The 56497-nt window shown below is 48.3% G+C and carries 58 protein-coding genes and 3 pseudogenes (2 of these 61 running past the window's edge); 31 read left to right on the forward strand and 30 right to left on the reverse strand.

What is annotated here, in order from left to right:
- Positions 1-1409 carry the 5' portion of an energy-dependent translational throttle protein EttA gene (gene ettA, locus XMM383_RS07995; protein WP_173494962.1) on the reverse strand. The gene continues 250 nt to the left of window position 1, outside the view, so the window shows 1409 of its 1659 coding nt (coding positions 1-1409); it begins with the start codon at positions 1407-1409; its stop codon lies off the left edge, out of view.
- 269 nt (positions 1410-1678) lie between these two features.
- Here ettA and glyA point away from each other — a divergent pair, with 269 nt between their 5' ends.
- The 10 genes and pseudogenes from glyA to ribA all read left to right on the forward strand — a co-directional run bounded on the left by glyA (position 1679) and on the right by ribA (position 9614).
- Positions 1679-2932: a serine hydroxymethyltransferase gene (gene glyA, locus XMM383_RS08000; RefSeq protein ID WP_173480128.1), complete on the forward strand. Its 1254-nt coding sequence runs from the start codon at positions 1679-1681 to the stop codon at positions 2930-2932.
- 95 nt (positions 2933-3027) lie between these two features.
- Positions 3028-3489 (forward strand): annotated as a pseudogene (gene nrdR / locus XMM383_RS08005) (transcriptional regulator NrdR); the annotation flags it as partial.
- 137 nt (positions 3490-3626) lie between these two features.
- Positions 3627-4724 (forward strand): bifunctional diaminohydroxyphosphoribosylaminopyrimidine deaminase/5-amino-6-(5-phosphoribosylamino)uracil reductase RibD, encoded by a 1098-nt coding sequence (gene ribD, locus XMM383_RS08010; RefSeq protein WP_254443110.1) that lies wholly within the window; start codon positions 3627-3629, stop codon positions 4722-4724.
- A 9-nt stretch (positions 4725-4733) separates the two neighbouring features.
- Positions 4734-5399, forward strand: coding sequence for a riboflavin synthase (locus XMM383_RS08015; RefSeq protein WP_173484448.1), 666 nt, complete (start codon positions 4734-4736; stop codon positions 5397-5399).
- A 13-nt stretch (positions 5400-5412) separates the two neighbouring features.
- Positions 5413-6528 (forward strand): bifunctional 3,4-dihydroxy-2-butanone-4-phosphate synthase/GTP cyclohydrolase II, encoded by a 1116-nt coding sequence (gene ribBA, locus XMM383_RS08020; RefSeq protein ID WP_173480131.1) that lies wholly within the window; start codon positions 5413-5415, stop codon positions 6526-6528.
- A 6-nt stretch (positions 6529-6534) separates the two neighbouring features.
- Entirely contained in the window at positions 6535-7008 is a 474-nt protein-coding gene (ribE, locus tag XMM383_RS08025) for a 6,7-dimethyl-8-ribityllumazine synthase (protein ID WP_173480132.1), read from the forward strand.
- 1 nt (position 7009) lies between these two features.
- Entirely contained in the window at positions 7010-7483 is a 474-nt protein-coding gene (gene nusB / locus XMM383_RS08030; protein ID WP_173484449.1) for a transcription antitermination factor NusB, read from the forward strand.
- Entirely contained in the window at positions 7483-8451 is a 969-nt protein-coding gene (gene thiL / locus XMM383_RS08035; protein WP_173484450.1) for a thiamine-phosphate kinase, read from the forward strand. Before nusB ends, thiL begins: the two co-directional genes overlap by 1 nt.
- Positions 8444-8917 (forward strand): phosphatidylglycerophosphatase A, encoded by a 474-nt coding sequence (locus XMM383_RS08040; RefSeq protein WP_173484451.1) that lies wholly within the window; start codon positions 8444-8446, stop codon positions 8915-8917. Before thiL ends, XMM383_RS08040 begins: the two co-directional genes overlap by 8 nt.
- An 85-nt stretch (positions 8918-9002) precedes the next feature.
- A complete protein-coding gene (ribA, locus tag XMM383_RS08045) occupies positions 9003-9614 on the forward strand; it encodes a GTP cyclohydrolase II (protein ID WP_173480732.1) in 612 nt (203 codons plus the stop codon).
- Positions 9615-9675: 61 nt separating this feature from the next.
- Here the strand turns inward: ribA and XMM383_RS08050 are convergent, their stop codons facing one another.
- The 6 genes from XMM383_RS08050 to XMM383_RS08075 form a co-directional block, all read right to left on the reverse strand.
- On the reverse strand, positions 9676-11445 hold the full coding sequence (locus tag XMM383_RS08050; protein WP_173494964.1) for a 1-deoxy-D-xylulose-5-phosphate synthase: 1770 nt from the start codon (positions 11443-11445) through the stop codon (positions 9676-9678).
- Positions 11445-12329 (reverse strand): polyprenyl synthetase family protein, encoded by an 885-nt coding sequence (locus XMM383_RS08055; RefSeq protein WP_173494965.1) that lies wholly within the window; start codon positions 12327-12329, stop codon positions 11445-11447. Before XMM383_RS08055 ends, XMM383_RS08050 begins: the two co-directional genes overlap by 1 nt.
- Entirely contained in the window at positions 12329-12571 is a 243-nt protein-coding gene (locus XMM383_RS08060; RefSeq protein WP_173484453.1) for an exodeoxyribonuclease VII small subunit, read from the reverse strand. The genes XMM383_RS08055 and XMM383_RS08060 overlap by 1 nt, the downstream gene beginning before the upstream one ends.
- A gap of 59 nt (positions 12572-12630) precedes the next feature.
- Positions 12631-13407 (reverse strand): sulfite exporter TauE/SafE family protein, encoded by a 777-nt coding sequence (locus XMM383_RS08065; protein WP_173480139.1) that lies wholly within the window; start codon positions 13405-13407, stop codon positions 12631-12633.
- 91 nt (positions 13408-13498) lie between these two features.
- On the reverse strand, positions 13499-13804 hold the full coding sequence (locus XMM383_RS08070) for a cytochrome c5 family protein (RefSeq protein WP_173480140.1): 306 nt from the start codon (positions 13802-13804) through the stop codon (positions 13499-13501).
- 145 nt (positions 13805-13949) lie between these two features.
- Complete coding sequence (locus XMM383_RS08075; protein WP_173480141.1) at positions 13950-14135, reverse strand: hypothetical protein; 186 nt, start codon at positions 14133-14135, stop codon at positions 13950-13952.
- A 126-nt stretch (positions 14136-14261) separates the two neighbouring features.
- Between XMM383_RS08075 and XMM383_RS08080 the strand changes: the two genes are divergently transcribed.
- Entirely contained in the window at positions 14262-14819 is a 558-nt protein-coding gene (locus XMM383_RS08080) for a methylated-DNA--[protein]-cysteine S-methyltransferase (RefSeq protein WP_173489011.1), read from the forward strand.
- A 265-nt stretch (positions 14820-15084) separates the two neighbouring features.
- Here XMM383_RS08080 and XMM383_RS08085 read toward each other — a convergent pair whose 3' ends face one another.
- Positions 15085-15534, reverse strand: a complete 450-nt coding sequence (locus XMM383_RS08085) for a type II 3-dehydroquinate dehydratase (protein ID WP_173484455.1) — start codon at positions 15532-15534, stop codon at positions 15085-15087.
- A gap of 145 nt (positions 15535-15679) precedes the next feature.
- Here XMM383_RS08085 and XMM383_RS08090 point away from each other — a divergent pair, with 145 nt between their 5' ends.
- Positions 15680-16435, forward strand: a complete 756-nt coding sequence (locus XMM383_RS08090) for a sulfite exporter TauE/SafE family protein (protein ID WP_173494966.1) — start codon at positions 15680-15682, stop codon at positions 16433-16435.
- Between the two features lie 113 nt (positions 16436-16548).
- Here XMM383_RS08090 and XMM383_RS08095 read toward each other — a convergent pair whose 3' ends face one another.
- The 4 genes from XMM383_RS08095 to XMM383_RS08110 form a co-directional block, all read right to left on the reverse strand.
- Complete coding sequence (locus tag XMM383_RS08095) at positions 16549-17415, reverse strand: shikimate dehydrogenase (RefSeq protein ID WP_173480145.1); 867 nt, start codon at positions 17413-17415, stop codon at positions 16549-16551.
- A 12-nt stretch (positions 17416-17427) separates the two neighbouring features.
- Positions 17428-18711 carry a TRAP transporter large permease gene (locus XMM383_RS08100; protein WP_173480146.1) on the reverse strand — a complete coding sequence of 428 codons (1284 nt, stop codon included), beginning with the start codon at positions 18709-18711 and terminating at the stop codon, positions 17428-17430.
- Positions 18711-19268, reverse strand: a complete 558-nt coding sequence (locus tag XMM383_RS08105; protein ID WP_173480147.1) for a TRAP transporter small permease — start codon at positions 19266-19268, stop codon at positions 18711-18713. The genes XMM383_RS08100 and XMM383_RS08105 overlap by 1 nt, the downstream gene beginning before the upstream one ends.
- Before the next feature lie 86 nt (positions 19269-19354).
- On the reverse strand, positions 19355-20359 hold the full coding sequence (locus XMM383_RS08110; protein ID WP_173494967.1) for a DctP family TRAP transporter solute-binding subunit: 1005 nt from the start codon (positions 20357-20359) through the stop codon (positions 19355-19357).
- A gap of 257 nt (positions 20360-20616) precedes the next feature.
- On the opposite strand from XMM383_RS08110, the gene XMM383_RS08115 reads away from it, so the two are divergent.
- From XMM383_RS08115 to XMM383_RS08125, 3 genes are all read left to right on the forward strand, one after another.
- The gene (locus XMM383_RS08115; RefSeq protein WP_173480149.1) at positions 20617-21267 is read left to right on the forward strand and encodes a TetR family transcriptional regulator; all 651 of its coding nucleotides are present in this window, start codon (positions 20617-20619) and stop codon (positions 21265-21267) included.
- Positions 21268-21340: 73 nt separating this feature from the next.
- Positions 21341-22492, forward strand: coding sequence for a sugar MFS transporter (locus XMM383_RS08120; RefSeq protein WP_173494968.1), 1152 nt, complete (start codon positions 21341-21343; stop codon positions 22490-22492).
- Positions 22493-22612: 120 nt separating this feature from the next.
- On the forward strand, positions 22613-24463 hold the full coding sequence (locus XMM383_RS08125; protein ID WP_173494969.1) for a bifunctional sugar phosphate isomerase/epimerase/4-hydroxyphenylpyruvate dioxygenase family protein: 1851 nt from the start codon (positions 22613-22615) through the stop codon (positions 24461-24463).
- Positions 24464-24661: 198 nt separating this feature from the next.
- On the opposite strand, the gene XMM383_RS08130 is transcribed toward XMM383_RS08125, so the two are convergent.
- Positions 24662-25852 carry an ROK family transcriptional regulator gene (locus tag XMM383_RS08130; RefSeq protein ID WP_173480152.1) on the reverse strand — a complete coding sequence of 397 codons (1191 nt, stop codon included), beginning with the start codon at positions 25850-25852 and terminating at the stop codon, positions 24662-24664.
- A 2-nt stretch (positions 25853-25854) separates the two neighbouring features.
- On the reverse strand, positions 25855-26631 hold the full coding sequence (locus tag XMM383_RS08135; protein ID WP_173494970.1) for an ATP-binding cassette domain-containing protein: 777 nt from the start codon (positions 26629-26631) through the stop codon (positions 25855-25857).
- A 189-nt stretch (positions 26632-26820) separates the two neighbouring features.
- On the opposite strand from XMM383_RS08135, the gene XMM383_RS08140 reads away from it, so the two are divergent.
- A complete protein-coding gene (locus XMM383_RS08140; protein ID WP_173480154.1) occupies positions 26821-27750 on the forward strand; it encodes a sugar ABC transporter substrate-binding protein in 930 nt (309 codons plus the stop codon).
- Positions 27751-27827: 77 nt separating this feature from the next.
- On the forward strand, positions 27828-29357 hold the full coding sequence (locus XMM383_RS08145) for an ABC transporter permease (protein ID WP_173494971.1): 1530 nt from the start codon (positions 27828-27830) through the stop codon (positions 29355-29357).
- Positions 29358-29555: 198 nt separating this feature from the next.
- On the opposite strand, the gene XMM383_RS08150 is transcribed toward XMM383_RS08145, so the two are convergent.
- Positions 29556-31670 (reverse strand): hybrid sensor histidine kinase/response regulator, encoded by a 2115-nt coding sequence (locus tag XMM383_RS08150; RefSeq protein ID WP_173494972.1) that lies wholly within the window; start codon positions 31668-31670, stop codon positions 29556-29558.
- A 148-nt stretch (positions 31671-31818) separates the two neighbouring features.
- Between XMM383_RS08150 and XMM383_RS08155 the strand changes: the two genes are divergently transcribed.
- Positions 31819-32367 carry a YaeQ family protein gene (locus XMM383_RS08155; RefSeq protein WP_173494973.1) on the forward strand — a complete coding sequence of 183 codons (549 nt, stop codon included), beginning with the start codon at positions 31819-31821 and terminating at the stop codon, positions 32365-32367.
- A 28-nt stretch (positions 32368-32395) separates the two neighbouring features.
- Here XMM383_RS08155 and XMM383_RS08160 read toward each other — a convergent pair whose 3' ends face one another.
- From XMM383_RS08160 to XMM383_RS08190, 7 genes are all read right to left on the reverse strand, one after another.
- On the reverse strand, positions 32396-32755 hold the full coding sequence (locus XMM383_RS08160; RefSeq protein WP_173494974.1) for a hypothetical protein: 360 nt from the start codon (positions 32753-32755) through the stop codon (positions 32396-32398).
- A 23-nt stretch (positions 32756-32778) separates the two neighbouring features.
- Positions 32779-33549 (reverse strand): heme ABC transporter ATP-binding protein, encoded by a 771-nt coding sequence (locus XMM383_RS08165; protein WP_173494975.1) that lies wholly within the window; start codon positions 33547-33549, stop codon positions 32779-32781.
- Between the two features lie 2 nt (positions 33550-33551).
- Positions 33552-34598: an iron ABC transporter permease gene (locus XMM383_RS08170; RefSeq protein WP_173480166.1), complete on the reverse strand. Its 1047-nt coding sequence runs from the start codon at positions 34596-34598 to the stop codon at positions 33552-33554.
- On the reverse strand, positions 34598-35008 hold the full coding sequence (gene fur, locus XMM383_RS08175; protein ID WP_173480167.1) for a ferric iron uptake transcriptional regulator: 411 nt from the start codon (positions 35006-35008) through the stop codon (positions 34598-34600). The genes XMM383_RS08170 and fur overlap by 1 nt, the downstream gene beginning before the upstream one ends.
- Before the next feature lie 44 nt (positions 35009-35052).
- A complete protein-coding gene (locus tag XMM383_RS08180) occupies positions 35053-36150 on the reverse strand; it encodes an ABC transporter ATP-binding protein (RefSeq protein ID WP_173480168.1) in 1098 nt (365 codons plus the stop codon).
- Between the two features lie 8 nt (positions 36151-36158).
- On the reverse strand, positions 36159-37616 hold the full coding sequence (locus tag XMM383_RS08185) for an ABC transporter permease (RefSeq protein WP_371731490.1): 1458 nt from the start codon (positions 37614-37616) through the stop codon (positions 36159-36161).
- 180 nt (positions 37617-37796) lie between these two features.
- Entirely contained in the window at positions 37797-38804 is a 1008-nt protein-coding gene (locus tag XMM383_RS08190) for a Fe(3+) ABC transporter substrate-binding protein (RefSeq protein ID WP_173494976.1), read from the reverse strand.
- Between the two features lie 221 nt (positions 38805-39025).
- Between XMM383_RS08190 and XMM383_RS08195 the strand changes: the two genes are divergently transcribed.
- Positions 39026-40123, forward strand: a complete 1098-nt coding sequence (locus tag XMM383_RS08195; RefSeq protein WP_173480170.1) for an enoyl-CoA hydratase/isomerase family protein — start codon at positions 39026-39028, stop codon at positions 40121-40123.
- 65 nt (positions 40124-40188) lie between these two features.
- Here XMM383_RS08195 and XMM383_RS08200 read toward each other — a convergent pair whose 3' ends face one another.
- Entirely contained in the window at positions 40189-41172 is a 984-nt protein-coding gene (locus XMM383_RS08200) for a rhodanese-related sulfurtransferase (protein ID WP_173494977.1), read from the reverse strand.
- A 142-nt stretch (positions 41173-41314) separates the two neighbouring features.
- On the opposite strand from XMM383_RS08200, the gene gndA reads away from it, so the two are divergent.
- On the forward strand, positions 41315-42826 hold the full coding sequence (gene gndA / locus XMM383_RS08205; protein WP_371744230.1) for an NADP-dependent phosphogluconate dehydrogenase: 1512 nt from the start codon (positions 41315-41317) through the stop codon (positions 42824-42826).
- A 4-nt stretch (positions 42827-42830) separates the two neighbouring features.
- Here gndA and XMM383_RS08210 read toward each other — a convergent pair whose 3' ends face one another.
- Both XMM383_RS08210 and XMM383_RS08215 read right to left on the reverse strand, forming a co-directional pair.
- Positions 42831-43139 carry a DUF1330 domain-containing protein gene (locus XMM383_RS08210; RefSeq protein ID WP_173480172.1) on the reverse strand — a complete coding sequence of 103 codons (309 nt, stop codon included), beginning with the start codon at positions 43137-43139 and terminating at the stop codon, positions 42831-42833.
- Positions 43140-43211: 72 nt separating this feature from the next.
- The gene (locus XMM383_RS08215) at positions 43212-43550 is read right to left on the reverse strand and encodes a DoxX family protein (protein WP_173494978.1); all 339 of its coding nucleotides are present in this window, start codon (positions 43548-43550) and stop codon (positions 43212-43214) included.
- 533 nt (positions 43551-44083) lie between these two features.
- Here XMM383_RS08215 and XMM383_RS08220 point away from each other — a divergent pair.
- From XMM383_RS08220 to XMM383_RS08230, 3 genes are all read left to right on the forward strand, one after another.
- Positions 44084-44407, forward strand: coding sequence for a hypothetical protein (locus XMM383_RS08220; RefSeq protein WP_173480174.1), 324 nt, complete (start codon positions 44084-44086; stop codon positions 44405-44407).
- 443 nt (positions 44408-44850) lie between these two features.
- The gene (locus tag XMM383_RS08225) at positions 44851-45171 is read left to right on the forward strand and encodes a helix-turn-helix transcriptional regulator (RefSeq protein WP_217361969.1); all 321 of its coding nucleotides are present in this window, start codon (positions 44851-44853) and stop codon (positions 45169-45171) included.
- Positions 45172-45182: 11 nt separating this feature from the next.
- Positions 45183-46469 (forward strand): type II toxin-antitoxin system HipA family toxin, encoded by a 1287-nt coding sequence (locus XMM383_RS08230; RefSeq protein ID WP_173480176.1) that lies wholly within the window; start codon positions 45183-45185, stop codon positions 46467-46469.
- Positions 46470-47047: 578 nt separating this feature from the next.
- Here XMM383_RS08230 and XMM383_RS08240 read toward each other — a convergent pair.
- Positions 47048-47410, reverse strand: a complete 363-nt coding sequence (locus tag XMM383_RS08240) for a hypothetical protein (protein ID WP_173480178.1) — start codon at positions 47408-47410, stop codon at positions 47048-47050.
- A gap of 682 nt (positions 47411-48092) precedes the next feature.
- Positions 48093-48518: a helix-turn-helix domain-containing protein gene (locus XMM383_RS08245; RefSeq protein WP_217361970.1), complete on the reverse strand. Its 426-nt coding sequence runs from the start codon at positions 48516-48518 to the stop codon at positions 48093-48095.
- Between the two features lie 82 nt (positions 48519-48600).
- Between XMM383_RS08245 and XMM383_RS08250 the strand changes: the two genes are divergently transcribed.
- The 5 genes from XMM383_RS08250 to lspA all read left to right on the forward strand — a co-directional run bounded on the left by XMM383_RS08250 (position 48601) and on the right by lspA (position 52291).
- Entirely contained in the window at positions 48601-49251 is a 651-nt protein-coding gene (locus tag XMM383_RS08250; protein WP_173480180.1) for a cation transporter, read from the forward strand.
- Positions 49239-49676: a disulfide bond formation protein B gene (locus XMM383_RS08255; RefSeq protein ID WP_217361971.1), complete on the forward strand. Its 438-nt coding sequence runs from the start codon at positions 49239-49241 to the stop codon at positions 49674-49676. The genes XMM383_RS08250 and XMM383_RS08255 overlap by 13 nt, the downstream gene beginning before the upstream one ends.
- Complete coding sequence (locus XMM383_RS08260) at positions 49673-50311, forward strand: thioredoxin domain-containing protein (protein ID WP_173480181.1); 639 nt, start codon at positions 49673-49675, stop codon at positions 50309-50311. Before XMM383_RS08255 ends, XMM383_RS08260 begins: the two co-directional genes overlap by 4 nt.
- A gap of 125 nt (positions 50312-50436) precedes the next feature.
- A complete protein-coding gene (locus XMM383_RS08265) occupies positions 50437-51798 on the forward strand; it encodes a M23 family metallopeptidase (RefSeq protein ID WP_173480182.1) in 1362 nt (453 codons plus the stop codon).
- Positions 51785-52291 carry a signal peptidase II gene (lspA, locus tag XMM383_RS08270; protein WP_173480183.1) on the forward strand — a complete coding sequence of 169 codons (507 nt, stop codon included), beginning with the start codon at positions 51785-51787 and terminating at the stop codon, positions 52289-52291. The genes XMM383_RS08265 and lspA overlap by 14 nt, the downstream gene beginning before the upstream one ends.
- A 19-nt stretch (positions 52292-52310) precedes the next feature.
- On the opposite strand, the gene XMM383_RS08275 is transcribed toward lspA, so the two are convergent.
- The 3 genes and pseudogenes from XMM383_RS08275 to XMM383_RS08285 all read right to left on the reverse strand — a co-directional run.
- Positions 52311-52982: an SCO family protein gene (locus XMM383_RS08275; RefSeq protein WP_173480184.1), complete on the reverse strand. Its 672-nt coding sequence runs from the start codon at positions 52980-52982 to the stop codon at positions 52311-52313.
- Positions 52983-53045: 63 nt separating this feature from the next.
- Positions 53046-53741: pseudogene (locus XMM383_RS08280) on the reverse strand (metal ABC transporter solute-binding protein, Zn/Mn family); the annotation flags it as partial.
- A 100-nt stretch (positions 53742-53841) separates the two neighbouring features.
- Positions 53842-54111 (reverse strand): annotated as a pseudogene (locus XMM383_RS08285) (MerR family DNA-binding protein); the annotation flags it as partial.
- Positions 54112-54290: 179 nt separating this feature from the next.
- Here XMM383_RS08285 and XMM383_RS11795 point away from each other — a divergent pair.
- The 3 genes in view from XMM383_RS11795 to XMM383_RS08300 are tightly spaced (at most 31 nt apart) and all read left to right on the forward strand, a layout consistent with a single transcriptional unit that may run on beyond the window.
- The gene (locus XMM383_RS11795) at positions 54291-54545 is read left to right on the forward strand and encodes a transposase (RefSeq protein ID WP_173482840.1); all 255 of its coding nucleotides are present in this window, start codon (positions 54291-54293) and stop codon (positions 54543-54545) included.
- Between the two features lie 31 nt (positions 54546-54576).
- Positions 54577-55656: an efflux RND transporter periplasmic adaptor subunit gene (locus XMM383_RS08295; RefSeq protein WP_173482839.1), complete on the forward strand. Its 1080-nt coding sequence runs from the start codon at positions 54577-54579 to the stop codon at positions 55654-55656.
- A 4-nt stretch (positions 55657-55660) separates the two neighbouring features.
- Positions 55661-56497, forward strand: the beginning of a protein-coding gene (locus XMM383_RS08300) for an efflux RND transporter permease subunit (protein WP_173494979.1). It continues 2202 nt past the right edge of the window; the window shows 837 of its 3039 coding nt (coding positions 1-837); the start codon lies at positions 55661-55663; its stop codon lies off the right edge, out of view.

Here is a 56497-nt window from a genome sequence, read left to right on the forward strand (position 1 = left end):
GGCTCATCGAGAAGCAGCACGTTGCCACCCTCTTTAAGCAGTTTCGCCATATGCAGACGGTTACGCTCACCACCTGAGAGATCTTTCACAAACTTCTGTTGATCGGAGCCGCGGAAATTGAAACGACCACAGTAGGCGCGTGAGGGGGTGGTGTAGTTGCCGACCGTGATCATATCTGAACCGTCAGAGATCTCTTCGAATACGGTCTTGTTGCCATCTAATTCACGAGACTGGTTCACGTAAGCTAGCTTTACTGTTGAACCAAGCTCTACAGAGCCTGAATCTGGCTGCTCTTCACCGGCAATCATGCGGAATAGAGTCGATTTACCGGCCCCGTTAGGGCCGATGATGCCGACGATTGCACCCGGTGGGATGGAGAAGTTTAGGTTCTCGAATAGCAACTTGTCGCCGTAGCTCTTAGTCACGTTATTCAGTTCGATCACCTTGTCACCTAGGCGTGGGCCAGGTGGAATGTAGATCTCTTGTGTCTCGTTACGAGTCTGAAACTCTTTAGAGTTCATCTCTTCGAACTGCTTCAAACGCGCTTTCGATTTCGATTGACGACCTTTAGCGCCTTGGCGAACCCACTCAAGTTCCGCTTTGATCGCTTTCTGGTGAGCCGCTTCTTGTTTCGCTTCTTGCTCTAAACGTGCATCTTTCTGCTCTAGCCATGAGCTGTAGTTGCCTTCCCATGGAATACCATGGCCACGGTCCAGTTCAAGAATCCAACCGGCTGCGTTATCAAGGAAGTAACGGTCGTGGGTAATCGCAACCACGGTACCTGGGTACTCCTGAAGGAAGCGTTCGATCCAAGCGATCGACTCGGCATCCAAGTGGTTGGTCGGCTCGTCGAGTAGCAGCATGTCTGGGTGATCAAGCAGCAAACGACACAGAGCCACTCGGCGACGCTCACCACCGGAAAGGTGCTTAACTTCAGCATCCCAAGGGGGTAGACGCATCGCATCGGCCGCACGCTCTAATGCTGTATCAAGGTTGTGACCATCTTTGGCCGTGATAAGGTTCTCTAGTTCGCCTTGGCGTTTCGCTAGGGCATCAAAATCTGCATCTGGGTCAGCGTATGCTGCGTAGACTTCGTCCAGCTCAGCCATAGCGCCTTTAACATCGGCCACCGCCTCTTCGATCACTTCACGAACGGTTTTTGTCTCATCCAGCTCAGGCTCCTGCGGTAGGTAACCGACGTTAATGCCGGGCATTGGGCGCGCTTCACCGATGTAATCCTGATCAACGCCTGCCATGATTTTTAGCAGCGTTGATTTACCTGCACCGTTAAGACCGAGGACACCGATCTTCGCGCCAGGGAAAAAGGATAGAGAGATATCTTTAAGAATTTCGCGTTTAGGTGGGACCACCTTACCAACGCGGTTCATTGAGTAGACAAACTGTGCCATGTGTTGATTCCTAGCAAAATATCTGGGCTACAACGCCGTTGCATGACCCATTTAAAAAGGTTGCGCAGAGTATACCAGATAGGGGGCGGTCAAATCACAGGGCGGCACACTTAAACTTGAGAACAATTGCAGGTTGACCTGATCGCTTTTCAAGTGATTTTTCTACCCGTTTTGCCTTATAATGCGCGCCATCAAAATCTTTCGAGCTGACCAGGCTTCTCGATTGCAGCCAAAGTCGTCAGATCGTTGAACCAATACAGGGGATCTCCATGTTTAGTAAGGATATGAACATCGCTAGCTACGATGCAGAACTTTGGGCAGCAATGCAGTCTGAAGAGACGCGTCAAGAAGAGCACATCGAGCTCATTGCGTCAGAGAACTACACCAGCCCACGTGTTATGGAAGCGCAGGGTTCAGTTCTTACTAACAAGTACGCGGAAGGTTACCCAGGCAAACGTTACTACGGCGGTTGTGAGTACGTTGATAAAGCAGAAACGCTTGCGATTGAGCGTGCTAAAGAGCTTTTCGGTGCAACGTTTGCAAACGTTCAGCCACACTCAGGTTCACAAGCTAACGCGGCTGTATTTATGGCGCTTTGTAAAGCCGGCGATACTATTTTGGGTATGAGCCTTGCACACGGTGGTCACTTGACTCACGGTGCTGCAGTCTCTTTCTCAGGCCGTATCTACAATGCCTTCCAGTACGGTCTTGATGAGAACGGTGACCTAGACTACGCGGAAGTTGAGCGTCTTGCTCTAGAAAATAAACCGAAAATGATCATTGCCGGTTTCTCTGCTTACTCGCGTGTCGTTGATTGGGCTAAGTTCCGTGAAATCGCTGACAAAGTGGGTGCATACCTATTTGTCGATATGGCACACATTGCAGGCCTAGTGGCTGCTGGCGTTTACCCAAGCCCACTGCCATACGCTGACGTCGTGACAACAACGACTCACAAAACACTGGGCGGACCACGTGGTGGTTTGATTCTATCTGCGCGCGCTGATGAAGAGCTGCAGAAGAAACTGAACTTTGCGGTATTCCCAGAGTCTCAGGGCGGTCCATTGATGCACGTTATCGCGGCTAAGGCTGTCTGCTTCAAAGAGGCGATGGAGCCAGAGTGGAAAGCGTACCAAGCACAGGTTGTTAAGAATGCACAGGCGATGGCTGAAGTATTCCAGCAGCGTGGCTTTGATGTCGTTTCTGGCGGTACTGATGACCACCTATTCCTACTGAGCCTAATTGGCAAAGAGTACAGCGGTAAAGATGCTGATGCGGCACTAGGTCGTGCTAACATCACTGTGAACAAGAACTCGGTTCCAAACGACCCACGTTCACCGTTCGTCACTTCAGGTCTACGTATCGGTACTCCAGCCGTTACTCGTCGTGGCTTCAAAGAGGCTGAAGTGGCTGAGCTAACTAACTGGATCTGTGACGTGCTTGAGAACATCGACAATGATGATGTGATCAACCGCGTTAAAGAGCAGGTTAAAGCGATCTGCGCGAAATACCCAGTTTACGCTTAATTGTGGATTTGAGAGTTCGCTCTCAACCACATAGAATACCGAGGGCAGCATTGAGCTGCCCTTTTTCGCTCTTTTAACAGCACTGAGAGGCCAATATGCATTGTCCCTACTGTGGCGCATCGGACACCAAAGTGAACGACTCAAGACTGATCTCAGAAGGTCAGCAGGTTCGTCGTCGTCGCGAATGCGTGAGCTGTCATGAGCGATTCACCACCTTTGAAGCGGCAGAACTGTTAATGCCGCGTCTGATTAAGAATGATGGCAGTCGCCAGCCGTTCGACGAAGAGAAGCTTCGTTCAGGTATTACCCGCTCCCTAGAGAAACGCCCGGTCAGTATTGAGCAGATTGAAGCCTGTTTGAACCGCGTAAAGCAGCGTTTGCGTGCACCGGGTGAGCGTGAGATTGAGTCAAAACTGGTCGGCGAAGCGGTCATGGCTGAACTGCGTAAGCTTGATCAGGTCGCTTACGTTCGTTTTGCTTCGGTCTACCGTGACTTCCAAGACATCAATGAGTTTAAACTTGAAATTGAGCGTCTAGCTGAGCCCGAAGTAGTCGAGACTAAAAGTGCCTCGAAATCGGCACTGACGGCTAACGCCCTACCAGAACCTAAATCGAAACCGAGTCGTAAATCTCGTCAGAAAAAACAGGAACCACAGGTTCCAGATAGTCCAGATCTGTTTGGAGACGAGCTACTTTGAGTTTTACGATCGAAGATCGCCAGTACATGGCAAGAGCCATACAGCTGGCGGCTAAAGGCACCTACACCACAGACCCTAACCCCAGAGTCGGCTGTGTATTGGTGCGCGATGGTGTGATTATCGGCGAGGGTTACCACCAGCGCGCCGGTGAGGGCCATGCAGAAGTCAACGCGTTAAAAGCGGCCGGTGATGCAACCGGTGCGACTGCCTATGTCACTCTGGAACCCTGCAGCCACTTTGGTCGGACGCCACCCTGCTCTCAAGGACTCATCGACGCCGGAGTGACGCGTGTCGTTGCGGCCATGGTTGATCCAAACCCTGAAGTCGCTGGAAAAGGCATTGCAATGTTGAAAGCGGCGGGCATCGATGCGGCTGCCGGGTTACTTGAGAGTGAAGCGCGGGCACTGAATCCTGGGTTTCTTTCCAGAATGGAGCGCGGCCGTCCTTTTGTTAGATTGAAACTTGCTACCAGTATTGATGGACGAACGGCCATGGCATCGGGTGAGTCGCAGTGGATCACTGGCCCTGAAGCGCGAGCCGATGTGCAACGACTGCGAGCCCGCAGTAGTGCAGTGATTACCGGGGTCGGATCGGTTCTACAAGATGATTCTGCTTTGACGGTTCGGGAAGCTCAGTTGCCGGCATCGGTTGTGCCGCTGACTGAAGGTCGTCAACCCTTGCGCGTGGTACTGGATTCGCAGGGCAGGCTGCCAGCCTCAGCACAGATGCTGGCGCTGCCTGGCAGAACCTTGCAGGTTGTCGCTGCAAACAACTGCAACCCACTTGAGGGTGCTGAGCAGGTTCAACTAGCGAATGAAGCAGGGCGTATCGATTTGCCACAGTTGCTTAGCTATTTGGCCGAAAAAGAGTCCTGTAATGAGGTGTTGGTGGAGTGTGGCGCCCAGTTAGCCGGTGCCATGCTAGCAGCAGGGTTAGTAGATGAGTTGGTTCACTATATGGCACCTAAATTGATGGGGTCTGATGCCCGCCCTCTAGCTGAGCTTCCATTAACTGAGATGTCTGAAGCGATCGAGATGAAACTGAAAGATGTCCGACAGTTTGGTCATGATCTTCGCATGACCTGGACAGTTTAGGAGCAGAAGGTGTTTACCGGAATTATAGAAGCGATCGGTACCGTCGCTGCCAAACAAGAGGTTGGTGGCGACCTTCGATTGACCCTAGCAACGGGTCAATTGGACATGTCCGATGTGGCGTTAGGCGACAGTATTGCCACCAATGGGGTCTGCCTCACCGTGATTGAGTATGATCAACAACATTTTACGGCCGATGTTTCGCAAGAGAGTCTGGCACATACTCGATTGATGGATCTGCGACCCGGTGAAGCGGTCAATCTGGAAAAAGCACTGCTGCCAACAACCCGTTTAGGCGGGCACTTAGTCTCTGGACATGTCGATGCTGTGGGTAGCATCGCTTCCATTGAGCGCGATGCCCGCTCAGTGCGCATAGCCGTCGACATGCCTAGCTCGTTAGCTCGCTATATCGCGCCGAAGGGATCGGTTACAATAGACGGTGTAAGTTTGACGGTGAACAGCGTTGATGAACACAGCTTTTACCTCAACATTGTGCCTCATACGGCAGATACAACGATCATTAGTCAGTATGAAGTGGGGCATGGTGTTCATATCGAAGTAGATATGATCGCTCGCTACTTGGAGCGTTTGCTTCAAACGAAACAGGAATCTGAATCGTCCAGTGAAGGGATTTCATTGGAGATGTTGGCCTCTGCAGGCTTTATGCACAGGCGTTAATTTAGGAGTGGATATGCAATTAAACAGCGTCGAAGAGCTACTCGACGACATTCGCCAAGGTAAGATGGTTATCTTGATGGATGATGAAGATCGTGAGAATGAAGGTGATCTAGTGATTGCGGCCGAAATGGTGCGTCCAGATGACATCAACTTCATGGCAAAGAATGCCCGCGGTCTAATCTGTCTTACCTTGACGCGTGAACACTGTGAACGTCTGAACCTCCCGCTGATGGTGCAGAGCAACGGTGCAGCCTACTCCACCAACTTCACGGTCTCTATTGAAGCGGCTGAAGGTGTGACCACGGGTATATCAGCCGCTGATCGTGCTCATACTGTGCGTACAGCCGTGCGTGGTGATGCTAAACCTGAGGATATCGTTCAGCCAGGTCACATCTTCCCATTGATGGCACAGCCAGGTGGTGTATTAAGCCGTGCAGGTCATACAGAAGCGGGTTGTGATTTGGCTCGTATGGCAGGTATGAGCGCAGCGTCTGTGATCGTCGAAGTGATGAACGAAGATGGCACCATGGCGCGTCGTCCCGACCTTGAGATCTTTGCCAAAGAGCACGGTTTGAAGATCGGTACTATTGCGGATCTAATCCACTACCGTACGACTAATGAGCAGACAGTGACGGTGGCAGACACAGGTTCACTGGAGACAGATTACGGTCAGTTTAATTACACGACCTATAACGATGAGATCCTCGGCTGTACCCACCTTGCACTTCACAAAGGTGATATCAGTGCTGATGAGCCGACTATGGTTCGTGTACACAACCGCTCTGAAGTTCTGCGTGACGTGGTTGGCGTAGCTGAGGAGAGTGAAGCTAAGTGGACACTGCGTCGCGCACTAGAGCGTATCGCTGCAGAAGGTAAGGGTGTTGCCCTGCTTCTGGATAGTGGTAATCGCATCGATCTTGGCGACTCTATCAGCCAGATCACCAGTGGTTCTAAACCGTCTAAAGTGAATGTCAGCGCGTCCGGCGCTTACCTGACAGTAGGTACTGGTTCACAGATTCTACGTGATCTTGGGGTAGGCAAAATGCGCCTGCTCAGTTCACCAATGAAATTTAATGCAATCTCAGGCTTTGATCTTGAGATTGATGAATACATCCCTTTTGCAGAGTAAAAGATCATGAGTGTAAAAGTAGTTGAAGGCGATTTTGTCGCTGCAAATGGTCGCTACACAATCGTTGTTGGCCGTTTCAATTCATTTGTCGTAGAGAGCCTATTAGAAGGTGCTATCGACGTTCTTAAACGCCACGGCGTTTCTGAAGATAATATCCGCATCGTTCGTGTACCGGGTGCGTTTGAGATTCCATTGGCGGTTAAGCGCGTCGCTCAACAGAAACAAGATGATGCAATCATCGCACTGGGTGCGGTAATTCGTGGTGGTACGCCACACTTTGAGTACGTCTCTAACGAAGCGTCTAAAGGTGTAGCCCAGGTATCTCTCGACTTTGATATCCCAGTTGCAAACGGCGTTCTGACAGTGAACTCTATCGAGCAGGCAATCGAGCGCTCTGGCACGAAAGCAGGTAACAAAGGCGCTGAAGCCGCGCTATCAGCTGTTGAGATGGTGAGTCTTCTTCGCCAACTTGAGGTTTAAGATGAGCGAAGAACAGGCTCCTAAGCGCAAAAAAGTCTCTAATACAGAGAAGCGTCGCAACGCTCGCAGCTTTGTGCTGCAGGCACTCTACTCTCAAGAGCTGACGAAAAACGCAACGAATGAGGTAGAGGCTCATTTTCGTGTCGACAACGACATGAGTGAAACCGATGTACCGCTCTTCTCTGAACTGTTGCAAGGCGTGAATGCGCAAAAAGCAGAGCTTGATCAAGCGTTTAACATCTATCTGGATCGTAACGTCGAAGAGTTAGATCCGGTGGAAGTGAGCGTACTTCGTATCGGTGCTTATGAGCTGATCAATCGTATCGAAGTCCCTTATAAAGTCGCTATCAACGAGAGCGTTGAGTTGGCGAAAATTTTTGGGGCAACCGAGAGCCACAAGTACGTTAATGGCGTCCTCGATAAGCTGGCGCAAAAAGTCCGCGCTGTCGAGATCAAAGCCAACCGCGGTAAGTAATGCCAGGCGAATTCGATCTGATTCGCCGCTATTTTGACTCCATCAGTGGCGATCATCCCAGTGTTCAACTCGGCATTGGTGATGATTGCGCTCTGTTAACGTCCAGTCCCCATACCGAACTCGCTATCTCTGTCGATACGCTGGTTGAAGGTGTTCATTTTCTACCGGACATCGATCCAGAAGATTTGGCGTGGCGATTAGTTGCCAGTAGTGTCAGCGACTTGGCGGCAATGGGGGCATCCCCCAAATGGCTGACACTTGCCTGTACACTGAATGGGCCTACGCGAGAGTGGTTAGCAGCCTTCTCAAAAGGTTTAGCAGAGGCCTGTCATCACTACTCACTGATATTGGTCGGCGGGGATACCACCTCAGGGCAACAACAAGTGTTTACGGCTCAGGTGCATGGAGAGGTTCCGTTAGGCATGGCGCTTAAACGTAGCGGTGCACAATTGGGCGACGCCATTGTGGTCAGCGGCACTCTAGGCGATTCCCGAGCCGGATTAGCGCTATTAACTGCTGAGTGTGAAAGTGGGTCTGATTACCTACTTGAACGCTACTACCGGCCAACGGCACGACTTGCGCTGGGTGAGGCGCTGCGTGGAATTGCGAATTCAGCCGTGGATGTGTCGGATGGTCTATTAGCGGATCTTGGGCATCTATTAACCGCTTCGGGTGTTGGGGCAGAGATCCATACTGAGTCACTACCTCTATCAGCCGACATTAAAGATCTTGCCCCAGATTTGGCAGAGAGATGGGCGCTTTCAGGCGGTGAGGATTTTGAACTCTGCTTTACACTTCCACAGGATAGAGTGCCTGAACTTCAACAAATCAGTGAACGTCTAGCACTACCCCTGACTCTAGTAGGCAAGATCACTCAACAAACAGGGATCACACTGTTGAAATCGGGCGAACCTGTGCCTCTGCCTGCCTCATTGGGTTTCAACCATTTTGGAAACGAACATGAATAGAGTGCCTGCCAGTATCTGGCGAAACCCCATTCACTTTTTAGCCTTTGGTTTGGGTAGTGGTGCCGCGCCAAAAGCACCCGGTACCTTCGGTACGCTTGCGGCCATTCCTATTTGGTACCTATTCAACGATTGGGCACTGATACCCTATCTTCTATTGATGTTGGTGACCTTTCTATTGGGTTGCTGGTTGTGTGGCAAAACCTCAGAGGATCTGGGTGTTCATGATCATGGCGGCATTGTCTGGGATGAGTTTGTTGGCCTATGGATTACCTTTATTGCGCTTCCGGCGGGCTGGGAGTGGGTCGTGTTCGGGTTTGTTATGTTTCGTCTATTCGATATCTGGAAGCCCTGGCCGATAGGCTGGGCAGACCGACGCGTCTCTGGCGGCCTAGGTATTATGTTGGATGATCTATTGGCCGGATTAATGGCGCTAGGGGTCGTGCAAGCGGTAAACTATGCTGTATAGCAATCTGCTTTAGTGATCTGGTCGTAATACCTTTCACTAATTCAGAGGTAAAGATGCAAGGATGCATCGAATTGAGGATAAGATTTTGGATATTAAACTGATAGCGGAATGTAAATTGCCAATGCCTATGGGTGTATTCCGTATGGTTGGTTTCGAAGAGGTCGAGAGCGGTAAAGAGCACATCGCGCTGGTATACGGTGATGTTGCAGGTGACGAACCCGTTCTAGCCCGCATGCACTCAGAGTGTCTAACAGGTGATGCCTTGTTCAGCTTGCGCTGTGACTGTGGCTTTCAACTGCAAGAGGCCCTAAAGCGCATTACCGAAGAGGGCAAAGGCGTTCTGCTCTACCTACGCCAAGAGGGCCGTGGTATCGGTCTTTTGAATAAGGTCAAAGCCTACAACCTGCAAGACTCTGGCTGTGACACGGTAGAGGCCAATGAGCGCTTAGGCTTTGCCGCTGATATGCGTAACTACTCAATGTGTCAGCCAATGTTGGATGCGATCGGTGTTAAGAGCGTTAACTTAATGACCAACAACCCGCGTAAAGTCGCTGCACTCGAAGAGTATGGTGTGAATGTCTCGTCGCGTGTGCCACTGCAAGTCGGTAAGAACCGCTACAACGAGCACTACCTAGAGACGAAAATGGGTAAACTCGGTCATATGATGAGCGAAGTGCATTTCAAACCGGATGCTTAATGGCATAGGTTGGTACTGATTTGGTGCATTGATAAACCTCAGCAGCAGTGCTGGGGTTTTTTTAGGTCTGTAGAAAGTGCTCTATCTGCTCTCGAATTGAGTCAGCATCTAAGCCGGCATCTTGTAACTGTTCATCCCGAGTCGCATGCTCAATCCAACGATCGGGAATGCCAAGGTTAAGACAACGTAAGTTCTGGCCATTATGAGTCAGCCACTCATTCACAGCACTGCCCGCTCCGCCCGCAATAGCCCCATCTTCCAGGGTGATAAAGTGAGAGTAAGTATTCACTAGCTCTTCAAGCATAGCTTCATCGAGTGGTTTGACGAAGCGCATATCGATTAAGCCAAGATCCAACTGATCAGCGACCTGCTCGGCTGCTGGTAACAGAGGGCCAAAGTTGAGTATGACGCCACCTTTGCCAACTCTTACCAACCGGCTTTGACCCATGGCTAAGGACGCTAATGGAGTTCTGCTCTTAACGCCTTCGCCTCGAGGGTAGCGGACCACAGCACAGCCATTGTATTGGTAGCCTAGAGTCAGCATCTGCTGCTGCTCATCCAGTGTGGAGGGCGTCATAATGACAACCTCGGGTAGCGAGCGAAGCATTGGGATATCGAAGATACCTGAGTGGGTTGGACCATCTTCCCCAACCAATCCTGCACGATCTACAGCGATCAAACAGTCGAGATTTTGCAGGGCGATATCGTGGATGACCTGATCCAAAGCGCGCTGCAAAAAAGTTGAGTAGATTGCCAGAACCGGTTTCATCCCACCTACCGCAAGGCCGGCTGCAAAGGTGGCTGCGTGCTGTTCTGCAATGGCAACATCAAAGTAACGTGTTGGGTATTGGTCAGCGAATTGCACAAGGCCAGAACCCTCCCTCATGGCCGGGGTAATCGCGACTACTCGAGGGTCACTTGAAGCAGTTTCACAGATCCATTGGCCAAACTGATCGCTGTATTTCAGATTAGGAGCACTGATCTCTGATGGTTTTTCCAGTTTAGTGATGGCGTGATAGCCGACCGGATCCTCTTCAGCTGGCTTAAACCCAAACCCCTTACGAGTTCTAATATGCAGGAATTGAGGCCCTGTTTGGCTCAATGACTGCTTAAGGGCAGGGATTAATTGGCTCAGGTCATTACCATCAATAGGGCCAGAGTATTCAAAGTTCAGTGCTTCAAATAGAGGCATCACAGGGTTAGTGGGTGCTTGCTCACGTAGATTCTTGGCTAGATAGGTGGCCAATCCCCCTTGGTTGGGCGAGATCGACATGTCGTTATCGTTCAGAATGACGAGTAGATTCGCATCAGTATGTGCTGCGTGGTTGAGTGCTTCAAAGGCCTGACCAGCCGTCAGAGCCCCATCACCTATAACAGCCACCGATTTACGATCATTGCCTTGCAGTTTGTCGGCAATCGCCATACCTAGAACGGCGCTGATAGAGGTGCTGGAGTGCCCAGTGCCAAAGCAGTCGTAAATACTCTCAGCTCGATCGGGAAAGGGAGTAAGCCCCTCTCGTTGCCGTATGTTAAGCATCGCCTCACGACGACCCGTCAGAATTTTGTGCGGATAGGCTTGGTGACCTACATCCCAAACCAGATGATCGTCTGGTGTGTCTAATAGCTGGTGAAGCGCTAGTGTCAGTTCGACAACCCCTAGTCCGCCACCAAGATGTCCCCCAGTCTGACCGACACAGAAGAGCAGATAGAGACGTAACTCATCCGCTAGCTGCTGTAATTGGCCCAGATTCAACCCTTTTAAATCTGAAGGGGAGTCAATCTGGTCCAACAGTGGAGTCGCAGGACGTTGTGTGGGGATATCAGTAATCATTAATGGTTACGGGCAATGACAAAATCAGCAAGGGCTATTAATGACTGGTTACGTTCACCGAAGGTTTCTAGAGCTTCAATCGCCTGTTGGTGCAATTCATTCAACCACTGCTTGCTTTGAGTAAGCCCAATAAGTGCAGGGTAGGTGGCTTTGTCTCTCTCTTCATCAGAACCTTGGGGTTTGCCCAGTTGTTCTGTGGTGCTTTCGATATCTAAGATGTCATCTTGAATCTGAAATGCTAGTCCAATCTTTTGCGCGTAACGATCGAGTGCCTCTAGATCCGTATCGGTAGCATTACCACTGGCTAAAGCGCCTAAACGCAGAGCTGCACGAATGAGTTCGCCCGTTTTAGCTGCGTGCATGCTTTTCAGCTGCTCTAGACTCAGTCTTTTACCCTCTGAGCCTAGGTCAAAGGCTTGTCCATCAACCATACCCAGATCACCACTGCATCTAGCTAGGGTATGAACCATCTGTAACTGAGTGGACGCTGGTAGTGCATCAATAGGCTGACTGAGCAGTTCAAATGCCCAGGTTAGCAGTGCATCACCGGCTAATATGGCGGTCGCTTCATTGAACTGGATATGGCAGGTTGGTTTGCCGCGGCGCAGCTCATCATTATCCATAGCCGGTAGATCATCATGCACCAGTGAATAGCTATGAACGCACTCCAAAGCACACGCGGCCGTATCCGCTTGCTCAATTTGTCCACCTAGTAACTCAGTGGCCAGGTAGACCAGCGTGGGACGAAGGCGCTTGCCTCCATTCATCAGGCTGTAGTGCATCGCCTGATGAAGGCTAGGGTCAATCCCGTTACGTTCAGCTAAACGTCGACTGAGCTCAGCTTCAACTCTCTGTCGGTACATAGCTAGCATTGGTTGTGGCATTAGGTTTGTTCAGATTCGTTAAACGGTTGTTCTACCAGCTCGCCGGATTGCTCCGTCAACATCACGACTTTCTGTTCGGCCGATTGCAGAATTTTTTGGCATTCGCGGGTCAGGCTGATCCCCTCTTCAAAGGATTTTAGTGCCTCTTCGATAGAGAGGTCCCCCTTCTCCATCTCTGAAACCAGGGCTTCTAACCGTTTTAGGGAGCCTTCGAAGTCCGTTGTCTGTTTGCTTTCTGCCATGATTACTCAGTCCTTAAATTTAGGGAACCTGCGAACAAGTTTTGTAGTATACCCTGTCCTTAAGCAAAGGTCCGTGCAATACCTATGGTGCTGGTAATGATCAGTACTGTGCCAATAATTTTGAAGAAACGGGCGGAATCGGTCTTGACCAGATAGCGGTGCAGCTTTTGCCCAAGAAGGTGGCCGATGAATGCGCAGGGCAGCAACCAGAGGTGGTGGATTAACTGCAGATCGACGCCTACGACAAAGAAGGATCCCATCTTGATAACCACCAGAATGAACCAGAGAACAAACAGTGTATCGCGCAGTTGCTCTTTAGCGACATGGCTAGCGTAGACGGCCATGACCAGTGGCGCTGCAATCAAAGAAGTACCACTGACATAGCCTCCCAGCATTAAGAAGAGGTTATCGATCCAAGCGGAGTTGCTTTTAAAGGGTTTATTAAGAATGTAACCAATTGAATAGACGATGACGATGACAAAAATTAGCCCAGACATGATCTCGTTGGGCAGTGTTAAGAGCCCGAATACCCCAATCAGCTTCGGGATAATCATCACTTTTAGGGTTTTCTTCAGATAGGGCCAATCGACATTCTCTTTGAGCCCACTGGTTCCCAAACGCTTCGCTTTGAAATGATTCCCCAGCGTAATAGCCCCTGAAAAGATGAGCAGGTGCACGGCGATTATGGGCAGAAAGATGAGGGGATCATCAACGATTAACAGCAGAAACGGTAGGGCGAGTACGGCACCACCAAAGCCAAGGCCGGTTCGAACAAAGCCGCTCCAGACAAAGATGAGTGCAATGAGAAGGTATTGCCACCAGATTAGATCAGACAAGCTGTACCCCGAGAGTTTTTAAGAGCCGCTATTGTATGCCAGAAAACAAAAAACCGGCACTAGGCCGGTTATTTGTAGAGACGTCTAAAACTTATTTAGAGGAATCTAGCATGTGTTGGATAGCGCCCTGAAGTTCAGCATCAGAACAATCCATGCAAGTACCCATTGGAGGCATTGCGTTGATACCCGTCTTAGCAGTCGCTAGAAGCGCATCGATACCTTTAGCGGCACGTGGAGCCCATGCTGCAGCGTCACCCATTTTAGGAGCGCCAGCAACGCCAACCATGTGACAAGCTAGACAGTATGTGTTGTATACAGTTGCGCCATCACGCTCAGCCATTGCAGTTGCAGGAACCATAAGAGCAGCGGCTGTTAGGCCAAGTAGAGTCTTTTTCATTATATCCACCTCAATTCATGAACTTTCGTTTGCTCTTATGGAGCTAAATTTAGCTTAGAGCGCCCGATCGAATAAGTTTATAACCAAAGGTTCGTGTAAGTCCAATTAATCTACGAAGATGAGGGGCTATTGGAGCAATTAGCGTCTAAAGTCGCATCGCAAAGCTGGCTTGCGAGTGTTGAGCTAGACCTCTTTTAGAGGTTTCATGCTCGCGTTCGATCTTTTTCAACGCAGCATCAAGATCGGTGCGGTCAATATTAGGTTGGTTTTTAAGCTCAGAAACGTTAAAGCCACGATGGTGCATTCTTACTAGCGCATCACTATGATTCATTGTGCAGCTACCTTTTTATTGTTTATCAATTTAGTAGCGTGATTAAACGCCTTAAACATGACAGTTTGGTGACGTTTGGGTTAACAATTAATAACAGCGAGTCGAAGAAAGTTAGCGGGGTTAGTCATGAGTCATTTGGAATTAATAGCCTTACCGAAAGCTCATCTACAAAATCAAGGTTCTCAGCTCGATATATTAACGGGCGACATAAGGACTGAGTTTGGTGTGGCTCGATCTGCATGGTTTAACGACCGTCTCCTTTTTCTTGGGTTTTATGAAGGGGATGAGGTTTGTGGTTGGGATGATTTAAGCAAACGATTTGCCAACGCAAACTGGTACATCTCGAATGAGAAGGCGGTTGAGTTGTTTGGGAGTTTTTGTCATCAACCCAAACCTTCAGCATGGGTGATCGGTACAGAATTTCAAAAAGAGGTCTGGCAAGCGGTTTGTCAGATTCCAGAGGGTGATACAGTGAGCTACTCTCAGCTTGCTTTAAACATTAAAAATCCCAAAGCTGTTCGGGCGGTTGGATCAGCACTGAGTGCAAATAACATTGCTTATTGGGTGCCATGCCATCGTGCCGTCAGAAGTGATGGCTCATTGGGAGGTTACCGCTGGGGGTTGCCGTTAAAAGCAAGAATGTTAACTGCCGAGTCTACTGCTCGCAGATCTTTTCAAAAGTGATGTAGCGCAAAGCGTAAAGCGCAAATGGTGGAATGGAGATGAGTAGAGCGGCTATCTCATAAGCATTGAAGGCTCCTCTCTCAGTAAACACGGTCGTGATAATTAACCAAAGGACCACTAAAAAAACGGGAATATAAGAAGTTGATTCTTACCACTGAGTGACAGTTTTGTTTTGCACCTTGTACAAATGTAGTCAGTGCCCATACCCTCTTCACGTTGAATAGGGCGTCGAGTTTCACAAACTGGACACCAACCTTTCATGCAATCAGGCTCCTTTAAGTGCGTCCGCTGCTGCGGTAATACCCAACTTGTAGCTGGTCAAGCCAAAGCCTGATATCTGACCAATAACGACCTGTGAGAAGACCGATTTATGTCGGAACTCCTCACGCGCATGAACGTTGGACATGTGCACCTCAACGATAGGGCCTTTGTCTTTGAATATCGCCAACGCATCGGTGAGACCGTAGCTGTAGTGAGTCCAAGCACCTGCGTTGATAACGATCGCATCAACATCTTCCAAAAAGGCTTGATGAATTTTGCGTGCCAGCTCACCTTCGATGTCTGTCTGGTAGCACTCAAGCTCACACCCCTGCTCAGCAGCCCAATTAGCTGCGGCCGATTCGATATCTTGCAGCGTAAAGGTGCCGTAATGTTTCGGATCACGCTTGCCGAACATTGCGTGGTTGATGCCGTGAAGCAGAAGTATTTTTGCCATGGTTCTATCCTTAACTGTTTGCCAGAGAACTGGTCATATAGGCCTAGTCTAAGATCCTGCCGCATGAGTGCAACATCTTTTGTACATAGATTGAAAAAGAGCCGTATACTTTGAAGCTCTTTATGTTCAGTGCAGGTTTCCCTAATTGATTGAATTTGGAAGTACAGCCTTTGTCATTGCGTTGATTGCCGCCTGGTTTGTTGGCCTATCAAAAGGTGGATTGCCCATCATTGCTATGTTGTCGGTGCCGATCCTCTCCCTAGTGATGTCACCTATGACGGGTGCCATTCTGTTGCTACCCATCTATATCATCAGTGACATGGTGGCGGTGTGGCTCTATCGAAAACACTTCTCAATGATCAATCTGAAAAATCTTATCCCCGCGGGTCTGCTAGGGGTGTTTATTGGTTGGGCAACGGCATCCATTGTCTCTGATCAGTTTGTCGCCCTGCTGATCGGTATTATGGGCCTCACGTTTGTCTCCTATATCTGGTTTGGAAAGCGCCAAGTAAAAGAGGCGAAAAAACCGACCATAGTGGGCGGTTGGATCTGGGGCACCATTGCCGGTTTTACCTCGTTTATCTCCCATACTGGTGGCCCACCCTTTCAGGTCTATGTTCTGCCACAAAAACTGGAGAAACTGGTGTTTGCCGGGACAGCAACGCTCTTCTTTGCTGTGATCAACCTCTCAAAACTGCCACCCTACCTAGCGCTTCGTGGCTACTCCACAGAGGATTTAACGCTGGCGCTTTGGATGGTGCCCAGTGCACTGTTGGGTACCTTTATGGGGGCTAAGCTGACTAAGATTTTGAAGGATCGATGGTTCTTTGGCTTAGTAGAAGTCGGACTGCTGCTGGTCTCTATAAAGCTGATCCACGGAGTAGTAATCGACTCATTATGAGTAACATTGGTGACAGGCTTCAGCCTGTCATCCGCATTCTTGTTACGCTCAGAATTAGCAGGTGCTGATAAAGCGGATGACTGGTTAAAACCAGTCACCGGAGCGATGGCAAACTATTTTAATTTAATAAACGTGCTCTGAATGTCAAACTCTTCAATGAAGCGACCCAAAGCTTCATGACCATCGGCTTTGATGCCAGCAAAGGTATCAAAGGCATCAATGCCCTGGTGGAAGAAGAGGTCAAAGCCACTGACGATATCTAAACCCGCTTCGTGTGCAGCAGTCAAAAACTCAGTCTCTAATGGGACATAGACCGCATCAAACGCCCACTCTTGGCCACCAAATAGTTCTGGATCAAGTGGGATACCTGGTGTAGCGTAATGTCCTACGGGCGTACAGTTGACCAAACCGTTTGCGGCTTTAGCTGTTTCGGCTAGCTGCTCTTTAGAGATAACCTCAGCGTTGTACCCTTTAGCCCGTACTGCAGCCGCTAACGCTTCAGCCCCTTCAATGTTCAGGTCAAAGATGTTCAGCTTAGTTGCGCCACAATGGAAGAGTCCAAAGGCAACCGCTCGACCGACACCGCCGGCGCCTAGCATCAGTACTTCACCTGCTGGCTTGTCACCACGTTGAGCTTTGTAGCCGTGAATAAAACCGGTGTAATCCGTGTTTGTTGCCTTTACAGCACCATTGGCTAGGTAGAGTGTATTGGTTGCACCTACTTCACGTACCGCTTCATCGGGCTCATCAACGAACTCAACGGCAATGGATTTGAAGGGGAAGGTGACGTTGCAACCGGTAAATCCATCATTACGAAGTGATTGAAGCATGGTTTTAAATGCCTCTTTGTCACTTTGACCCGGATCCTTCAAGTCGTAAGAGACATCAAAGCCATAGATATCGCCCAACATCTTGTGCAGGAAAGGGGCACGCGATTGTGAGATTGAGTTACCGATTAAACCCAGTTTAAGTTGCTTCATAGCTGTCATCCTTTACAGCAAGCCCAGTGCTGTTGGTAATCCAATCACCAAATCTGGAACGAACGTGATAATAATAAGAACTAAAAGCTCCACTAAGAATAGCGGCAAAATCACCTTGCTCAGCTTCGCCATACCGACCTTAGCGATGGAGTCCGCGACAAACAGGCAGAGTCCCATTGGTGGTGTGATCAAGCCAATCATTAGGTTGAAGATAATTATGATGCCAAGGTGAGTTGGGTCGACGCCTAGACTCACAGCAATTGGGTGCAGAATCGGCACCAGTACCAACATTGCCGCGATGCCCTCTAGGAACAGACCGACCACTAAGAAGAGAATGATGACGCCGACTAAGAACATCCACTGAACCGTCATGTACTCCAAGGCGAAGTCAGTGATCATGTTGGGAACGCGGTTGTAGTTCATCAACCAGTTAGCAGCAGCAACCGCACCGATAACGACCATGATGATCGAGCTGTCGCGCATCGCTCGGGCGAAAAGACCGGCCAGTTTAGAGACTTTCAGCTCTTTGAAGACAAAGATTCCGACAAACAGGGCGTAGGCCACGGCAAAGCTGGCCGCTTCCGTTGGCGTCACGACCCCCATCAGTATTGAGCCAACCACGAAGACAGGCATCAATAGAGGAATAATCCCTTGGATCAGGGCGCGAGAGTTGCTTTGCTTTTCGCCAAGTTCGTGCTCTGTGCCCTGCTTCTCGTAGTGGCCTTTGAAGAAGTAGACGTAGACCGAAAGGAAGATCGCAAGCATGACACCGGGAACCACACCGGCCATGAATAGCGCGGGTACCGAGACACCCGTCACAGTCAGGGCATAGATGATGACAGGAATCGATGGTGGAATAATCGGACCAATGACGGAAGAGGCCGCCGTAATGGCAGCAGCAAACTCACGTGGGTAGCCTTTCTTCTCCATCTCTGGAATAAAGACACGACCAATCGCCGATGTATCCGCAACCGCAGAGCCAGAGAGACCGGCAAATATGACCGAAGCCCAGATATTCACCATGGCTAAGCCGGCACGCATTTTGCCGACCAAAACGTTCGCAAATGCGATGATACGACTGGTGATACCCGACTCATTCATCAGCTCGCCGGCAAGAATAAATAGAGGGATCGCCAATAGTGGGTAAGAGGCCATGCCACCAAACATCTGTGTTGCCACGATGCGAAGATGGTATGGGAATTCGCCCACAGCCATGAAGTAGAGCAGTGCAGCGATGATGGCAAAAGCGATGGGTAGGCCAATAAAGATACCGCCTAGAAGAATGGCATAAGTCATTAGAATGCGCCCTCCGCTTCATGTTGATCGGTATTCGCAGCTCGATTTAGCAGGCGCAGTAGTGCTGCTACTGCAAGCATGGCGCCACCCAGCACCATAGCGAAGTAGTAGGGGTACATCTGCCCAAGAACCGCAAGCTGTTCGATACCGAATAGATCTCGAAGTTCACGCGCACTTGAAAGGATGCTGGATGCATCGACTTTGCCGCGCTTCATCATGAAGAGGTAGCCGGAGTAGCTCAACAGCGCACCTATAACGACCATGCAGAGGTCCACAAAGAAATTGATCGGTTTGTGGGCTGCTTTAGGCAGCAGACCCGCGACAAGATCAAACGAGACATGGCGATCGAGCAGGTAAGCCCAAGCCATGCCAAACATAATTCCGTAGACTGCCAGGTAGACGGGTAACTCCTCGCCCCATGGGATCGACTCTCCGATGGTGTAACGGCGTACTGAGTTTATGAAGATGATCAGGAACACTGAAGCCATAGAGATGGCTGAACCTGCTGCAAAAAAGGTACCGACGAAGCGGGTCACCTTACGCAATAGAGTGTGCATAAGTCATACCGACAGTTATAAGTTTTTTGAGAAATAGGCTCCGACCGGATGGTCGGAGCCGTGCAAACCTGAAGAGGTTTGGAGTATTACTTAGAAGCAGCTTCTACAGCAGCGTCTAGTTTAGCGATCCACTCATCGCTACCTAGCTCTTTAGCAAGCCACTCTTTAACCGCTGGCTGTGCAAGCTTCTTGAACTGAGCCATTTCGTCAGCTGTTGGTGAGTGTACTTTCATACCTTCAGCAACCACTTTCGTTACGCCTTCAGCCGTGTTGAACTGCTGAATTGCGCGACCCATTAGGCCTGCAGTACGAGCGGCTTTAGCAATGATGTCCTGCTCAGCAGCGCTTAGAGACTGGAAGAATTCGTCGTTGATTACGATGAAGTCAGCAGCGTAAACGTGGCCATCAAGAACCATGTACTTCTGTAGCTTGTGAAGGTTGTTGTTGTAGATAGTGCCGACAGGGTTTTCCTGACCGTCAACAACACCAGTTGTAAGTGCGTTTGGAAGTTCAGACCAAGCGATAGGCGTTGGTTCACCGCCAAGACCTTCAACCATCTCTACGTATAGAGGGATTGGCTGAACGCGGAACTTAAGACCTTTCATGTCTGCTGGAGATTTGATCTCACGAACGTTGTTAGTGAAGTTACGGAAACCTGTCTCACCGTATGCAAGTGTGCGTAGGCCAGTCTCTTCTAGACAGTGTGCAGCAAGATCTTGACCAAACTGACCGTCAAGTACGTCCCAGGCGATCGTTGCGTTTGAGAATATGTAAGGAATGTTTAGAACGTCAGCTTCTTTACAGATTTTAGCCATAGCGCCAGAAACGATCGCCATGTGCGTAGTGCCTTCCTGTGCTTGCTGAACTAGATCGCCTTCGTTACCTAGAGCTTTTGCTGGGAAAAGTTCTACTTTGATATCTGTCTCACCTTCAACAATGTTTTTGAAGATGACACCAGCAGCACCTTTTTTAGATGTCTGCCAGTCAGCGCCGTCAACGTGACCTAGTTTGATAGTGGGTGCTGCAAAAGTTGAAACAGAAGCAGCGGCTACAGCAGTAGCAACAAGAGTTTTTAGCATCGCCTTTTTCATTGGGCTCTCCAATTTATTATCGTTTCACGCCTAGAGATGACGTTTCCAAGATTTTTTGTAGCAAGATGTCTAAAACCACCTACCCCAAGCAAGCTGGTTTTATTGTCTTGCTCTTAGCTTTTGTACTACTTGGTTAAAACTAAGTAGTGCAAATTTGCCATAGCCCTATACAGGCATTCAAGCTTTTTGTACTATTTGGTTAAAACAATTTGTTAGAACCTTTATAACCGTTTTTTAAACGTTTGGTTAAAAGTAAAATGAGTATCCCTTCTACATCGAACCGTTCAGCCGCAAAAAAACGTAATCCTGAAGCAGTTAAAGCCAATATCCTGCGTGTCGCCACCGAAGAGTTTGCCACCTCAGGCTATGCCGGTGCGCGGGTCAATGTGATCGCTGAAAAAACCGATACATCCAAGCGGATGATCTACTACTACTTTGGCGATAAAAAAGAGCTCTACCGTACCGTTCTTGAGGCTGCCTACCGAGATATCCGTTTGGGCGAGCAACAGCTGCATTTGAATGATCTCAATCCCGAGCAGGCGCTTCGCTCACTGGTGGCGTTCACTTTTGAACATCAGCGCAACAATCCGCAGTTTATTCGCCTGGTTATGATTGAGAACATTCACGAGGGACGCAATCTGATCGCAAAAGAGGCGTTTGAGGAGGTTAACAACCCTGCCATCGATCGGCTTGGCGAGATCTACCAACGAGGTGTTGAGGAGGGTGTTTTTCGATCGGGCATCAGTGTCATTGAGCTTCACTGGTTGATCAGTTCAGCCTGTTTCTTCAATAACTCAAACCGCTCAACCTTCAGTGCAGCCTTTGGCAACGATCTATTTACGGAAGAGGGGCAAAGTCATCTTAATCAGCAGGTACAAGAGATGATCCTGCGCTTTGTCGCCAACTGATATTTAAGAACATTTTGGATTGGTAACTTCATTACAGCTTCGCTAGATTGAAGCTCTTTTTAGTGAGTTTTACATGCATCCTAGCCGCCTTCTTTTAATTCTCTGTTTTATCGCGTTCATCTCCTTAGGCCTGCCTGATGCGCTGCTCGGTGTGGCTTGGCCCACTATGGCCGATGAGTTCTCAACCACTCTGGATCGTCTCGGAATCATCATGACCGGCGGAACCGTCGGTTATGCTCTGAGCAGCTTCATGATCGGTGCAATTGTTAATCGTATTGGATTGGCTGGCCTGCTGATTCAAAGTGCTTCACTTACCGTCATCGCATTGGTGCTGTTTATGGTTGTGCCTGACTGGTATTGGATGCCCTTTGTCGCACTGATTGCCGGTCTGGGCGGTGGTGGTATCGATGCGGGCCTCAATGCCTATGTGGAGAAACACTACTCAAGCCGTATCATGCAGTGGTTGCATGCCAGTTTTGGTGTCGGAGTCACTCTAGGTCCTGCCATCATGACCCTATCGCTGGCGATGACAGGTCTGTGGCGGCCTGGCTATCTGTTGGTCGCGTTTTTGATGTTATTGATGCTTTCTGCTTTTATCCACTATCGCGGCTTATGGAGTGACCAGCCTAGTGCTGGTGAACCGGAAGAGCAGGGTAATGCCAGCATGCTCGCCACGCTCAAACTACCGGCGGCATGGCTAAGTATGTTGGCCTTTTTTCTCTACACCTCGGCCGAAATTGGTTTGGGCTTTTGGGCATTTACCCTGTTGACGGAATCGCGGGATGTGGTCCTTGCCACGGCAGGGCTTTGGGTAACGATCTATTGGGGCTCTTTTACCCTTGGTCGAATCGTTGCGGGCCTACTTGCGCCCAAGTTAGGTGAGATGAACCTGACGCTCTACGGTCTGTTACTTTCACTGATTGGCTTGGTTCTGTTCACCCTTCAAATAGGTGGACCAGGTGGGGTCTATGGGCTTGCTCTGGTCGGCCTTGGCTTTGCACCAACCTTCCCAGCACTGCTTTCAACCACCTCAAAGCGAGTCCCAAAATCGCATGTGACCAACCTGATCGGCATGCAGATCTCTGCTGCCGGAGTTGGTTTAGTGGTTATGCCACTCTCCTTGGGGCTTATAGTCTCTAGTGTCGGATTGGAAGCGCTGGCGCAGGTTTTCTTGGGCATGACCGCCAGCGTCTTTTTGCTGCTTACCTTGATTCGTAAAAGATAAATTTCCTTTAAGTTATATCTAATCAATTAAATACTATTTATTAATTTAAATGGTATTTGCTAATATGCACTCATGGTTTTGAACCGTTTGGTTCAAAGTAACCCAATGTGAGTCCTCATTATGAAAACATCCATTGCTACCGTTACTCTCTCTGGCAGTTTGCCAAACAAACTTGAAGCCGCTGCGGATGCGGGTTTTGATGCGGTTGAGATTTTTGATAATGACCTGATTCAGTTTGCTGGTTCACCTCGTGAGGTGAAGTCGATTGCCGATGACTTAGGTTTGGATATTCTAGCGCTGCAGCCGTTTCGTGATCTGGAAGGTCTGCCTGCTGAGTTAAAGCGTCAAAAGTTCTATCACATGCAGAGTCGATTCGAGATGATGCATGAGCTGGGCACTCAACGAATTTTGTGCTGCTCTAGTGTCTCTCCTCATGCCAGTGATGATCGTGCACGCTGTGCTGCGGACCTTTACGAAGCGGCTGAGCTGGCAGCAAAAGAAGGTTTTATTATGGGTTACGAGGCGCTCTCTTGGGGGCGCTTCATCGCTGATTATGAGGATGCTTGGGATCTGGTAAAGCGTGCCGATCATCCTGCGCTGGGCATTAACCTTGATACCTTCCACATGTTCTCTCGAGGTAATACGCTCGACTGTCTGCGCGATGAGATTCCTGTTGATAAAATCGCCTTGGTTCAGGTGGCCGATGCGCCTGTGATGCACTTGAGCGATTTGATGAGTTGGAGCCGTCACTACCGCAGCTTCCCGGGTCAGGGGGATCTGCCGGTCGTCGATTTCATGAAAGTCTTGTGTGACAAAGGCTTTGATGACTACGTTTCGCACGAGATCTTCAATGATGAGTTCCGTGCTTCTCCTGCCAAAGAGCGTGCAGTAGATGGTATGCGTTCATTGATCTGGTTGGATAAGCAGTGCAAGGATGAAACGCCTAAAGCTGAGATTACTGACGTTGAGTTCATTGAGTTTGCGATTGCTGGTGAAGAGGGTGAATCGATCGTCTCTATGTTGAATTCATTAGGCTTCCAAGAGACGCACAAACACCTCTCTAAAGATGTCGGTCTGATGCAGATGGGTGATGTAAACCTTGTGCTTAACCGCGAGCCTGCCAGCCAAGCTCACCAGCACTTCCAGCTGCACGGCGCATCAGTGTGTGCTTTGGCACTGACGACGTCGAGTGTCAAAGAGTCGCTGAAGCAGGCAGACGAGTATCAAATTAAACGCTTCAATAACACAGCAGGCCCTGGTGAGTTGAATATTCCAGCGCTGCGCGGTGTTGGCGACAGTTTGGTCTATCTTGTTGAGCGTCATAAGAAGTTCCGTTTCTTTGATGTCGATTTTGAATCGGTCGAGGGTGTCGAGCTGCCGAAAGTCGGTGTTAAACGCGTCGATCATATGGCACAGTCTGTTACCAATACCGATTTCCTATCGGCGGCGTTCTTCTATAAATCAGTGTTCAACTTTGACATTACACCGGTACAGGATCTGCCTGACATTTATGGCCTTGTGACCAGTCGAGTGGCCTCTAGTCAGAACGGGCAGGTGAAGATTCCAATCAACATGACTGAGGCTCGTCAGGCGTCACCGCAGCGCTTTATTCAGCGAACCCATGGTGCCGGTATGCAGCAGATCGCATTTGAGTGTGAGGATATTTTGGCTTTTGCAGCGCAGGTCAATCCGGAATCGGTGTTGCCGGTACCCAACAACTATTACCGTGAAATTAAGGGTAAGTTTGGTCTCTCTGCTGAGCGTATTGAGACGTTACAGCGCTTTAATATTTTGTATGATGCGAATGATGAGGGTGAGTTTTTGCACTTCTACACGCGTGAAGTACAGGGTGTCTTCTTTGAAGTTGTGCAGCGTATCGGTGGGTATCAGGCCTACGGTGAAGCGAATGCTCACATTCGTTTTGCAGCCCAGGCGGCGTTGCGTGAGTATGAAACGAATTTGTTGCTTTGATCTTCGCTGAGTATTTGTTGGAGCTTTCTCGAAGAGGAAGCGATGCAGGTTTTGCACATCGCGGCCTTTTTAAGACCGCTCCAACGAACGCTCTTTGTTGGAGCCTTATCGAAGATGAGGCGAAAGGTTTGAAAGAGAATCGCGACCTTTGCAAGATCGCTCCCACGGGGGCGGAGGATCGCTCCAACCTTTTAGCTGCTACTGAGCGGCCTTAAGGAAGGCTTGGTTATCTAAGCCAAAGTTAGAGTAGATCGGCAGGAGTGCACCGCCTAACGCGCGGGCTTCAAATCCAAGGTTGCCTGCGATCACCGGGGGTTTGTTGAGACCTTCCCAGTTCACATCGCTCGAAGCACGGTTGATCGCCAGTACTAAGTACTGTGTCGCGACCGCCGGTAGGCGTCCATCAATGATGACTCCGTCTGGATCAACAAAGGCAGCACCTGCCGCAATAGTCTGGGCAATGTAGGGTGCTGCGTTGTCAGCCCACTCTGTAAACAGAGCCCAGGCATCCTGTTCTAGGGTTTCCGATAGATTGGCAAAATCCGCCACGATCGATTCTGATTTCAATCGTTTATCAAGCTGGTGCAGTGACGCATAGTGAATCAGTTGCTTGCCATTGGCGCTCGGAACTGAACCCAGTGCACCGGCATTGGCATGGCTGCCTGGAAGAATCTGTCCGTTAAGAACGACACCACCACCGATGAACGTACCCACGTAGAAGTAGAGTAGGTTCTCCCAGCTCTGCGGATTACCGTAGGTTAGCTCGGCTAGGCAAGCTGCTGTTGCATCGTTCAGCATGGCCGCATCTAGGTCGGTGACCTTCTTTAGTTCTTCGAGCAGATCGATTTTCGCCCACTCAGCTAAAGCCTCTTTCGCTTCAATTAGCTCATCGCCCCAACCTTCCAGCGCAAACGGCGCTGCCAGGCCAACACCGGTAACGCGATCGCGTTGCATCTCGTCAAGAGGTTCAAGAAGCGTGTTGATGCTCTGCTCGATCTTGGCATAGACCTCTTTAGGCGTCGGGAAGGGGTATTCGTGCGATATGCGGGTACGAATATTCCCTGTCATATCCATAAACAGCACCTCCAACGAGGCGCGGCCAATTTTGACACCGATACTGTACGCCCCTTCAGGATTGAGTGCGTAGGGGGTAGAAGGCTGTCCCAAACCGCCGCGGCGTTTAGTGCCTGCGATTAACAGGTCCTGTTCCATCAATCGATTAATGATCGTTGATGCGGTTTGTGGAGTAAGGTTGGTTGCTTTGGCAATTTCGGCTTTCGTCAACGCATCATGCTCACGAATTAACGAGAGGATGAGTCGTTCATTGTATTGGCGAACACCGACCTGGTTTGAACCAGAGGCGCGTTGAGAAGCCGAAGCGCTGCGCATAATTAGATGTAACTCGCGTTTTCGTGGACACCCTGATCCGCTGCACCGGTGATCAACGAGACGATCTCGTTGCCGGTCGTTTCAGCCGCTATAACGTTGCCAACGATACGACCTTGGCGGAAGACAATGATGCGATCCACAAGGTTAAAGACTTGGCGAAGGTTGTGGCTGATCAAAATTAGAGGGATGCCCTGATCTTTCAAGCCACGAATAATGTTTTCAACACGAGTAGTCTCTTGGATACCCAAAGCGGCGGTTGGCTCATCCATGATGATCAACTTCTCACCCCAGCCTGCTGCACGGCTGATCGCCACACACTGGCGTTGGCCGCCCGACATGCCGCGCAGTGATTGGCTTAGGTCAGGAATCTTAACGCCGGTCTTTTCAAGCAGTGCTTCTGACTCTTGGCGCATCCCTTTCTTGTCCATCCAGCTGAATGGGCCAAGATTGAATTTGGTCTTTTCACGTCCCAAAAAGATATTGGCTGGCACGTCTAGTTCATCTGCCAGTGCCAAGTTTTGATAAACGGTCTCAATACCAGCATCGCGAGCCTCAAGAGGAGAGTCGAAGTTGACCTCTTCACCATAGAATTTGATCGAACCGCGAGTGCGTTGCTCTACACCGGTTAGGTTACGAACGAAGGTCGATTTACCCGCACCGTTATCTCCAACAATCGCTACGTGCTCACCCGGAGCAAGATCAAAGTCCGCATCATTCAGCGCGTGTACACCGCCGTAGTGCTTGGTTAACCCTCTGATCTCTAAGACTTTTTGAGACACTTTAAGACTCCTGAACGAAAATTCTCTTTATTTGAATGTGACTAAATATGACTAACAATTAAGAGCGAGTCAATAATTAAATCAATTCAATTTAATTATTGACAGGGCGCTATAAAGTATTAGAAGATCGCTGTTAGGCATCGAAATAGACCGCCGAAAACAAAAACAAACAAATGTGGAGATCTACACATGAAATTGAAAAAAATGCTTAGCGTAATGGCTGCTGGCGCACTTATGTCTGGCTCTGTATACGCAGGTTCTATCGGCTACATCACTAAATCAGCAACAAACTCAGGTTGGATGATGATCAACCAGGGTGCAGCAGACGCAGCTCAAGAAGCGGGCGTTGACCTAGTAACTGTAGGTCCAGCATTCCAAGGCGACCTATCAAGCCAGCTAGAAGTGTTCGAAAACCTAGTAGCACAGGGTGTGGATGCAATCGGTATCGCGCCAGTTGACTCTTCAGGTGTTGCTCCAGCAGTAAACGATGCAATGGATGCAGGTATCCCTGTTGTTGCAATCGATACTGGCGTATCAGGCGCTGCAGTGACGTCATTCGTTGCTACAGACAACTACGCAGTGGCTAAAGTACAGGGTGCTGTTGCAGCAACTCTGATCAACGATGGCGATGCGATCATCTACGTGACGGGTAACCAAGCTCAGTCTACTGGCCAAGAGCGTCGTAACGGCTTCGTTGAAGCGTTCAAAACAGCTCGTCCAAACTCTGAAATCTTAGAAGTACCAACTGAGTGGGACTCTAACCAAGCTCAGGAAGGTGTTGAAGCGATCCTAAACTCACGCAGCGACATCAAAATGGTTGCTAACGCATGGGACGGCGGCACTATGGGTGCTAAAGCAGCGATGGAAAACCTTGGCCTAGGCGCAGGTGACATCAAACTGGTTGGTTTCGACGGCGCAACTGACGCAATCGAAGCGATGGATAAAGGTTGGGTACACGCTGACACAGCTCAGATGCTTTACCAGATGGGTTACCAAGGCATCAAAGCTGCGGTTGCTGCATCACAGGGTAAAGATGTATCACCACGCATCGACACTGGTTTCTTCCTAGTGACTCCATCTACTTCAGGTGCTTACAAAGACCTAGTAGGTATCAAGTAAGTTTTACTTACACTCCGTCGAGATCGGGCATTAGCCCGATCTCTTCTTTAACTGTTTAAAACAAACGGTCCTGAATAATGACTTCTAAAAGCCTTCAAGATAAAGCGATCGGCGTTACGGTTTCTTTCTTCCGTAAAGAGTGGTCTGGCGCACTGCTGGCGATTCTGATTCTTGCTCTAGCCATTGAGCTAGTAACGGATGGTAAACCCTTCTTCCATCCCACTAACTTAATGACCATTCTGAACAACTCAGCCGCTATCGGTATTGTTGCGGGTGGTATGACGTTGGTGATTCTTGCGGCAGGTATCGATCTTTCGGTTGGATCTGTTATGGGCTTAATCGCAGCGGTCACCGGTTACATTGTTAGCTACTGGGGTTTCCCACCTTGGTTAGCGATCATGTCTGGCCTAGCGATGGGTGCATTAGTGGGTATTATTCATGGCACGTTGGTCGCCTATCTCGGGATGCCGGCCTTTATCGTTACCCTGGCGGGTCTTTCGATTTGGCGTGGTACGGCACACCTTTCAACGGATGCGCGTGCAACACCTAAGCTACCTGAAACGTTCGACCTATTTGGTCGCTACAACCCCTTTGCCGAACTTCGTGCTGATTACAAAGCGGGTGAACTGAGCGGCTTTATGGAGTCGATTGGCGCCTTCGTGAACGAGCACTGGATGGACTTCTTCCGTACCTTCCAGATGTCTATGATCATCTTCATCGTCTTCTTCATTCTGTTGGCGGTCGTTGTATCCAACATGCGTTTGGGTCGATACATCTATGCGATTGGTAGTAACGAACAGGGCTCTCGCCAAGCGGGTATCAATACGCGTCTCTACACTCTCTACACCTACGTAATCTGTTCGATGGGCGCTGCATTGGGTGCGATGCTCTTCCTAGGTCGCGCGCCTTATGCAAAATCTGACTACGGCCAGATGTGGGAGCTGGATGCCATTGCTGCGGTTGTTATTGGTGGTACCTCTCTGTTTGGTGGCCGCGGTACGATCATCGGTACCTTCATGGGTGTCATCCTTCTGAAACTGATCAATAACGGTCTGACCCTGGCTCAGCTAGAGACTTTCTGGCAGATGGTGGTACTGGGTCTGATCATTTTGGTTGCCGTTGGATTGGATATTGTTCGCCAATCTAAATCAGCGGTTAAAGTTCAGCGTATGCTGGGTGTTGTGGCTCTGGTTCTTGCTCTGTTTGCCTGCTTAACACCGGGTTCTGCACTGATCAGCTCGGCGATTTCACTGCATGAGCACAACAGCATGGTGGCAATGCAAGCAGCTGGACTTGATCTTGCGGCTAACCAAACGGCTCGCCTACTGGATGCGCCGGCTGTGGCTGAACTACAAGCCATTGTGTCTGGCAACTGGCAATCCTTCGCGTCGCTTGTCGTGCTTGTGTTGGGTGCCGTGGCTGTAGCTGTGACCTTGAAACGTTCACTGGCGCTTATCCTTGCAGCCGTCTACGTGGCAGCAGCGGTTCTGCTAGTATCAATGGGCATGGCAGCTGTTGCGCCTCTATTGATCTTGGGTGCGGTAGTACTGGCTGGTATGACGACGGTGCCTTACATGTTTGAAAGAGCTCGTACGCTAGAAGGCTAATCACCCAATGATTAAAAAACCCCATCGCCTAGGCTATGGGGTTTTTTGTTGAAAGCAAATAGCATCGCGGCCTTTTTAAGACCGCTCCAACAGTACGTGCAGTACCCCTTCAATGCACTTAGTTGGAGCCTTATCGAAGATGAGGCGAATGGGGATTGAAAGAATCGCGACCTTTGCAAGATCGCTCCAACGGGGTAGTTAATTCGCCTCTATCTCTTTAAGCGCAGTCTCTAATTGGTCGAGATTCAAAGGCTTCGGCATCACTCGATCGGCCCCTTTCGCCAGCAGGTTGTCCGCCTCATTACCCACCGTGGCACCGGTAACCCCAATAATCGGAAGCGTTGCACCCCAGGACCTAAGCGTTTCGGTCAGTTCATAGCCATCCATTATCGGCATCATGATGTCAGTAATGATTAGGTCAAAGCTCTGCTTAGAGTAGGCGTCTAGGGCTAATTGACCGTTCTCTACATCAACCACCTCGGCACCCTCGCGTGTCAGTATGGTTTTGCCCAGCATTCTTAATGTGGCGGTATCTTCGACCAGTAGTATCTTTTTGCCTTTGATTGCATGCTCTTTTGCTGCTGCTGCTGCTGCTGCTGCTTCTTCGTGTTTGGCCTGTTTGAGTGTGAAACTCAGGGTAAAGATGGCACCCCCTTCAGGGTTAGGGCTGAAGACCAAATCTCCATTAGATAAACTGCGTGCAAGTTCGCGACTGATATGCAGACCGAGACCGGTTCCGGACGCTTTAGTGTCGCCTCGTTCAAAGGCCTCAAAAAGTCGATCAACATCTTTGTCGGGAATGCCTTTGCCATTATCAATGATCTGCAATCGATATTCGGTTTCCTCTTCTGAAGCCTTATGACTTAGATCTAATGTGACCTGAGTGCCCTGACTGTGCACAATGGCATTTTTAGTCATATTAATAATGATTTGGCGAATCTGTTTTTTAAAACCAATATGATTCCCATCACTGTTGCCGCGCACCTGAATATCGACACCGTATTGATTGGCCGTGTAGTAGAGAGTGTGGCTAGCCTCTTTAATGATGCGATAGACCGAAAGTTGGGTCTCGACTCGACTCTCAGTGATTAATGATTTATCGGTGCCTACCCTCATATCATCCAGTACGTCGAGTAGGTGTTGGGACGTGGCATGTGCCTCTTCAACTCGCCGGTTTTGCCCATCTTGAAGTTGCAGCTCATTCAGTTGCATATTTAAGGCGGCAGCAGGGGTTCTTAATTCGTGTCCAATGATGGCAAACATCTTATCTTGCTGCTTTAGTGTTTTTGCAAGCGATGAGGAGGCTTGCATCGCTTGTTCTGAGGTCTCTTCAATCTGGTGAATGGCGCGCAACATAAACCGGAACATCAGTATTAAAAGAAACTGAGTCACCAATGCAAAGAGAATGGATAGCCCTGTTAGTTGATCGGTCCTATCATGTTCTGATGCCAATAAGCTTATATAGGTCTCTTCAGTAACATCATACAATTGCTCTATTTCGTCAAGGACCTCAGTTGCTTTTAAAAAGAGATCGAGATCGTAGTCTTTGGTTGGATCCCTCAACTCCATGAAACGGTATCGATCTAATCGCTCAAAATGCTCAACGATATGCTGTTCGATGATTTCAAAATCGAGTAATAATTCTGACGGGGAGCTACTTGCATTGGCCTGTTCGAAGGCTTCTAAGGTGTTTCGGGTGCTGCTAAGGATCTCCGTAACTCGACCTTTTGCAATGTAAAGATTATTGCGTGAGACCAGGCCAGAATTGGATAATCCCGTTATGCCGCGAACGACACCCATTTTTTCAATCAGATCGGGTAGGTGTACAAAGATGGTTCGGCCGGCTGTGTACGAGAGGGTGCCCTCTTCCAACTGTACTCCTGAATCACGGTAGATTTGAAAAAGCTCTTTTAACAGTTGCTCAGAATAGGCACTCTTTCTTAAAAAGATCTCGTAGTACTGTCCATCGACAGAGAGAATCTGATCGATTTCGGCGTCTGGGTAATCCATCGCTTCTAGCGCTTCGACTAGGTTAAAACTGGCGCTTTCGCAGAGCTGAATGAGCTCACTAGAGGGTGTGGGTTCAATTCGCGCCAGTGTGCAGAGCCCACGAAACTCACCCAGTCTGGTGATGCTGTTGCGATAGAGCTTCTGCTGTTGCGTCGCTCGATCATAAGCGAGATGTCTTTGGTGGTCTGAATAGAATCCTTGTAGCGTGATCCCTACCGCAAAAAAGAATAGACCTTGCATGGCGAGAATGACGACTTTCAGCCAGAGAGGGATGCGTTTAATGCTGTCGAGCATGTGGATCATTGAGAGCACTCATATTTTTTTATCTATGCGAAGGCAACACAACTTTCGCAATAAGTTAAAGTCAGTCTAGACCGCTTTGTAGTAAAATCCAGTAAAATCACAACTTTTTTATCTGTCACTAATGACAGTTTGTTTTTAGGGAACAGATATGGCGCAAAACTCCACCGTTTTTAAGATCTATCTTCAAATTGCCGATATGGATCGTCACTACTACGCCGACCATTCGTTGACCTTGGCTAGACATCCTTCAGAGACAGATGAGCGCATGATGATGCGCCTGTTAGCCTTTGTGATGAACGCGCAAGAGCGTCTGGAGTTTACCCGTGGCCTCTGTGAAGAGGATGAACCCGATCTATGGCTAAAGAGCTACGCTGATGAGATCGAACTCTGGTTAGAAGTGGGCTTGCCGAGTGAAAAGCGCTTGAAGAAGGCGTGTAACCGTTCGCAAAAGACGGTTTTGATTACCTATGGTTCAGATCAGGCCTTCAACCCTTGGTGGGAGGGTGTGAAAAAGTTGGTCACTGGCCAAAAGAGTTTGACGATCTACCGTATCAGCGAGGATCAAAGTGAGGCGTTAATCTCTCTGGCCGAGCGCGGTGCGCAAATCAGCGCTTCGATCACTGATGGGCAGATCTGGCTCAGCTCAGAGACTGGCTCAGCGACCATTGATCCGCAACAGATCTACCCAGCCATTTAAAATCCGATGGTATAAAAAGCAGAAGCGATTACTGCAGCTGTTGCACCAGATCGTTACAGGTCTGTAGCTCCTGTACAAAGGGTGAGCACTCGGTCGAGTTGACCACTGCTTTAATTGGCTTGTCATCATCGAAGGTGATGACCAGCTCGCACTTCCCTTGGTTTGGGCTCTTATTAGGGATCATGTCCGAGTGGTAGGTCCAGACCCAAGTGTGTGGGCCTTCCTGCGCAATCGAACGCGGCTGACCAAGCTGCATCTCAATAGTCGCCTTGTCCTTTTCAATCAGACGATCGCTGATCTCTTCGGTGGTTTTAAAACGCAGATCCGGTGCTGTAGCGCAGGCAGTGATGCTGAGAGACGCGAGAATGAGAGCTGTTTTTCTGAACATGATGATCTCCTTTAGCAGTTACATTAATCATCTTTAGCCGTTTGCGGTAGGACAAAGGGCATGGACTCAGTCGGTGTCCGATTCACTCGAACCGGCCATTGATAGGCTGTTGAAAGATGGTTATCGGTTAACACGGCATCGGGCGACGCTTGGATCTGCAGTGTTCCTTTCTGAAACAGCGCAATGCTGTCTGAGAACATCGCAGCCAGGTTCAGGTCGTGCATGACACAGATAACCCCACCACCGCCATTGGCATAGTCCCTGGCGAGTTGCATCACTTCGATTTGGTGCCCAATATCCAAAGAGGAGACCGGCTCATCGAGCAGCAGCCAGTTGGCTTTACCATCGATCACAGGCTGCCAGACTTGTACCAGAATACGTGCCAGTTGAACGCGCTGTTTCTCACCGCCAGAGAGCTCTTGATAAAAACGTGATTCAAAGCCTTCTAAACCGACACGCTGGAGAGCCTGAAATGGACGTTCTGATCGGCGATCTAGGTCCGCCATCTGTACCACTTCCAACACAGTAAAGGGGAAAGCTAACTGAGTCGATTGCGGTAGAATCGCGCGGCGTTTGGCGAGTGTTTGGTGTGAAAGGGCCGTTAGGTTTTCACCATCAAAATGAATCTCACCTTGGTAATCAATTTCACCTGAGAGTGCCCTTAATAGGGTGGTTTTCCCCGATCCATTCGGTCCTGCAATCGAGACCAACTGCCCCGGTTCGGCGCGAAAATCGACCTTCGACAGTACCTCGGTTTGGTGGAATCCTACGCTGAGATCCTTGGTGATAATCATGATTAGAGATCCAGCAGATTACGATTACGCAGCAGCAGGTAGAGGAAGAATGGCCCACCCAATATCGCCATGACAATGCCGATGGGTAGCTCCGCCGGTGCAATCAGTGTACGACTGAGAATGTCGGCTAACATAAGAGCAATAGCGCCTAACAGTGCCGCGGCAGGCAGTAGATAGCGATGGTTTGGTCCTATGACCAGGCGCAGCAGGTGGGGCACGATGATGCCGACAAATCCGATCGCACCTGAAACGGCTACGGCGACCCCAACGGATAATCCAACCAGTAGGATAGCGGCTCGTTTAAGACGCTGCACCGAAACGCCTAAATGCATGGCAGCGGCTTCACCCAGCGCTAAACGGTTTAAGCCAGAAGCGAGTAACGGAGCTAACAGTAGCGAGATTAGCATCAACGGCCCAGCGACTTTCAGTGAGCTCCAACTAGCACCGGCAATGGAGCCAAGATTCCAGAAGGTTAGGTTACGCAACTGACTGTCGTTGGAGTAGTAGATCAACAATCCCGACAGTGCCGCAGCAAAGGCGCTGAGTGCTAAGCCAGCTAACAGCATCACGGCGACCGAGGTTCTGCCTTGACGCGTCGCGATCTTGTAGAGAATCAGCATACAGCCCCAGCCACCTAAGAAGGCCGCGATTGGGACCAGAAATCCACCGATACTATTTAAGAGTGAGATGGGTAACAGCCCACCTATGACAATGGCTGTCACGGCACCCAAACCTGCACCGGAGCTGACACCAATAAGACCTGGATCAGCCAAAGGGTTGCGGAACAGCCCCTGCATAATGGCACCCGAGACAGCTAAGCTAGCGCCGACCAATAGGCCCATGACTGTTCTGGGGGCGCGAATATCAAACAGGATGACCTGCTCTTGAATGCCGATGGCTTCGCCCTGCATTAACGCCCAAAGTGAGCTGGCGAGAGAAGTGTTTGATGAGCCAATGGTCAGGCTGAATAGGGCAACCAGGCACAGAGCCAACATCAATAGAGAGATGGTGAACTTTGCCTGTAAAGAGCGATCGCCCGTAGCCTGCATTAGCTCTTCTTAAGGCCGTAGATGTGAAGAGTTCGACCGGTCATCTCATAGCCGTGCTCTTTCGCGATCTCTTCGATGCGAGCGTTGATGATGGGGTCGTTAAACTCTTTAACTTCACCGGTTTTAACACAGACGATGTGATCGTGGTTGTCATCCGACGCCAGCTCAAAGACTGAGTGGCCGTTCTCAAAACGGTGACGCATAACAAGACCGGCCGCTTCAAACTGAGTCAGAACACGGTAGATCGTGGCTAAACCTATCTCTTCGCCCTGAAGCATGAGGTGCTTGTAGATGTCTTCAGCACTCCAATGGTCATTCTCATTGGCATCTTCGAGTAGCTGGTAAATCTTGATGCGCGGAAGAGTCGCTTTGAGTCCCGCTTTTTTAAGTTCTTGGTTGCTTGAAGACATAGTTGTTCTCGTCAATGTTTACTGTTCAGACGCTAAGAGACATCTTAGCGGGCCTCGTTTTTAGGTTCAATTTTACCTAGGTCATCCGTGACTAAAAATCGGTGTTGTTTCAATGCTAGATAGACCGTATCACCCACGCTGGGGGCTTGAACTGCATGACAGGTCACCGCAAGTGACTGGCCATCCTCCAAGAGCACACTCAATAGAGATTGCCCACCACGAAAACGCTTGGATTCTACCTGTGCGCTAACCTCGCTCTGTTCAACAATCTCGACATCATCCGGTCGTATAAATAGCTCTTTATTGTAGGGTGCCTCACTCACCTCGGTGGTTGAGCGGCTCTGGCCAAACAGAGAGTTCACATGCTGGGTATCGACGTACTCTGCTTTTATGAACTCACCTTCGCCGATGAATTCAGCTACAAACCGGCTTTTCGGCTCGTAATAGATCGCTTCAGGCAGGCTGATCTGTTCCAGCTTGCCTTGATTCATAACCGCAACGCGATCTGCAAAAGCAAAGGCCTCTGCCTGATCGTGTGACACCATCAGCGTGGTAATTTGCTCTTGCTTTAGTAGCTCGGCAATTTCCGGAATGAGCTCATCTCGCAGTGCGGCGTCCAAGCCAGAAAAGGGCTCATCGAGTAGCAGTAGATCGGGTTTGGGTGCCAGTGCTCTCGCTAAGGCGACACGTTGCTGTTGTCCACCTGATAGCTCATGTGGGTAACGACCGCCCATGCCTTGTAGGCCGATCATTGTAAGTAACTGCTCACTTCGGGCTTTAGCCTGTTGGCTTGACCACTCAAACAGTCCGAACTCAATGTTTTCCCTGACGCTAAGATGGGGAAACAGAGCGATGTCCTGAAACACCATACCGATGTTGCGCTGTTCCGGCGGGAGTTGAGACTTTCCATCATCCAGACGTTTTGTGCCCAGCATGATGCTGCCGCTAGAGAGCGCGTGAAATCCTGCAATGCAACGCAGTAGCGAAGATTTGCCACAGCCACTGGGCCCCAACAGGCAGATGAGTTCGCCCTGTTGAATGTTCAGTGTGACCCCATTCACAACCGACAGATCAGCATACCCGGCATAAGCATTCTCAATACTTAGGTGTGTAGATGTCGGTATGTTTGACTCAATACTCATAGAGTTCCTTAGTGCTTGTGGCGGCTTATGGCACGATTCAACAACAAAACTGGGACTAGCCCAACGGCAACGATCATTAATGAGGGTGGTGCCGCCTCGATAAGCTGTTCATCCGAAGCCAGCTCAAAGGCGCGAACGGCCAGGGTGTTAAAGTCGAACGGGCGCAGCATTAACGTAGCCGGCAGCTCTTTGAGGACGTCAACAAAGACCACCAGTAGTGCAGTTAGAAGACTGCTCTTCATTAAGGGCGCATGGATTTGTCGCAACACTTGAAAGGGGGATCGTCCCATCCCTTTGGCCGCTTCATCCAGGCTAGGGCTAATTTGCCCCAAGCCAGACTGCACACTGCCAAGCGCGACGGCTAAAAAGCGCACGGTGTAGGCGATCAACAGGGCAAACAGAGTGCCACTGAAGATCAACCCGCTCATACCTAAGCCGAAGCGTTCGGAGAGAGCAAGCAGACTCTGATCCACAAACACTAAAGGTGCTAAGACCCCAATGGCAATAATGGTACCCGGCAGTGCGTAGCCCAGTGCGGCGAACTGTGTGGCCTGTTTCACCAATGAGCCACTGTTAAAGCGTTGGGTGTACGCCAGCAGCGTGGCCAGAACAAGGGCGATTAGCGCTGCAAGACCTGCCAAATAGAAAGAGTTCCAAGAGAGGCTGAGGAAGTCACTCCAGGGCATTTGCGCATCAAACACCGACCAAGAGAGCAGTTGACCGGCCGGCAACAAGAAGCCAAAGAAAAACGGAATGAAACAAGCCAGAGCCGCCAGCCAAGCGCGTCCACCCTTAAGCTGAATTCGGCTAGCCATCGCTCGAGATCCTGCTCGGACGTTGTAGCTCAGTTTGCGTCGTGAATAGCGCTCGACAAAGATCAATGTCGCCACGAACACTAGCAACAGACTGGCTAACTGTGCCGCACCATTGGCATCACCAAAGCCATAGAAGGTTCTAAAGATACCTGTTGAGAAGGTCGGAATGCCAAAGTATTGCACCGTACCGTAATCGGCCAATGTCTCCATTAGGGCTAGGCTGACACCGGCAATGATGGCGGGTCTTGCCATAGGAATGGCGACTTTTAGAAAGGCCCTGAAGGGTGAGTAACCAAGATTGCGAGAGGCTTCAAAGCTAACGGCTGACTGCTCAAGGAAGGTCGCGCGAGCCATCAGGTAGACGTAGGGATAGAGCACCAGCACCAACATAGCAATGGCACCGCTATGCGATCGAATCTCCCAGAACCAGTAGTCACCATAGCCCCAACCGGTCAGTTCGCGCAGCAGGGTTTGTACTGGGCCGGCAAAGTCGAGCATACCGGTATAGGTATAGGCGATGACATAGGCGGGCATGGCTAAAGGCAGTAGCATTCCCCAATCGAGCCAACGACGACCGGGGAAGTCACACATCGCTGCCAACCAGGCAGCCGGTGCTCCCATAATGACGGTGCCGATACCGACACCGGCCATCAGGATTAATGAGTTGAGAACGTAGTCGGCGAGGACGGTATCAAGAAGGTGAGAGAAAGCCTCAGATCCAGCAAATAGGGACTGACTAACAACGGTTAGAATGGGAAGGGCAACCAGACCGGCGATCGATAAGGCTACCCAATTTGCACGGATACTATTGATAGTTAACTCTCATCTGTTTTACTTCCAGCCAGCACGATCCATAAGGCGAAGCGCTTCTTGGTTCAGTTCGCCAAGCTTAGACAGTGCAACGTCATCGCTCTTAGCTGTGCCAAAGGCTTTTAGTACATTGGATGGCTCAACGCCGGCTACGACAGGGTACTCATTGTTGACTTCAGCGTACCACTCTTGTGCTTCCTGGCTCACCATGTACTCAAGTAGGGCAACTGTTTCGTCACGATTCTTAGATGACGCCGTCAATGCAGCACCACTGATGTTGAAATGGGTACCGCGATCGTTCTGATTGGGCCAGAACACCGCTAGCTGATCAGCAACCGCTTTGTCACTCGCTTTATCAGAGCGAACCAAACGCGCTAAGTAGTAGGTGTTGGCAATAGCGATGTCACAGACACCCGCGGCTGCCGCTTTTAGTTGGTCAGTATCACCGCCAGCCGGTGGGCGAGCAAAATTAGCCACTAGACCTTCAACCCAAGCTTCTGTTGCTTCGACACCGTTAGCAGCAATCGCAGAGGCAATCAGTGACTGGTTGTAGACATTGCTTGAGGAGCGAATACAGATACGACCTTTCCACTGCTCATCGGTTAGTGCTTCGTAGGTACTGAGTTGTTCTGGATTAACTCGATCTTTGGCATAGATGATTGGGCGAGCACGACTGGTCATACCAAACCAGTGGTTGTCACTGTCGCGCAGGTTGGCAGGAATCGCCTCGTTCAATGCAGTGGATTCAACCGACTGAGTAAGGCCCATCTCTTTCGCGCGGTGAAGACGTGCAACGTCTGCAGTGATTAGCAGATCCGCAGGGGAGGCGCTGCCTTCCATCTTCAAACGGCTTAACAGAGCATCATCTTTACCCGTGAGCAGGCGAACTTCGATACCTGTCTTTTCGGTAAACTGATTCAGTAAGGGTTGAATCAGGGCCTCTTTACGCGATGAATAGAGGTTAATGTCAGCGACGGCAGTGGTTGTAAAACAGAGTGCTGCAACCGCGCTAATACGACGAATCCACATGTTTGTTTCTCCTTGAGCTGCGAATTATAAACCGGCCTTACTCATTCCTTAAATAAGAGCCTTAGAACATTTGAGAATCATTACTACTAATTTATTGAAGTAATGATGCGATTCTACATGAGAATCATTTGCATTTGCAATAAGGTTTTGCAAATAGATTTTGACATCGTCCCGCTCTTAAGTAGGCTGTCCCTTGTCGTTAAATCATAAGAGTCATGGCAATGAGCGTTGTTCAGTTTCACGAATACCCCACCCAAGATGGTTATAAGCTGTTAGAGATCTCCCTGAATGCTGAGAAGTCCCTCAATGCGTTGACGTTGGAGATGATTCAGCTGATCGAGCCTCGTCTGGACCAGGCGGCAAAGGATGACTGCATCAAAGCGGTGCTATTAACTAGCGTCGGAGAAAAGGCATTTTGTGCCGGCGGGGATGTGGTTAGACTCTACCGCTCGATTACCTCAGGCGATAACCCCAACTTCCCGACCGAATACTTCACACACGAGTACCGTCTGGACTACCGCATTCACACCTTCCCTAAACCGATCATCTGTTGGGGCAGTGGCATAGTGATGGGCGGTGGTATGGGGCTGATGAATGGCTGCAGCCACCGTATCGTGACAGAGACGTCACACATGGCGATGCCAGAGGTGACGATTGGGCTCTTCCCCGATGTTGGTGGTTCATTCTTTCTGAACAGGATGCCGGGTCGTACAGGACTCTTCTTGGGTTTAACGGGTAACCCTATCTTCGCGGCGGATGCGTTGTTCTTAGGGTTAGCGGATCGCTTTATTGAATCGGCGCGATACACTGAGATGGTGACTGGCCTCCAATCAGCCGAATGGCACTGTGATAGTGTTCAGACGGTCAACCAGACGCTTCGCCAGTTAGAGCAGCAGTCGCAAGCGGCGTTTCGACAAGAGTCACCGATTCAAGATCACTATGATTTCATTCAATCGGTGACTGATCAGGATGACTTAACTCAGTTGATGCAAGCAATGGCCAACATTGAGAGTGACGATCCATGGATTCAACGATCACAAAAGGCGATCACTCACGGGTCGCCTCTGTCGGTTCATTTAATTGCTGAGCAGTTGAAACGCACTCGTCATCTCTCTTTAAAAGAGGTGTTTATGTCCGAACTGGTACTGGCCGTTCAGTGCTGCCAACACCCTGAATTTCCTGAGGGCGTTCGAGCACTGTTGGTCGATAAGGATCGCAGTCCAAACTGGATGTTCAAGTCGGTTGATACTGTGGAGTCAGCCGTTGTTGAAGCGTTCTTTGAAGCGCCATGGCCGGTGAATCCGCTGGCTGATCTTTAAGACTCACAGACGATAGGGTATCAATGCAGGATAATATGCTGGTTATCTTGCATTGAACTCTGCCATTACTGATTAGCTTTGCGCTGAGCTTCGCGTTTCGCTTTTTTCTCTTGGCGACGTTGCTCGAAATCGTGCACTGCGTCTTTACCCAAGTGATGTTCGCCACGCGCTTTTGCCAATTCGAGCTGGTGCTGGCGCTCTTGAAAACGTTTACGCTGCTTATCGGTTACTTTGTCGTAGCAGTGGTGACAGCTTAACCCCTCTTGGAAGTGTTCATTCTGACGATCTTTAGCGGATAGCGGCATACGACAGGCGTGGCAGAGTTGGTAGTCACCGGGCTCTAAACCGTGTCCAACCGATACACGGTTGTCGAAGACGAAACATTCACCATCCCACATCGAGTTATCGGCAGGCACCTCTTCAAGGTATTTAAGAATGCCGCCCTCTAGGTGGTAGACCTCATCAAAGCCCTGTTCACGGAGAAACGCGGTCGACTTCTCACAACGGATACCCCCAGTACAGAACATGGCGACTTTTTTATGCTTACTTGGATCTAGCTGCTCTTTAACGTAGCTAGGGAAGTCACGAAAGGTGTCGGTATGAGGGTTGATGGCCCCTTTAAATGTACCGATATCCACTTCGTAGTCATTACGTGTGTCGACCAACAGTACTTCTGGATCGGAAATCAGGTCATTCCACTCGTTAGGTTTGACATAAGTGCCGACGGTTTTCAGTGGATCGATGCCTTCAACACCCATTGTGACGATTTCACGTTTCAGTTTTACCTTGGTGCGGTAGAAGGGTTGCTCATCAAAGAACGACTCTTTGGAGCTGACTTGATCCAGCGGTGGGTGCTCTTTAAACCATGCGTAGAGCGCATCGATCGCTCCACGGCTACCAGAGACCGTGCCGTTGATACCCTCTTTAGCCAGGATTAACGTACCGCGAATATCTTGCTCGTTCAGGAACTCCAGCAGAGGCTGCCGCAGTGCTTCACACTCCTCGAAGCGAACAAATTGATAGAGTGCGGATACAACGATATTGGCCATAATCTCCCCGGCGTAATCTGGATAGTTGAAAACCGCGCAATTTTACCAGATAAGGCATTGAGGTTTATAGAGTAGAGTTTTCAAGCTTGAAAAACGTTAGAATAGCGTGGTTCAGATAAACAACTTTTTTGGGGCTTAGGTAGTGGCAGATAGAGATATGATCGGTTTTATTGGGCTTGGCGTTATGGGTAAAAACTTGGTGCTCAACCTCGTTGATAATGGTTACCAAATTGCAGCCTTTGACCTGGATGCCAACAAAGTAGATGACGCGATCGCTCAAGCAGCTGCTGAAGTTCCGGATCGCCCTCAACCGATTCAAGCCTGTTCCTCGCTCGGTGAACTGTTAGCGGCTTTGCCATCACCAAGAACCATTTTTGTCTCTGTCCCAGCAGGTGATCCTGTCGATGCAGTCTGCCGTCAGCTGATTGATGCAGGCGTTGATGTCGACGATATCGTTGTGGATACCGGAAACTCACTCTGGACCGACACACGTGATCGTGAAGTGAACTATAAAGAGCACTTTACCTTCTTCTCTACTGCGGTATCGGGTGGTGAAGTCGGTGCACGCTTTGGCCCTTCTTTGATGCCATCGGGTGATCAAAAAGCTTGGTCACGTTTACGCCCTGTTATGGAAGCGATCGCAGCGAAAGTGGATGCAACCACAGGACTTCCTATTGAGCGTCGAGAGCCCGGTAATCCTGTTACTGAGGGCGAGCCTTGTGCAACGTACATTGGCGATTCTGGTGCAGGCCACTACGTAAAAATGGTTCACAACGGCATTGAGTACGCTGATATGCAGTTGATCTGTGAGGTCTACCACTTCATGCGTCACGCCATGCAGATGGCGCCCTCTGAGATCGCTTGTGTATTCCGAGAATGGAGTCGTGGCCCACTGCACTCCTACCTGATCGAAATCAGTGCTGAAGTTCTGGATCAAGAGGATCAGTTTACCGGCCTGCCGTTGGTCGATGTCATTCTTGATAAAGCGGGTCAAAAGGGTACCGGTTTATGGACCGCGGTTAGCGCGCTTCAACTGGGCGCTCCTGCACCAACGCTGACCAATGCAGTCTTTGCTCGCTCACTATCCACCCTAAAATCGATTCGCGTTGAAGCGTCTAAAGTTCTGCCTGGGCCAATGGAGTACACCCTAGAAACGCCAAAAGAGCAGTTAATTGAACAGCTACATGATGCACTCTATTGTGCAAAAATTTGTGCCTACGCGCAGGGTTATCATCTGATGCAGATGGCCGCAAAAGAGCAGGGTTGGGCGCTCGATTTATCCGCCATCTCAAGAATTTGGCGTGCTGGGTGTATTATTCGTGCAGCGTTTCTTCAGCCGATCTCAGCAGCGTTTCAGCGCAATAAGGATCTGCCAAGCCTGCTAATGGATCCGTTTTTCTCTGAAAAGTTGGCTAAACATCAACATAATTGGCGCACGATTGTTGCGCAATCAGCACTGGCGGGTATCCCTGCTGGGGCGATCAGCTCTGCCCTGGGTTACTACGACTCATTCCGAACCGAGGTGCTGCCTGCCAACCTACTGCAAGGGCAACGTGATTACTTTGGTGCGCATACATTCGAGCGAACAGATCGCACGGATGGCAAATACCATGTGCGTTGGAGTGAGCCAGGTAGGCCGATGGAGAAGGTGTAAATACCTACTCCCCAGGTTGGGGGCCTTCGTAGCCCTCGACAACCACTAGATCAGCAATACCGGCATGTTCACGAAGAGCTTTAGCATTTTGGTAGCCAGAGGAGTGGTAGCAATCCAACGCCTGTTGGTAACTCGGAAACTCAATGATCACATGACGTGATCGCACGCTCCCCTCAACCTGTTGGTTATCGCCTGCACGGACTAAAAACTTAGCGCCATACTGTTTAAATGGCTCCGCATTAGCGGCCTGATAGAGCTTATAACCCTCTGGGTCTGAAATATCGACATGAGCCATCCAGTAACCTTTAGCCATCGTGTTTTACCCTTTTTGATTCTAATGGTAACTAGCCTAACCTCAGAACAGTCACTGCTCAAGATGCTGTCTTTAGGCTGGCTTGATATCCTTCTTAAAACGCCAAGTGTTGATAAGGGTTAGGATTAGAATAACCGTTGCAACGCCTAGCATCGGCCATTCAGCATTCAACAGATGAGTGGCCATGGCACCTATCATCACGCAGTTGAGCCCTACTGATGTGATGAATCGAAGCTGCTTAACCCAAATAACTAAGCCTCCGATCACTTCGACGACACCGGTGAAATACATAAGCCAGAGCGGGTAACCCCAGCGATCAAAAGCTTCTAATTCAAACTCCAGACCCAGCAGCTTAGCACTGCCTGATGCAACGAAGATGAGGGTGATTAACGGGGTGATTATCTTATCCATCTGTTTCCCTTTAGGTGGGTGAGTATGGATTAAGTGTAGTTGAGGATTTTGGGTGTGGGGCGGGAGTGATTCTGGGTGGTCTTTTAAAAAGATCGAATTGTGGCGGGATTGATTCAGACCATCCTGGCCTTCACCCCTTTGGGGCAACACTTTGTGTTGTCCAAAACTACATCCTTGTAGTTTTGTCGAACCCGCTCCGCGGGTTCTCAAGCCGCGCCGAATACAAATAAAAAGGCCACTCCCTTCGGGGTGGCCTTTTTATTTGTATATGGTGGTGGAGGTGTAACCCTGCACCAAACCGCACGATATCGGCGCTTGATGCGTTTTGTAAACCGCTGATTATTCTGGATAAATAAATTATAAATATGTATACATATACAGTTGCTTGGGTGTTGCTGAGGGCTCTGTTTGGTGATTTGAATTCGAACTCAAAAACAGGATTCGAACCCGCGTCCGTTTGGCATTAATCTCCTTGCTATTCCCTCTGCGTTGAGCGTCTATAGACGAGGTCAAAATGATTTCAGGAGTGGTTAGTGAATATAGATATCGATGACGATTTGATGGATGGGCTTGTCCTTGCCGCTCTCAAACGAGACTACGCCATTAATTTAGAGGAGCCCTATTTTGAGCAACCGGTCGAACAAACACCCGGCTGGGTCATCGATGATCGAATCGCCTTGATTGAAGCTCTGTATCTGCTGCTCCGGTATCGAATGAGTCTCAGAGATTTTACTGATTTTATGACGGAAACGCGGATTGCTTACTACAAGTGGGCAGATACAGTGAAGACTCCTCGCCAGAAAAGTTTAAACGCCGTGGATGAGCCAGATCGTCAGGCACAAGAGTCAGGGGATTAGAATCCCGACTAGATTCGCTGTGATGCTCAAATTGTCCTGCTCTTTTCAGATAGCAGGCAAGCCTAGCCAGCGAAGACCCGCTTTGTAATTGAGGTGGATCTGCGCAAGCAATGAAGCCTCCCCGCTGGACGCGGCGGTTGATAATGAGGATAAGCACTAGGACGGCCTGGTGGAGCGCCTCTCATCAATGCCCGGCAATTGATTGTGACACCAATCGCGCCAAAAAATGTCACGATTATTTTGAATCGCGCCATTTGAAAGCCATTACCGATATCGTCGAAATATGCACCTGTTTTCAGAGGGCGTTTAGGTTGCCTAGCTATGATAAGCAACATATAAGTTTCATTTCTTTGAATTTTGTCTAATATGGCACGAAAGCGTCATTTATGTTGCTTTCGATTTTATGTGCAACTAATATGATGCTTATTGAAATTAGGCAATATATGAGTTTACTTGTAATGGGCGATCTACTTCAGCAATTAAAGCATCGACGGCTCGAAATGGGGCTAAAGCAAAACGATATGATGCTGCGCATAGGGGTATCCCGCCAGCAATATCAGCGCCTTGAGTCGAAGGGAAACCCCAGGCTAGATACCCTGGAGTTAGTCGCGAAAGGCCTGAACAGCGAAATCATGTTGATCCCAAATGAGAAGCTTGGAGCGGTCTTGGATGTGTTAGAGAGTTCAGAAAGTCGAGAAGCGGTAAAACCTGAGCGAACCTTATCGGATGACCCATGGAAAGGGCTTCTGGATCCTGAGGAGTGAGAGTGTAACTCATGGGCGAGAACGTCAGTGTCATCAAACTCACACTGCATGGTCGGCTTGTAGGCTATTTGGCAGGTTTTCAGAGTGGCCGAAACATACTTACATTTCTCGATGAGTTCCGAGGCGACAGCCGTCGGCCAACCTTCAGTCTGACGACCCATCCGAAATTTCCATTGTCATCCAAACTGATGTCTGAGCCGTGGACACGAAATCAAAGGCTGCATCCGACACTCTCAAACTTACTCCCTGAAGGCTCGCTTCGAGAGCTCATTGCGCAGGGCCTGAAGGTACATCAAGATAATGAGTTCCAAATATTTTCATATTTAGGTCAAGACCTTCCAGGCGCGATTGTCGCAAGTCCTCTGTCCCCGGGCGAGGTTCCTGATTCCGTATTGGAAGCGCTAAATGGTAGGAGCTACAAAGACCTGAATCTGGTTGGCTTCCAGAAGCTATCGCCTGAAAATAAATTCTCTCTAGCCGGCGTCCAGATGAAGTTTTCGATGAAGGCTAAGGATGGTCGATACAACCTCTCAACGGCAGACGCTTTAGGCGACTGGATTATTAAGACACCGTCTACCAAACATAAAGATGTGCCGCTCAATGAGTACACCGCAATGGCCTTGGCCACTCTGGTGGGGGTTGAGATACCAGAGATTCAGTTAGTTGAGTTGGATAAGTTAGACAACCTACCGCCGATAAACCTGCCAGATGAGCGCTACGCGTTTGCAATCAAACGATTCGACCGTGAAGCCATTTCTTTAAGCGAGAGCGTGTCGAGGATTCACATGGAAGATTTCGCTCAGGTGCTGGTGAAGTATCCTCATGAAAAGTATGACTCTGCCAATTACGAACAGATAGGCCGCATACTGTATCAATTTTCAGGAGATCCTTTGGCGGATACGCAGCAGTTTGCTCGGCGCTTGCTGGTCAATATTCTGTTGGCGAATGGCGATGCGCATCTGAAGAACTGGAGTCTGCTGTACACCGACCAAGTGACGCCTAGATTGTCCCCAGCCTACGATATCCTTACGACGAGCGTGTATATCGAGGGTGAACGCAATTTTGCGTTGAACCTAGGAAAGACGAAAGACTGGTATCAGGTCTCGTATATGAATTTCCAGGCTTGGGCTGAAAAATCAGGAATTCCTTGGCGGGCTATCAAGCCCCATCTTGCCGACGTTATGGATCGAGCGAGGAGCCAGTGGACACCCGCGCTGAAGAATCTACCGATGAATGAGAAGCACAAAGCCCATCTGATTGAGCACTGGAGAAGCTTACATCCAGATTTCAGGATCTAAGTTTCATTTTGCGGCGCATCAAAATTCGGTAAGCTGGGTGAGGCAATCGCTCAACGCTCTGTAAAATTAAGCAGCGCTCCCAGCTCGAGGTGAACATAGGGTATATCAGCTAACCGGTCAACAATTCAAAACCATTAATACACCCAATTACACCCATTTCTCCGAAGGCACCATCAGCTTGCCCTCCCATTCGGATAAAGGGCATTTGAAACATCATCTCTAATGGCATGTAGGTCAGCCTGGATTGCATTCAGTTTAAAATTAACAGGTGCGTTTCTGGTAACGTTTGAATGTCTGGCAATCTGATTGATGTTGGAACCAATCTTACCAAGCTGTCCTAAAATCTGTGAAAGCTGCTGTCTGTCATAAGTTGGCATCTTTCTGGGTGGAAGCCTGACAGGTTTGACTGGTTCCGATATTTCCAGGTTTAGATGACCTTGAATAATGCTTCTGCTGTAATCGTTTCTTGTTCTGTTTGTGCCGTCTCGGACTTTATCAATCTTGGCAATTTCCTCGCCGTTTAGCCTAAAGGAAATTACGAAGTCGCGAGATATAGGGGAACCCATATTGCAGGTTCCTTAAAGTTCGACTTCAACAGAATTACCGCCAACAGGGATAACTCGATTGACCTTTCGTGATGAAAGATAGTTTTCATAATGATAGACAAGGCTGAAAACTTGTTCGCTGTCTTCACGGACGGAACGACTTAAATGAATGAGGTAGTCCGCTAAGTGCTGGTTGCCTTCGGCTGTGTCGAATTTCTGGACTGCAATATCAACAGCACGATTAAACAATGCTGCTGCATATTCCACCTGGTCGATATGCTTCTTGTTCATTTTGCAGGCTAATGATTGGCAGAACTCTGGTTCTTTCATCATGAGTTCTGTTTCGATGGTTTCTATGTTTTGTTTACTTAAACGGTCCCTTTCTCTGTAATGCATTATGATTAAACTCCTTAAATTATATGTTCATGTTATATTCTTTCTTTAAGTGAGCCAGATTTAGAGATGACATTCGTCAGATTAAATCTTGCTCGGAAAATAATGTTCAAGATACCCGGTACCTAGCCCCGTAAACTTTGTTTGCATGGAAAGGCTAAGGCGGTGTCTTGGGCTTATAGCTGTTACATATGTAAACAGCATAGAGTGCGCAATAGTTTTATGAAAATAAGTGAAAAATAATTTCGGATGCAGGTTTTAAGATGTCATCGAAAGGAATTTATCTTGCTATAAATTATACTGGGGTCGACGGGGTGTGAAATCCCCTCGCAAGCGGTGTCTGGAATGTAATGTAGACGCCATGGCTTGCTTAACCTTTATGGATATATAATACATCAAGCATAGGAAAAAATACCGTAAATTGGGGGCAAATGTATCAGGTTAGATGTTAGATGAATCACCTTAAAATAGGTTTGCAACGCTTATGTTGAGGTTTGCACTAGTTCCGCGCACATTGTTTTAAATTGTAATACATTGTTTTAGGTTGTTATAGGGCGTTATAGGTTGAAATAACCTGTATCAGGGCGTGACAATTTGTTCTGAAGAGTTATTTCTGTTGTTTGTGGCAAAGCGGAAATTAGTAAACTACAACAGAAACAGCCGAATTTAGCCAAAAACGGACTTTCTATTCTGTGTGTTGAGTTTCACACAGGCTATGATCGTAGAGAACTTCAATAACTCGGCAATCTGACATTGGCCCCCCTTTGCAATGGTCCAACATTCGTTCCATTTCGGTCTTTAGATCGGTCAATTCCCGGATGCGTTTGTTAATATCTGCGAGTTGTGAAATGACAATTTCATCAGCTTCATAACAAGGTTTGTCGGGGCTATCAGATAGTTTCAACAAATTCCTGATCGCTTGTAGTGGAAACCCCAAATCTCTCGCATGTCGAATAAAAGTAAGTCGTTTGACCGTGTCTTCGGTATACAAGCGCTGATTACCTTCTGAGCGTCTTGGCTCTGGAAGAAGACCAATTTGTTCATAATATCGAATGGTTTGCACCTTACAGCCTGTAGCTTTCGCAACTCTGCCAATTGTTTTTTCAGCCATGTTCATTTTTCCCTTGAACCTATAGTTCCTGTAGATGTTAGATTTTTTATAAGAAAATTCATAGAAAAATATGGAGTTTAAAATGTCAGCTGGATGCTGCAACCACGAAACAAAGTTTGATGGAACCTCAAATGGGTTTCGCACAGCACTGTGGATTGTTTTTTTTATAAACGCCATCATGTTTATTGTTGAGATGATTGCAGGATCAATCGCGGGATCTCAATCTTTGAAAGCTGATGCGTTGGATTTCTTCGGGGACTCCGTTACTTACGGTATCAGTTTGTACGTGATCGGCATGTCATTGAAAGTGCGATCCACCGCAGCCCTTTTAAAAGGCATTAGTCTCGCTTTGATGGGCTTTTGGGTGTTTGGTTCAACAGTCTATCAAGTGTTTGTTCTAGGTGTGCCACAAGCACCAATCATGGGAGCGATTGGATTTTTAGCATTAGCTGCAAACATGGCGAGCGTTCTTATCCTTGTTCGTTATAAAGATGGCGATGCCAATGTTCGTTCTGTCTGGTTGTGTAGTCGCAATGATGCCATCGGCAATATCGCCGTGTTAATTGCTGCCGTTCTGGTTTTCTATACGGGCTCAGCATGGCCCGATCTGGTCGTGGCTGGTGTTATGGCTGGATTATTCTTGTGGTCTGCAACGCAGATTGTTATCCAATCCCTGAATGAAATGCGAAGCATCCCTTCATGCGAAGAAGAGACAAAAATATGTCAGAAATAGCTGTTCCTAAAAAACAAATGAATGCCCTCTATCTTTCTTGGGTTATTGCCCTGACAGCAACATTAAGTGCTCTGTTTATTGGGGAAATATTAGGTAAAACGCCCTGCCTTTTGTGTTGGTACCAACGTATAGCGATGTTTCCGTTAGCGATTATTCTTGGGGTTGCCTGTTATACAGGTGATGCGTCAGGGCGAAAATATGCGCTTCCGCTTGTCGTCATTGGGCTATTGATTGCAGCTTGGCACAGTCTAGTTTTTGCCGGAATTGTGCCTGCCGAAGTTCAGCCATGCTCACAAACAGGTCCATCCTGTTCTGGCGAAGGACAAATTCTTTTTGGTATCTTACCACTGCCATATTTATCGCTTTTAACTTTCCTCACCATTTTCGGATTACTAACAATTCCATTTAAAAAGGACGCAACATGAATAGACGTGCTCTCATCGCAACAACAGCAGCTGGAGCTTTGGCTCTCTTTACAGGTGGTGTTCTTTTTTACAAACCATCCGGCGGCCCTGCTCAGAAGATGTCAGAAGACGGGCCTCTTTTACGCCCATTTGCACCAACATACGGCCCCGATGATGCTCCGGTAACAATTGTTGAGTTCTTTGATCCTGCTTGTGAAGCGTGTCGTGCCTTCTATCCAATCGTTAAAGATATTATGAAGAAGCACAAAGGCAAAGTCCGATTGGTATTGCGATATGTTGCCTTCCATGGACCATCCGAAGAAGCCATTCGCCTTTTGGAAGCTGCACGAGTTCAAGGAGCATTTACCAAAACGCTGAAACGCCTTTATGAAACTCAGCCAAGATGGGCTCCGCATGGTCGTCCGGCTGCAAGTGTATGGGCAATGGTTGAAGGTTTAGGACTTGATATAGATAAAGCAAAAATCGACAAAAACCTTCCAGATATTCATGCGATCTTGGCCACTTCTGCTCAGGATGTTCAAGCTGCAGGCGTTAGTAAAACGCCGACCTTCTTTGTGAATGGAAAACCCTTGCCAAAGTTTGGTGTAGCTGAATTGGAAGAATTGGTCGCAGAGGAAGTAAAGGCTTCATCTTAACAAAGGTATTGGAAACAATTTTCTGATAACGACACTTTTTAAGGGGTGTTATCACCCCTTATTTTCCCTTTATTCCTATTGCCATACCCTTCCCAGAAAGCCCATAGGGAAACAGGTCTAACTTAATGCTAATTTTCTCAAAAAAAACGCTTATCAGTATGTGCGGAATAAGTGCTGTCGTTCTTACAATATGGCTCAGCAATAATCCAATTATCGAGCGTGACAAAACGCCTCAAATTGAGCCACCCAAAATTGCATCAACAAAAGAACAAACAAATGAAGCAGTACAATCGGACCTTCGTCAAACAATAGAGAAAGCCACCGAAGAGCCAAATATCAAAGTAAATATATCTTTGCAACCCGGAAGCAATCTACTTGATGCCCTGGCTGCAGAAAATATATTGAAGACCCAGATCAATGCGGTCAGTGAAAGTTTAAAGGATGTTATTAATCTACGGAAACTTAAACCAGGCCAGAGAATAGAGCTGAGTTTGCAAGAAACTGATGATGGAGGAGCAGCCTTCAATCTCGAGAAATTGGTAGTGGTTGCCAGTACAGATCGCCTTGTCGTTGCCCACAAGACAAAACAAGATCAATTTGAAACCACATTGCAAAAGATTGAACATAGCTCTGAATTGGTATTTGCCTCTGGTAAAATCAAAAACAGCTTTTATGCATCTGCAAAAAAAGAACGTGTTCCAAATTCTATTTTAATGGACACATTTTCTACTCTTAGCCACGCCATTGATTTTCAACGTGATATCAATAAAGGGGATGGTTTTATACTTGGCTACGAGAGCTACGATGACAAAGAATACGGCGGGACGCACCCCGGCAGGCTTATGTATGTTTCAATGTCCTTGAATGAACGAGAGGTTAGCTACTTCAGATACGAGACTGATGATGGATACTCTGGTTTTTTTGATGCTGATGGCAAAAGTATTGACACCAGTTTGTTAAAAACCCCAGTAGGAGGAGGTCGCTTATCCTCGTTGTATGGTAAACGTAAGCACCCGGTTTTGGCATATGCGCGAATGCATAAAGGGTTAGATTTCGCAGCACCAATTGGAACGCCGATTTTTGCTTCAGGTGATGGTGTTGTAACAGCTCGTAAAAGAAATGGTAGTTTTGGGAAATATATTCGTATCAATCATAACAACGATTATGCCACCGCCTATGCTCATCTCAACAAATATGATGAAAACCTTGCAGTAGGTAGCCGCGTTCAGCAGGGAGACATAATTGGATATGTTGGAACCACAGGGCTAACCAGTGGGCCTAATCTTCATTATGAGGTTATTTATCGTGGTAAACAAATCAATCCATTTACCGTTAAATTACCATCTCGTCATGTTCTTCAAGGAGAAGAATTGGAGGGATTTGAACAGGCAAAGAATAACCTCTTAGTAGAATATAAGCTTAAGTCTCATTTTAAATACAAAATGAGTAAGCTCAGTATTTCAAGTGATACATATGGAAAAAGCTGAAGCTAGAATCTTGGACAAACCAATCGTTAAATTCATTTATGCAATTGAGGCGGTTTTCCTTTTAGTTGTCATTGACATAGCATCGAAGTGGCTTGTTGCGTCAGTTGTTATGGATCCGCCACAAAGATTTTCTGTGCTGCCTTTTTTTGACCTCGTACTTGTTTTCAATTACGGCATCAGCTTTGGCATGTTCGGAGAGATTGGACCTTGGGGGCCAAAACTATTATCTCTTCTGACAACATGTGTAACGATTCTTTTGATCGTATGGCTTTGGCGTACCAAGCACCTATATGAAGTTATTGGTCTTACGCTCATTATTGGGGGCTCTATTGGCAATATCATTGATCGTTTTCACGATAATGCCGTTACCGATTTTTTGAGTCTCTATGCGGGTTCATTCTATTGGCCTGTATTTAACGGTGCAGATATATTCATTACAGTCGGCACAGTATCTTTATTAGTTTCCAGCGTGATCCTTCGTGAGAATAAATAAGGCAAGAAAGTAAGGGGCGTCACTGCCCCTTACTTTCTGCAATAATTTCTTTTATGCGTTTTGCCATATCTTTGCCTGGAAGACCATGAGCAAACTTGCGGATAAAACGCCCGCCGGGGCTCATAAAATAGACCCCCGCTGAATGATCGATTAGATAATGTTCATCTTTTTCGTCACTTGCAGGAACTTTGGAATATTTAACTTTAAACAGATCTGCTGTTCGTTTGATGAGATTGGCTGGCCCTGTCAAACCTATGATCGAAGGATGGAAATTTCTGACATATTCACGTAGAACTGTTGGCGTGTCACGTTCCGGATCGACTGAGATAAAGAGGGGCTGAAATTCTTCTTTCATACCTTCCAACTCGTCCATGGCTTCTGCAATATTTGAAAGGGATGTCGGGCAAACATCAGGGCAAAAAGTGTACCCGAAGAAGATAATCTGAAATTTGCCAAAGTAATCTGCATCTGTAACAAACTCATTAAAATGATTACTCATCATCCATCTGCCACCGATGGTTCGTTCGTTTGACTTTTCTTTGGCTTCCCATTCCAAATTTCCAGCATACGAAACCGTAGAAAATAAGAGTAACCCGATTATTGCTAAGAAGGTTTTCATGATATTTTTTCCAATAGAATTAAAAAAGGAAAAGCCATAAAATTTTGTCTTCAAATGCTTGATCTCGCACATTAACTTTCTTCTGTTTATGTGGAGGAATTGAAGCAGGTTGAATATGGCTATGAAGGTGTTTTTTTAGTTTTGAGTTTTTAGCTTTGATGCCTGAGGGCCAGAATATTTTGCACCGATCGAAGCATAGCAATTCGCAATGGTGTCATAGTTATATTGCATCAAATCAACATATAACTCGGGTCCAGCAGGAAAGCTTAAACCGAAAGATTTTAGTTTTTCTACTTTGACCTGATCTTTAATGACTGCAAGAGACAGGTTTTTCTCAGTTAAACCTTCTTCAGTGAAGAAACATATCTTATCTAGATCACTTAGCGCAGCCCTCATTTTAAATAAGTTTTCTGTTAGTGCATCCTCCGCCGGTTTTTCAGATAAAAAGCCACGAGTTTTAAAAGCGTAAGATTGTTCAAAATATTGTTGAGTGTCATGATACATCCAGGAGATACCTGCAGCGATACCTCTGAAACCAAATTCAAACTTACGGTCTAATGCCGCAACTTTATACTTCAAGGCATCCCGATTTTTCATGAATATTTGTTTATTTTTGGGGTCAATAGCTTCAATTTGTGTATAGAGGGCATCAATAAAAACTTCGGCATTTCGAACATCAAGCCACATATACGGGTCGCGTAAATCATCTGATTTACGTGATGGGAGAACTTTGAAATCTGTATCACTTAACATTTCGTAGTTCTTTGTTTCAGGAGTCAAAACATCCGCAACACTTTTCTCTAATTCCGGCCCCATCCAAACGACCAAATCAGCACGTTTTAACGGGTAAGCGGATTAAATGGTTGATCTTACCTTTGCATGAGAGTGAGACAGACCGGCATCTCATCGGATTATCTGGTTGATGCTTCACCTACTGCTGGTGCATGCTTCCTTCGCTAATTCCAGCAAGAACCCCACACGCCTCAACTTCCCGATCATCGTTGCAACTCGCTCTCAGTGAAACGAGTTGTTTCTCAAGCGCTTGCAGAGCGGTTATCTGCGACCGCACATGAGAGATGTGATCATCGAGCAAGGTGTTGACGGCGGTACAAGGCTGATGAGGGTCGTCCTGATAGCTCTGTAGTTCGTGAATCTCAGCCAGTGACAGGCCCAGGATTCTGCAGCGACGGATGAAGGCCAGCCCTTTAGCGACGAGTGCTGGCCCATAGCGGTCCTTAAGAAATATCTAATATTCCTAGAAGCAGACGTTTAAATCCAGAAAAATATTGAATTTTCTGAGGATTATTCTTTAACCAATCCAACAGAGATATAATTTCAGTCCAGTTAAGAATATAATTAAACCTTAGCTGGAGAAAGTAAATGACCGGAAGAAAGCGGTATACGAAAGAATTTAAATTGGATGCTGTGAGCTTGGTGCTAGAACAAGGTCACACACGAACAGAAGTGGCCAGAATGTTGGATGTGAGTCAGCAAATCATTGGTCGCTGGGTCAAAGAGTTTCAACAAGATGATGATGGTCAAGCTATAAATGTGCTTTGCGAACGATTGGTTAAATTCAGATGCCACAGAATGTTATGGGATGAAAATAAGACCCATTTACACAACTTGATATGAGACATAACGCGATACAAGCAATGGAACAAAAATGAGTTTTCAATATTTACCAAAATGCAAGGGAGTCGTTGCGTTAGCGCTTTCGGCGTCATTACTGGTGCTGTCTGCCTGCAGTGATGCACCTAAGGCAGAGGTTGAGCAAGCCCAGGTGCAAGCAGTCAAACTGGTTGAAACGATCAGTAATCCAAATCAAACCGAACGCGCCTTCCCCGCCGAAGTGTCAGCGGTTAAAACATTAGAAGTGAGCTTTGAAGTTTCGGGAAGATTAATTAAAGAGAACCTGCTGACGGGCACTATTGTCAAGCAAGGTGAAATTTTAGCTCAAATCGATCCAACGCCGTTTGAACAGCGATTACGTGAAACCACAGCGCGATTGGATCAAGCGAAAAGAGATTTAGCTCGAACTACGTCTACGTTTGAGAAAGGGTTGTCGTCTCAAGCTCAATTAGACGATGCTAAAACTGCTTGGGAGCTAGCGGTTATCGCTCGTGATAAGGCACAACAAGATCTGAGTTATACAACTTTAACGGCACCTTTTGATGCACAGGTATCTGAGCGCATTGTTGAAAATAATAGCTATGTCCGCGCGGGTGAAACCGTCGCTAAAGTACAAGATGTATCGCGCTTTTATTTCAATATTAATGTACCGGAACGTTTACTCAGCAGCTATCAAAAAGGCTCTCCCGTTGAGGCGAGTGCGAGCATTGTTTCTGCTCCGCACAAGCAATATGTGCTGCAATATGTTGAACACGCTACGCAACCTGATCCAATAACGCAAACATATAAGGTGGTGTTTGCAGCCGATGGACGCGATAGCAGCTTAACACCCGGAGCAAGAGCAGTTGTTAAAGTGACATTAGGCAATAAAACAGTTGATACCGGCGTATTAGTTCCATTTACGGCGCTTCAGGGCAACGATACCGAAGGATTTCATGTGTGGCGTTATAACGATGCAGATTCCACAGTTAACCGCGTGAACATCAATGTGCTGCAGATTGAGGGAAGTTACGCATTAGTGAATGGTGAAATAGCGCTAGGTGAGCGTGTAGTTGCTGCAGGTGGCGCCAAAATGCGCGATGGTCTGATTGTAAAACCCTACATGGCGGAGTAATCGCATGGATATCGCGCGCTACTCTATTAAAAATCCGGTTAATGTCTGGCTAATGATTTTGGTTTTGTTAGTGGGAGGGATATTTGCACTCGGCTCAATTGGGCGCTTGGAAGACCCCGCATTTACCATCAAACAAGTCCAAGTGGTAACGCAATTTCCGGGAGCCAGTGCGGAAAAGGTTGAGCATGAAATCACCGAGCCACTCGAAATCGCGATTCAGCAAATGTCGCAATTGCATCAATTGGAGGCAATTTCTAAACCAGGGGTATCGGAAATCACTGTAGAGGTGAAGTCTACTTTCGATTCGGATGTGCTTCCGCAGATCTGGGATGAATTGAGGAAACGCCTACGTGATGTCGAGAAGAACCTACCGGTCGGTGCGCAAACCCCCAATGTGTATGATGATTTTGGCGATGTTTATGGCATGTATTACGCGCTAAGTGCGCCAGAGTTCTCGCCAAATGAATTGCGTGAGTTTGCTCGCATAATCAGGCGAGAACTGTTAGTGACTGAAGGGGTTGCGAAGGTTCAGGTAAGTGGCGTGCGTCAAGAACAGCTAGTTGCCTATATTAACCCGTTTGAGTTGGCCGGTTTTGGCATTTCTTTTCCTGACTTGACCAATCTATTGGCTGACAACCTAAAACCGTTTAATGGCGGACGTATTCAGGTTGAAGGGCAAAAAGTGCGCTTGTTGGTCGAAAATCCGGTCGATCGATTAGATGAGATATATAACTTGTCTTTGGTAGTCCCTGGTACCAGCCGTTCTATTAAAATTCGAGATTTCGCTGAATTGCGTTTTGAGCCTCTCGACATTCAACCGGTGCTGATCCGATACCAAGGA

Source organism: Marinobacterium sp. xm-m-383, assembly GCF_013283255.1.
Classification (GTDB): Bacteria; Pseudomonadota; Gammaproteobacteria; order Pseudomonadales; family Balneatricaceae; genus Marinobacterium_E.

What these genes read in the sequence shown, in the direction of transcription:
- glyA (WP_173480128.1), top strand. Translation starts at nt 1,679, where the DNA reads ATGTTTAGTAAGGATATGAACATCGCTAGCTACGATGCAGAACTTTGG.
- ribBA (WP_173480131.1), top strand. Translation starts at nt 5,413, where the DNA reads ATGCAATTAAACAGCGTCGAAGAGCTACTCGACGACATTCGCCAAGGT.
- ribE (WP_173480132.1), top strand. Translation starts at nt 6,535, where the DNA reads ATGAGTGTAAAAGTAGTTGAAGGCGATTTTGTCGCTGCAAATGGTCGC.
- nusB (WP_173484449.1), top strand. Translation starts at nt 7,010, where the DNA reads ATGAGCGAAGAACAGGCTCCTAAGCGCAAAAAAGTCTCTAATACAGAG.
- thiL (WP_173484450.1), top strand. Translation starts at nt 7,483, where the DNA reads ATGCCAGGCGAATTCGATCTGATTCGCCGCTATTTTGACTCCATCAGT.
- XMM383_RS08040 (WP_173484451.1), top strand. Translation starts at nt 8,444, where the DNA reads ATGAATAGAGTGCCTGCCAGTATCTGGCGAAACCCCATTCACTTTTTA.
- XMM383_RS08050 (WP_173494964.1), bottom strand. Translation starts at nt 11,445, where the DNA reads ATGATTACTGATATCCCCACACAACGTCCTGCGACTCCACTGTTGGAC.
- XMM383_RS08055 (WP_173494965.1), bottom strand. Translation starts at nt 12,329, where the DNA reads ATGCCACAACCAATGCTAGCTATGTACCGACAGAGAGTTGAAGCTGAG.
- XMM383_RS08060 (WP_173484453.1), bottom strand. Translation starts at nt 12,571, where the DNA reads ATGGCAGAAAGCAAACAGACAACGGACTTCGAAGGCTCCCTAAAACGG.
- XMM383_RS08070 (WP_173480140.1), bottom strand. Translation starts at nt 13,804, where the DNA reads ATGAAAAAGACTCTACTTGGCCTAACAGCCGCTGCTCTTATGGTTCCT.
- XMM383_RS08075 (WP_173480141.1), bottom strand. Translation starts at nt 14,135, where the DNA reads ATGAATCATAGTGATGCGCTAGTAAGAATGCACCATCGTGGCTTTAAC.
- XMM383_RS08080 (WP_173489011.1), top strand. Translation starts at nt 14,262, where the DNA reads ATGAGTCATTTGGAATTAATAGCCTTACCGAAAGCTCATCTACAAAAT.
- XMM383_RS08085 (WP_173484455.1), bottom strand. Translation starts at nt 15,534, where the DNA reads ATGGCAAAAATACTTCTGCTTCACGGCATCAACCACGCAATGTTCGGC.
- XMM383_RS08095 (WP_173480145.1), bottom strand. Translation starts at nt 17,415, where the DNA reads ATGAAGCAACTTAAACTGGGTTTAATCGGTAACTCAATCTCACAATCG.
- XMM383_RS08100 (WP_173480146.1), bottom strand. Translation starts at nt 18,711, where the DNA reads ATGACTTATGCCATTCTTCTAGGCGGTATCTTTATTGGCCTACCCATC.
- XMM383_RS08105 (WP_173480147.1), bottom strand. Translation starts at nt 19,268, where the DNA reads ATGCACACTCTATTGCGTAAGGTGACCCGCTTCGTCGGTACCTTTTTT.
- XMM383_RS08110 (WP_173494967.1), bottom strand. Translation starts at nt 20,359, where the DNA reads ATGAAAAAGGCGATGCTAAAAACTCTTGTTGCTACTGCTGTAGCCGCT.
- XMM383_RS08115 (WP_173480149.1), top strand. Translation starts at nt 20,617, where the DNA reads ATGAGTATCCCTTCTACATCGAACCGTTCAGCCGCAAAAAAACGTAAT.
- XMM383_RS08120 (WP_173494968.1), top strand. Translation starts at nt 21,341, where the DNA reads ATGCATCCTAGCCGCCTTCTTTTAATTCTCTGTTTTATCGCGTTCATC.
- XMM383_RS08125 (WP_173494969.1), top strand. Translation starts at nt 22,613, where the DNA reads ATGAAAACATCCATTGCTACCGTTACTCTCTCTGGCAGTTTGCCAAAC.
- XMM383_RS08130 (WP_173480152.1), bottom strand. Translation starts at nt 25,852, where the DNA reads ATGCGCAGCGCTTCGGCTTCTCAACGCGCCTCTGGTTCAAACCAGGTC.
- XMM383_RS08140 (WP_173480154.1), top strand. Translation starts at nt 26,821, where the DNA reads ATGAAATTGAAAAAAATGCTTAGCGTAATGGCTGCTGGCGCACTTATG.
- XMM383_RS08145 (WP_173494971.1), top strand. Translation starts at nt 27,828, where the DNA reads ATGACTTCTAAAAGCCTTCAAGATAAAGCGATCGGCGTTACGGTTTCT.
- XMM383_RS08150 (WP_173494972.1), bottom strand. Translation starts at nt 31,670, where the DNA reads ATGATCCACATGCTCGACAGCATTAAACGCATCCCTCTCTGGCTGAAA.
- XMM383_RS08155 (WP_173494973.1), top strand. Translation starts at nt 31,819, where the DNA reads ATGGCGCAAAACTCCACCGTTTTTAAGATCTATCTTCAAATTGCCGAT.
- XMM383_RS08160 (WP_173494974.1), bottom strand. Translation starts at nt 32,755, where the DNA reads ATGTTCAGAAAAACAGCTCTCATTCTCGCGTCTCTCAGCATCACTGCC.
- XMM383_RS08165 (WP_173494975.1), bottom strand. Translation starts at nt 33,549, where the DNA reads ATGATTATCACCAAGGATCTCAGCGTAGGATTCCACCAAACCGAGGTA.
- XMM383_RS08170 (WP_173480166.1), bottom strand. Translation starts at nt 34,598, where the DNA reads ATGCAGGCTACGGGCGATCGCTCTTTACAGGCAAAGTTCACCATCTCT.
- fur (WP_173480167.1), bottom strand. Translation starts at nt 35,008, where the DNA reads ATGTCTTCAAGCAACCAAGAACTTAAAAAAGCGGGACTCAAAGCGACT.
- XMM383_RS08180 (WP_173480168.1), bottom strand. Translation starts at nt 36,150, where the DNA reads ATGAGTATTGAGTCAAACATACCGACATCTACACACCTAAGTATTGAG.
- XMM383_RS08185 (WP_371731490.1), bottom strand. Translation starts at nt 37,616, where the DNA reads ATGGCCGGTGTCGGTATCGGCACCGTCATTATGGGAGCACCGGCTGCC.
- XMM383_RS08190 (WP_173494976.1), bottom strand. Translation starts at nt 38,804, where the DNA reads ATGTGGATTCGTCGTATTAGCGCGGTTGCAGCACTCTGTTTTACAACC.
- XMM383_RS08195 (WP_173480170.1), top strand. Translation starts at nt 39,026, where the DNA reads ATGAGCGTTGTTCAGTTTCACGAATACCCCACCCAAGATGGTTATAAG.
- XMM383_RS08200 (WP_173494977.1), bottom strand. Translation starts at nt 41,172, where the DNA reads ATGGCCAATATCGTTGTATCCGCACTCTATCAATTTGTTCGCTTCGAG.
- XMM383_RS08210 (WP_173480172.1), bottom strand. Translation starts at nt 43,139, where the DNA reads ATGGCTAAAGGTTACTGGATGGCTCATGTCGATATTTCAGACCCAGAG.
- XMM383_RS08215 (WP_173494978.1), bottom strand. Translation starts at nt 43,550, where the DNA reads ATGGATAAGATAATCACCCCGTTAATCACCCTCATCTTCGTTGCATCA.
- XMM383_RS08225 (WP_217361969.1), top strand. Translation starts at nt 44,851, where the DNA reads ATGAGTTTACTTGTAATGGGCGATCTACTTCAGCAATTAAAGCATCGA.
- XMM383_RS08230 (WP_173480176.1), top strand. Translation starts at nt 45,183, where the DNA reads ATGGGCGAGAACGTCAGTGTCATCAAACTCACACTGCATGGTCGGCTT.
- XMM383_RS08240 (WP_173480178.1), bottom strand. Translation starts at nt 47,410, where the DNA reads ATGCATTACAGAGAAAGGGACCGTTTAAGTAAACAAAACATAGAAACC.
- XMM383_RS08245 (WP_217361970.1), bottom strand. Translation starts at nt 48,518, where the DNA reads ATGGCTGAAAAAACAATTGGCAGAGTTGCGAAAGCTACAGGCTGTAAG.
- XMM383_RS08250 (WP_173480180.1), top strand. Translation starts at nt 48,601, where the DNA reads ATGTCAGCTGGATGCTGCAACCACGAAACAAAGTTTGATGGAACCTCA.
- XMM383_RS08255 (WP_217361971.1), top strand. Translation starts at nt 49,239, where the DNA reads ATGTCAGAAATAGCTGTTCCTAAAAAACAAATGAATGCCCTCTATCTT.
- XMM383_RS08260 (WP_173480181.1), top strand. Translation starts at nt 49,673, where the DNA reads ATGAATAGACGTGCTCTCATCGCAACAACAGCAGCTGGAGCTTTGGCT.
- XMM383_RS08265 (WP_173480182.1), top strand. Translation starts at nt 50,437, where the DNA reads ATGCTAATTTTCTCAAAAAAAACGCTTATCAGTATGTGCGGAATAAGT.
- lspA (WP_173480183.1), top strand. Translation starts at nt 51,785, where the DNA reads ATGGAAAAAGCTGAAGCTAGAATCTTGGACAAACCAATCGTTAAATTC.
- XMM383_RS08275 (WP_173480184.1), bottom strand. Translation starts at nt 52,982, where the DNA reads ATGTGCGAGATCAAGCATTTGAAGACAAAATTTTATGGCTTTTCCTTT.
- XMM383_RS11795 (WP_173482840.1), top strand. Translation starts at nt 54,291, where the DNA reads ATGACCGGAAGAAAGCGGTATACGAAAGAATTTAAATTGGATGCTGTG.
- XMM383_RS08295 (WP_173482839.1), top strand. Translation starts at nt 54,577, where the DNA reads ATGAGTTTTCAATATTTACCAAAATGCAAGGGAGTCGTTGCGTTAGCG.